The organism is Thalassospira lohafexi (assembly GCF_002844275.1).
GTDB classification, from domain to species: Bacteria; Pseudomonadota; Alphaproteobacteria; order Rhodospirillales; family Thalassospiraceae; genus Thalassospira; species Thalassospira lohafexi.
The window spans coordinates 1-57,671 of sequence record NZ_NXGX01000012.1 but is presented as its reverse complement, the minus strand read 5'-3'; the positions used below and the strand labels follow the sequence as shown (position 1 = coordinate 57,671).

53 protein-coding genes and 1 tRNA gene (1 of these 54 running past the window's edge) are annotated in these 57,671 nt (G+C 53.5%); 31 read left to right on the top strand and 23 right to left on the bottom strand.

What is annotated here, in order from left to right:
• The 7 genes from COO92_RS20775 to COO92_RS20745 form a co-directional block, all read left to right on the top strand.
• Positions 1-280 carry the 3' end of an arylesterase gene (locus tag COO92_RS20775; protein WP_101304855.1) on the top strand. 434 nt of this gene lie to the left of the window's left edge, so only the last 280 of its 714 coding nucleotides appear in the window; its start codon lies beyond the left edge, outside the window; it ends in the stop codon at positions 278-280.
• A gap of 927 nt (positions 281-1,207) precedes the next feature.
• Positions 1,208-1,909, top strand: coding sequence for a J domain-containing protein (locus COO92_RS20770; RefSeq protein ID WP_101304854.1), 702 nt, complete (start codon positions 1,208-1,210; stop codon positions 1,907-1,909).
• A gap of 119 nt (positions 1,910-2,028) precedes the next feature.
• Positions 2,029-3,147, top strand: a complete 1,119-nt coding sequence (locus tag COO92_RS20765) for an FIST signal transduction protein (RefSeq protein ID WP_101304853.1) — start codon at positions 2,029-2,031, stop codon at positions 3,145-3,147.
• Positions 3,148-3,303: 156 nt separating this feature from the next.
• The gene (locus COO92_RS20760; RefSeq protein WP_101304852.1) at positions 3,304-4,344 is read left to right on the top strand and encodes an NADP(H)-dependent aldo-keto reductase; all 1,041 of its coding nucleotides are present in this window, start codon (positions 3,304-3,306) and stop codon (positions 4,342-4,344) included.
• Between the two features lie 81 nt (positions 4,345-4,425).
• Complete coding sequence (locus tag COO92_RS20755) at positions 4,426-5,292, top strand: pirin family protein (protein ID WP_101304851.1); 867 nt, start codon at positions 4,426-4,428, stop codon at positions 5,290-5,292.
• Between the two features lie 44 nt (positions 5,293-5,336).
• The gene (gene thpR / locus COO92_RS20750; protein ID WP_101304850.1) at positions 5,337-5,960 is read left to right on the top strand and encodes an RNA 2',3'-cyclic phosphodiesterase; all 624 of its coding nucleotides are present in this window, start codon (positions 5,337-5,339) and stop codon (positions 5,958-5,960) included.
• On the top strand, positions 5,957-6,739 hold the full coding sequence (locus COO92_RS20745) for a pyrroline-5-carboxylate reductase (RefSeq protein WP_101304849.1): 783 nt from the start codon (positions 5,957-5,959) through the stop codon (positions 6,737-6,739). Before thpR ends, COO92_RS20745 begins: the two co-directional genes overlap by 4 nt.
• An 87-nt stretch (positions 6,740-6,826) precedes the next feature.
• Here COO92_RS20745 and COO92_RS20740 read toward each other — a convergent pair whose 3' ends face one another.
• A complete protein-coding gene (locus COO92_RS20740; protein ID WP_101304848.1) occupies positions 6,827-7,540 on the bottom strand; it encodes an NAD(P)-dependent oxidoreductase in 714 nt (237 codons plus the stop codon).
• A 32-nt stretch (positions 7,541-7,572) separates the two neighbouring features.
• On the bottom strand, positions 7,573-8,472 hold the full coding sequence (locus COO92_RS20735) for an EamA family transporter (RefSeq protein ID WP_101304847.1): 900 nt from the start codon (positions 8,470-8,472) through the stop codon (positions 7,573-7,575).
• Between the two features lie 80 nt (positions 8,473-8,552).
• On the opposite strand from COO92_RS20735, the gene COO92_RS20730 reads away from it, so the two are divergent.
• Positions 8,553-9,047: a MarR family winged helix-turn-helix transcriptional regulator gene (locus COO92_RS20730; protein WP_101304846.1), complete on the top strand. Its 495-nt coding sequence runs from the start codon at positions 8,553-8,555 to the stop codon at positions 9,045-9,047.
• An 81-nt stretch (positions 9,048-9,128) separates the two neighbouring features.
• Here the strand turns inward: COO92_RS20730 and COO92_RS20725 are convergent, their stop codons facing one another.
• Positions 9,129-9,374 carry a GIY-YIG nuclease family protein gene (locus tag COO92_RS20725; RefSeq protein WP_101304845.1) on the bottom strand — a complete coding sequence of 82 codons (246 nt, stop codon included), beginning with the start codon at positions 9,372-9,374 and terminating at the stop codon, positions 9,129-9,131.
• Between the two features lie 578 nt (positions 9,375-9,952).
• On the opposite strand from COO92_RS20725, the gene COO92_RS20720 reads away from it, so the two are divergent.
• Positions 9,953-11,044: a DNA cytosine methyltransferase gene (locus COO92_RS20720; protein WP_206186455.1), complete on the top strand. Its 1,092-nt coding sequence runs from the start codon at positions 9,953-9,955 to the stop codon at positions 11,042-11,044.
• Between the two features lie 25 nt (positions 11,045-11,069).
• Here COO92_RS20720 and COO92_RS20715 read toward each other — a convergent pair whose 3' ends face one another.
• Positions 11,070-12,752, bottom strand: coding sequence for a response regulator receiver domain (locus COO92_RS20715; RefSeq protein ID WP_101304844.1), 1,683 nt, complete (start codon positions 12,750-12,752; stop codon positions 11,070-11,072).
• A gap of 21 nt (positions 12,753-12,773) precedes the next feature.
• Positions 12,774-15,740: an ATP-binding protein gene (locus tag COO92_RS20710; RefSeq protein WP_101304843.1), complete on the bottom strand. Its 2,967-nt coding sequence runs from the start codon at positions 15,738-15,740 to the stop codon at positions 12,774-12,776.
• Between the two features lie 691 nt (positions 15,741-16,431).
• Here COO92_RS20710 and COO92_RS20705 point away from each other — a divergent pair.
• A complete protein-coding gene (locus COO92_RS20705) occupies positions 16,432-16,701 on the top strand; it encodes a hypothetical protein (protein WP_206186454.1) in 270 nt (89 codons plus the stop codon).
• A gap of 139 nt (positions 16,702-16,840) precedes the next feature.
• Here COO92_RS20705 and COO92_RS20700 read toward each other — a convergent pair whose 3' ends face one another.
• From COO92_RS20700 to COO92_RS20675, 6 genes are all read right to left on the bottom strand, one after another.
• Positions 16,841-17,680 (bottom strand): ParB/RepB/Spo0J family partition protein, encoded by an 840-nt coding sequence (locus COO92_RS20700; RefSeq protein ID WP_101304842.1) that lies wholly within the window; start codon positions 17,678-17,680, stop codon positions 16,841-16,843.
• Positions 17,681-17,682: 2 nt separating this feature from the next.
• Positions 17,683-18,234 (bottom strand): hypothetical protein, encoded by a 552-nt coding sequence (locus COO92_RS20695; protein WP_133125101.1) that lies wholly within the window; start codon positions 18,232-18,234, stop codon positions 17,683-17,685.
• Positions 18,235-18,412: 178 nt separating this feature from the next.
• On the bottom strand, positions 18,413-19,003 hold the full coding sequence (locus COO92_RS20690) for a recombinase family protein (RefSeq protein ID WP_101304840.1): 591 nt from the start codon (positions 19,001-19,003) through the stop codon (positions 18,413-18,415).
• Position 19,004: 1 nt separating this feature from the next.
• On the bottom strand, positions 19,005-19,841 hold the full coding sequence (locus COO92_RS20685) for a transcriptional regulator (protein ID WP_101304839.1): 837 nt from the start codon (positions 19,839-19,841) through the stop codon (positions 19,005-19,007).
• Positions 19,842-20,188: 347 nt separating this feature from the next.
• The gene (locus tag COO92_RS20680) at positions 20,189-21,919 is read right to left on the bottom strand and encodes a site-specific integrase (protein ID WP_101304838.1); all 1,731 of its coding nucleotides are present in this window, start codon (positions 21,917-21,919) and stop codon (positions 20,189-20,191) included.
• A 90-nt stretch (positions 21,920-22,009) separates the two neighbouring features.
• Positions 22,010-22,099, bottom strand: a tRNA-Ser gene (locus tag COO92_RS20675).
• Between the two features lie 338 nt (positions 22,100-22,437).
• Between COO92_RS20675 and COO92_RS20670 the strand changes: the two genes are divergently transcribed.
• From COO92_RS20670 to COO92_RS20660, 3 genes are all read left to right on the top strand, one after another.
• Positions 22,438-22,743 (top strand): hypothetical protein, encoded by a 306-nt coding sequence (locus tag COO92_RS20670; protein WP_101304837.1) that lies wholly within the window; start codon positions 22,438-22,440, stop codon positions 22,741-22,743.
• A 140-nt stretch (positions 22,744-22,883) separates the two neighbouring features.
• On the top strand, positions 22,884-23,885 hold the full coding sequence (locus COO92_RS20665; protein ID WP_101304836.1) for an NADPH:quinone oxidoreductase family protein: 1,002 nt from the start codon (positions 22,884-22,886) through the stop codon (positions 23,883-23,885).
• Between the two features lie 114 nt (positions 23,886-23,999).
• Positions 24,000-25,268: a class I SAM-dependent methyltransferase gene (locus COO92_RS20660; RefSeq protein ID WP_101304835.1), complete on the top strand. Its 1,269-nt coding sequence runs from the start codon at positions 24,000-24,002 to the stop codon at positions 25,266-25,268.
• A 262-nt stretch (positions 25,269-25,530) separates the two neighbouring features.
• Here COO92_RS20660 and COO92_RS20655 read toward each other — a convergent pair whose 3' ends face one another.
• Positions 25,531-25,740, bottom strand: a complete 210-nt coding sequence (locus COO92_RS20655; RefSeq protein ID WP_022732673.1) for a DUF1127 domain-containing protein — start codon at positions 25,738-25,740, stop codon at positions 25,531-25,533.
• Positions 25,741-25,906: 166 nt separating this feature from the next.
• On the opposite strand from COO92_RS20655, the gene COO92_RS20650 reads away from it, so the two are divergent.
• The 7 genes from COO92_RS20650 to COO92_RS20620 all read left to right on the top strand — a co-directional run bounded on the left by COO92_RS20650 (position 25,907) and on the right by COO92_RS20620 (position 34,493).
• Positions 25,907-26,821 carry a LysR substrate-binding domain-containing protein gene (locus tag COO92_RS20650; RefSeq protein WP_022732672.1) on the top strand — a complete coding sequence of 305 codons (915 nt, stop codon included), beginning with the start codon at positions 25,907-25,909 and terminating at the stop codon, positions 26,819-26,821.
• A 323-nt stretch (positions 26,822-27,144) separates the two neighbouring features.
• Positions 27,145-28,989: an extracellular solute-binding protein gene (locus tag COO92_RS20645; protein WP_240626547.1), complete on the top strand. Its 1,845-nt coding sequence runs from the start codon at positions 27,145-27,147 to the stop codon at positions 28,987-28,989.
• A gap of 3 nt (positions 28,990-28,992) precedes the next feature.
• Positions 28,993-30,108, top strand: coding sequence for a microcin C ABC transporter permease YejB (locus COO92_RS20640; protein WP_101304833.1), 1,116 nt, complete (start codon positions 28,993-28,995; stop codon positions 30,106-30,108).
• Between the two features lie 2 nt (positions 30,109-30,110).
• On the top strand, positions 30,111-31,142 hold the full coding sequence (locus COO92_RS20635; RefSeq protein ID WP_101304832.1) for an ABC transporter permease: 1,032 nt from the start codon (positions 30,111-30,113) through the stop codon (positions 31,140-31,142).
• A gap of 9 nt (positions 31,143-31,151) precedes the next feature.
• A complete protein-coding gene (locus COO92_RS20630; protein WP_101304831.1) occupies positions 31,152-32,786 on the top strand; it encodes an ABC transporter ATP-binding protein in 1,635 nt (544 codons plus the stop codon).
• 68 nt (positions 32,787-32,854) lie between these two features.
• Positions 32,855-33,580, top strand: coding sequence for a hypothetical protein (locus COO92_RS20625; RefSeq protein ID WP_133125100.1), 726 nt, complete (start codon positions 32,855-32,857; stop codon positions 33,578-33,580).
• 241 nt (positions 33,581-33,821) lie between these two features.
• Positions 33,822-34,493, top strand: coding sequence for a LysE family translocator (locus COO92_RS20620; RefSeq protein WP_101304829.1), 672 nt, complete (start codon positions 33,822-33,824; stop codon positions 34,491-34,493).
• Positions 34,494-34,802: 309 nt separating this feature from the next.
• On the opposite strand, the gene COO92_RS20615 is transcribed toward COO92_RS20620, so the two are convergent.
• Positions 34,803-35,150 carry a MarR family winged helix-turn-helix transcriptional regulator gene (locus COO92_RS20615; protein ID WP_101304828.1) on the bottom strand — a complete coding sequence of 116 codons (348 nt, stop codon included), beginning with the start codon at positions 35,148-35,150 and terminating at the stop codon, positions 34,803-34,805.
• A gap of 370 nt (positions 35,151-35,520) precedes the next feature.
• Positions 35,521-36,921: a leucyl aminopeptidase family protein gene (locus COO92_RS20610; protein ID WP_101304827.1), complete on the bottom strand. Its 1,401-nt coding sequence runs from the start codon at positions 36,919-36,921 to the stop codon at positions 35,521-35,523.
• A 245-nt stretch (positions 36,922-37,166) separates the two neighbouring features.
• Between COO92_RS20610 and COO92_RS20605 the strand changes: the two genes are divergently transcribed.
• Genes COO92_RS20605 through COO92_RS20595 form a run of 3 tightly spaced genes read left to right on the top strand, consistent with a single transcriptional unit; the run spans position 37,167 to position 38,806 of the window.
• Positions 37,167-37,826, top strand: coding sequence for a glutathione S-transferase family protein (locus COO92_RS20605; protein WP_101304867.1), 660 nt, complete (start codon positions 37,167-37,169; stop codon positions 37,824-37,826).
• 3 nt (positions 37,827-37,829) lie between these two features.
• Positions 37,830-38,468, top strand: coding sequence for a uracil-DNA glycosylase family protein (locus COO92_RS20600; protein WP_101304826.1), 639 nt, complete (start codon positions 37,830-37,832; stop codon positions 38,466-38,468).
• A gap of 47 nt (positions 38,469-38,515) precedes the next feature.
• The gene (locus COO92_RS20595; protein WP_101304825.1) at positions 38,516-38,806 is read left to right on the top strand and encodes a 4a-hydroxytetrahydrobiopterin dehydratase; all 291 of its coding nucleotides are present in this window, start codon (positions 38,516-38,518) and stop codon (positions 38,804-38,806) included.
• Between the two features lie 144 nt (positions 38,807-38,950).
• Here the strand turns inward: COO92_RS20595 and COO92_RS20590 are convergent, their stop codons facing one another.
• The 4 genes from COO92_RS20590 to COO92_RS20575 form a co-directional block, all read right to left on the bottom strand.
• Positions 38,951-39,712: an SDR family NAD(P)-dependent oxidoreductase gene (locus COO92_RS20590; protein ID WP_101304824.1), complete on the bottom strand. Its 762-nt coding sequence runs from the start codon at positions 39,710-39,712 to the stop codon at positions 38,951-38,953.
• A 115-nt stretch (positions 39,713-39,827) separates the two neighbouring features.
• Complete coding sequence (locus tag COO92_RS20585) at positions 39,828-40,781, bottom strand: DMT family transporter (RefSeq protein ID WP_101304823.1); 954 nt, start codon at positions 40,779-40,781, stop codon at positions 39,828-39,830.
• A 29-nt stretch (positions 40,782-40,810) separates the two neighbouring features.
• Positions 40,811-41,755 (bottom strand): DMT family transporter, encoded by a 945-nt coding sequence (locus COO92_RS20580; protein WP_101304822.1) that lies wholly within the window; start codon positions 41,753-41,755, stop codon positions 40,811-40,813.
• Positions 41,748-42,731, bottom strand: a complete 984-nt coding sequence (locus tag COO92_RS20575; RefSeq protein ID WP_101304821.1) for a DMT family transporter — start codon at positions 42,729-42,731, stop codon at positions 41,748-41,750. The genes COO92_RS20580 and COO92_RS20575 overlap by 8 nt, the downstream gene beginning before the upstream one ends.
• Positions 42,732-43,084: 353 nt before the next feature.
• Between COO92_RS20575 and COO92_RS20570 the strand changes: the two genes are divergently transcribed.
• The 5 genes from COO92_RS20570 (at position 43,085) to COO92_RS20550 (ending at position 48,372) form a co-directional block, all read left to right on the top strand.
• Positions 43,085-43,546 carry an Lrp/AsnC family transcriptional regulator gene (locus COO92_RS20570; RefSeq protein WP_101304820.1) on the top strand — a complete coding sequence of 154 codons (462 nt, stop codon included), beginning with the start codon at positions 43,085-43,087 and terminating at the stop codon, positions 43,544-43,546.
• Between the two features lie 196 nt (positions 43,547-43,742).
• On the top strand, positions 43,743-45,728 hold the full coding sequence (locus COO92_RS20565; RefSeq protein ID WP_240626546.1) for a potassium/proton antiporter: 1,986 nt from the start codon (positions 43,743-43,745) through the stop codon (positions 45,726-45,728).
• Positions 45,729-46,151: 423 nt separating this feature from the next.
• A complete protein-coding gene (locus tag COO92_RS20560) occupies positions 46,152-47,099 on the top strand; it encodes a DMT family transporter (RefSeq protein ID WP_101304819.1) in 948 nt (315 codons plus the stop codon).
• 92 nt (positions 47,100-47,191) lie between these two features.
• Positions 47,192-47,689 carry a DinB family protein gene (locus tag COO92_RS20555; protein ID WP_101304818.1) on the top strand — a complete coding sequence of 166 codons (498 nt, stop codon included), beginning with the start codon at positions 47,192-47,194 and terminating at the stop codon, positions 47,687-47,689.
• Positions 47,689-48,372, top strand: a complete 684-nt coding sequence (locus tag COO92_RS20550; protein ID WP_101304817.1) for a LysE family translocator — start codon at positions 47,689-47,691, stop codon at positions 48,370-48,372. Before COO92_RS20555 ends, COO92_RS20550 begins: the two co-directional genes overlap by 1 nt.
• A 19-nt stretch (positions 48,373-48,391) precedes the next feature.
• Here the strand turns inward: COO92_RS20550 and COO92_RS20545 are convergent, their stop codons facing one another.
• The 4 genes from COO92_RS20545 to COO92_RS20530 all read right to left on the bottom strand — a co-directional run bounded on the left by COO92_RS20545 (position 48,392) and on the right by COO92_RS20530 (position 52,291).
• The gene (locus COO92_RS20545; RefSeq protein ID WP_101304816.1) at positions 48,392-49,618 is read right to left on the bottom strand and encodes a cation:proton antiporter; all 1,227 of its coding nucleotides are present in this window, start codon (positions 49,616-49,618) and stop codon (positions 48,392-48,394) included.
• A gap of 155 nt (positions 49,619-49,773) precedes the next feature.
• Positions 49,774-50,565 (bottom strand): inositol monophosphatase family protein, encoded by a 792-nt coding sequence (locus tag COO92_RS20540; protein ID WP_101304815.1) that lies wholly within the window; start codon positions 50,563-50,565, stop codon positions 49,774-49,776.
• An 89-nt stretch (positions 50,566-50,654) separates the two neighbouring features.
• On the bottom strand, positions 50,655-51,437 hold the full coding sequence (gene hisN / locus COO92_RS20535) for a histidinol-phosphatase (protein ID WP_101304814.1): 783 nt from the start codon (positions 51,435-51,437) through the stop codon (positions 50,655-50,657).
• Positions 51,438-51,601: 164 nt separating this feature from the next.
• The gene (locus COO92_RS20530; RefSeq protein ID WP_101304813.1) at positions 51,602-52,291 is read right to left on the bottom strand and encodes a c-type cytochrome; all 690 of its coding nucleotides are present in this window, start codon (positions 52,289-52,291) and stop codon (positions 51,602-51,604) included.
• 409 nt (positions 52,292-52,700) lie between these two features.
• On the opposite strand from COO92_RS20530, the gene COO92_RS20525 reads away from it, so the two are divergent.
• Both COO92_RS20525 and COO92_RS20520 read left to right on the top strand, forming a co-directional pair.
• Entirely contained in the window at positions 52,701-53,441 is a 741-nt protein-coding gene (locus COO92_RS20525; RefSeq protein WP_101304866.1) for a 3-deoxy-manno-octulosonate cytidylyltransferase, read from the top strand.
• 70 nt (positions 53,442-53,511) lie between these two features.
• Positions 53,512-54,372, top strand: coding sequence for a prephenate dehydratase (locus COO92_RS20520; RefSeq protein ID WP_101304812.1), 861 nt, complete (start codon positions 53,512-53,514; stop codon positions 54,370-54,372).
• Positions 54,373-54,458: 86 nt separating this feature from the next.
• Here the strand turns inward: COO92_RS20520 and COO92_RS20515 are convergent, their stop codons facing one another.
• Entirely contained in the window at positions 54,459-56,129 is a 1,671-nt protein-coding gene (locus tag COO92_RS20515; RefSeq protein WP_101304811.1) for a methyl-accepting chemotaxis protein, read from the bottom strand.
• A gap of 381 nt (positions 56,130-56,510) precedes the next feature.
• On the opposite strand from COO92_RS20515, the gene COO92_RS20510 reads away from it, so the two are divergent.
• Positions 56,511-57,671, top strand: a 1,161-nt coding sequence (locus COO92_RS20510) for a DEAD/DEAH box helicase (protein WP_133125099.1), incomplete at its 3' end; no start/stop codon positions are given.

Sequence of the window (57,671 nt, the reverse complement as noted above, 5' to 3'; positions counted from 1 at the left end):
GATCATCGAAAAGTTGCGCGCAATGGACATTGATGTTTTGCTGGCCGGGATGATGGCACCGCCCAATATGGGCAGGCAATATGGCGATGAATTCAACAGCATCTATCCCGATCTCGCAAGCGAGTATCAGGTTGATTTATATCCATTTTTCCTTGATGGCGTCGCGGCTGACCCGGCCCTTAATCAGGATGATGGCATGCATCCCAATGCACAGGGTATCGATGAAATCGTCGGGCGTATCCTGCCAGATGTTGTTTCTATCCTCACCTCGGGGTCTTAACCGGGGCGGGCATTCCCCGGTTTTGCCCACGGCATCTCTACGACGAGACGTTTTATGATTTTGCCAAACAGGCCGCATCGATCTGATGTGGCCTGTTTTCAGTTAAGCCGGAAAGACCAAAAATCGCATGTATTACAGTCGGTTGCGAAGCTTCCAGTTTTGGTTCTTTGACAAAAAAGCGCGAAAAAAGCCACTAAAATCTGTCTGAGTCAACAATTAAAACTGCATATGTAGATAGAATTCGTACGCTTATCGAAATGATTGCCGCTGTCTTGGCAGTGTATCGCGTAAGAATACCAAAAATCACCATTAATCTATTATATATCAGATAGTTATATCGTATTCAAAGTTGCTTATTTTAACCGCAAAAGCATCAAAAATCCGCCTGAAATCGCTCTGAACAGTGGGGTGAGTGTAAAATTAACACTCCATTTACTTTCGGTTATGTTCCGAATGTTTGATGGTGTAACTGCATATGTAGTTTTCAGGTTGACGAGATGGAAACAACAACGCCATTTTTACTTCAAAAGGTCGATTTGGCCCCTGCGCAGGAGCCAAAATCAAACGTAATGATTCATAATAATAGTTCTTATGATTCAACGCTTTAGAGTGGTCTGGCAAGTTATCCACTGCAAAGGCCTGTGGATAAGTTTGTTGACTATCTTTTCATCAGACAAATAAACCAAACGTGTCGGGAATCGTTAATATCCTTGGTATATCAGGCGTTTGAGTTCTATCAGGCAGTCCCGAGTCGCGGTTTGACGACCGAATAGGGCCTGTGGATGAATCGGAAGCGATTCAAATTTTGACTGCAAATGCAGTTGCCCAGCCCGGAATCCGTCGATAGACTTTATCCGTTCACTGTCCGGCGCGTGCCGTCAAAACACTGATATAGTATTATAAATCAAATGCTTGTGGGGAATATTCGTGACCACACCGGGCGTCAAACAATCCTATACCATTCCCTGTTCGTCGGTTTTCCGTGATGCGGTGCAGGCCTTGGCCGAACGGCGCGGGGTGAATGCCGCCGATCTTGCGCGCTCCGTGATGCTGATCGTACCGGAAAAGGCGATTGATGAGTATGAGGATCCGGGTGATCCGCCCAAGTCGGACCGCGAAACCATCGTTTTGAAATCCGGCCCGGCCGAAGGGCGTCCGTGGCGCAGAAAGCCGCGCCTGCAATTGCGCCTGCCGCCGGGGTTTTCCATCATCATGGTGCGTAAGGCATTGAAAATGGCCCTGGATTTTGACACGGGCGATGTCAAAATGCGGGTTGAAAAATCCGATATCCTGGCGGCCGAAAGTGCCGCACTGGCCGAAGCCCGCGCACTGAAAAAGCGTCAGGCAGAACCCCCGGTCGAACTTTTGCAATCGCGCGAAGAACTCGAACGTTTGCGTCAGATTGTTGATAATCTGGCGTTTGATCCGCTTGATCGCGGTGTGACCACCTTCAACGAGGCCCTGCATGTCATGGGGTTTGCGCCAAGTGCACGGCCGGATTTACGCGAAATTCGCACCAAATATCGCGTGCTTGCTGCCATCCATCATCCCGACAGCAATTACGGATCGCACCAACGCATGACGCAACTTAATGCGGCAATGGATCTGCTGCGACGCCATATAACCTAGGCTCAGGTAACCTAGGCTTACGCGGGTTTTTTGACGGCGTATCTTGAGAACACCTGATCGCAATGCTTAGATATGAATAAGGCCCCAGAAGGGTCCAACATGGAACATCGGGAGAATGCATGACGGGGGAATTTTGCGCGGCACATGCCAGTGGTGAAAACTGGGCAGCAGTGGCCTCCGAACTGGCCGATCAACTTCAGTCAACACCCCTGCCAGAACAGGCCTTGGCGTTTTTGTATGTCACCGAGGCGCTTTCCGATGATCTGGGCAGCATCCTGACCTTCCTGCGGTCCCGTCTTTCGATCGAACACTGGACGGGGACGGCGGGCATTGGTGTTTGTGGATCGGGTCGGGCCTATTTCGGTGTTCCGGCGGCATCGGTGCTGATTGCCCCGTTTGCCAGTGAGGATTTTCATGTTTTCGAACCGCTGAAAACCGATGCCGATGTGGATGCGCCGGAATTGCAACAGGCCATCGACCGCCTGCAACCGATCTTTGGGTTGGTCCATGGTGATCCGGGCGCACCCCAGTCATTATCCACGCTTGGCGAACTGGCGCGGGTTGGCTCGACCTATTTGGTGGGTGGCATCGCATCGGGCGAACGCGGCGCGCCACAGATTGCTGATCGTGTGGTGGACGGCGGATTATCGGGTGTTTTGTTTGATGCCAAAACCGCCGTTCAGGTCGGCATCACGCAGGCCTGCACCCCTGTCGGCCCAGTGCATCGCGTGACCGAAGGACGCGAAGGCATCGTTTCCACGCTTGATGATCGCCCCGCCCTTGAAGTGCTTAAAGAAGAACTCAATTCCGACGGCAGCGAGAATTCCATCGCATCGGGCCGTTACCACGTCGCCCTGATGATCCCGGGCTCGGACACCGGCGACTTTGTTGTGCGCAATCTGCTCGGTGTTGATCCACATAATCACATGATCGCCATCAGCGGTGATGTGCAGGCGGGTGATGCAGTTCGCTTTGTCCGGCGTGACGGGGCGGCGGCCGAAGAAGACCTGCGCCGTATGCTGAACGATGTGCAAAAACGCCTGCCGGGAAAACCACGTGGTGCGCTGTATTGCAGTTGTGTCGCCCGTGGGCCGCATTTGTTTGGCACCGAAAGCCGCGAAATGATGATCATTCGTGATGAGTTGGGTGATTTGCCGCTGACCGGGTTTTACGGCAATGGCGAGGTCTGTAATGACCGGTTTTATGGCTATACCGGGGTTTTAACGCTGTTTGTTTAAACACGCACCCGTTTGGAACGCTTTGCAACAGCGATATAAATTCAAGGCCGCCCGACATTTTTTGCTGTGAAAGGTTCCATCCCCGGCCTGACAGGATATATTCAATCCATTGAAAAATATGCGCACCCCACCCGGGGTGTAAAAGGGGATTGATACATGGAATACCGTCGATTGGGACGTACTGATATTGATGTCAGTGTTATTTGCCTGGGTACGATGACCTGGGGCCAACAGAATACGCAAGATGAAGCATTCGAACAGCTTGACTACGCGACCTCGAACGAAGTCAATTTCATTGATACCGCCGAAATGTATCCGGTTCCGGCAATGGAAGAAACCTTCACCAAAACCGAAACCATCATCGGCAACTGGCTGGAAAAACGCGGGCGTCGTGATGATCTTGTGATCGCAACCAAAATCGTCGGCCCTGCCGAACGTTTTGGCTATGTCCGCGGTGGGCCGCGTTTGACCCGCGATCAGATCAATGAAGCCATCGACGGATCGCTCAAACGTCTTAAAACCGATTACGTCGATCTGTATCAGCTCCATTGGCCGGACCGGAATTCCAACTTCTTTGGCAAACTGGGCTACGTCCATGACGCGGACGAGGATTTCACCCCGATCGAGGAAAGCCTCGAAGCCCTTGATGGTTTGGTCAAGGTCGGTAAAGTCCGTCACATCGGTCTGTCGAACGAAAACCCGTGGGGCTTGATGAAGTTCCTTGAACTGGCCGAGAAAAAGGGCTGGCCGCGCGTTGTCTCGGTTCAGAACCCCTATAGCCTTCTGACCCGTCAATACGAAGTCGGCATGGCCGAATGTTCGATCCGCGAAGATGCCGGTCTTCTGGCTTATTCGCCGCTCGGCGGTGGGGCTTTGTCGGGTAAATATCTCGGCGGGGCACGTCCAGAAGGCGCGCGTTCGTCGATCTGGCCGCAGTATTTTGCCCGGTATCTGACAGAAAACGGCATCAAATCGACCGAGGCCTATGTCAAACTTGCCAAGGACAATGGCCTTGATCCATCCCAGATGGCGCTGGCCTATGTCAATTCGCGCCCGTTCCTGACGTCAAACATCATTGGCGCGACCAGCATGGAACAGCTGAAACTCAATGTCGGATCGGCCAAAATCACCCTGTCCGAAGACGTTCTGTCCGAGATTGAAAACATCCATCAAACCTGGCCGTATCCGTGCCCGTAAGGCACAGATACGGCCAGGTAACGGGGAAGGCCGCCCGATTGTCGGGCGCCTGACCCCACCCAAATGTGAAGGAGACGGCGCATGGTAAAGCAGATTTTTGGTAAGGAAACCGATCTTGGTGCCTTTTCCGTGCGCCGTGTCCTGCCGCACCGCGACGTGCGGTCGGTCGGCCCGTTTGTGTTTTTTGATCATATGGGACCGGCTGATTTCCAACCCGGCGAGGGGATCGACGTTGCCCCGCATCCCCATATTGGTCTTGCCACGGTGACCTATATTTTCGAAGGTGCCATCCGCCACCACGACAGCCTTGGCAGCCTGCTTGAAATCAAGCCGGGCGATCTGAACTGGATGCATGCCGGGCGCGGGATCACCCATTCGGAACGTGAAACCGACGCGGTGCGCAACAGCGCACACAAGCTTGACGGGCTGCAATTATGGGTCGCCGTTCCTAAAGAAGACGAAGAATCTGATCCCGAGTTCTTCCATGTGGCAAAGGACGATTTGCCGATCATCGAAGATGCCGGGCTGCACATGCGCCTGATCGCGGGCGAGGCATTTGGCAAAACCGCCCCGGTGCCGGTCAAATCCAAACTGTTTTATCTTGATGTCCAAATGGACGAAGGCGCGCAGCTTTTGCTTCCCGGTGAAAATCAGGAAGCCGCCCTTTATGTTGTCTCGGGCACCTTGCGCATTGATGGCGTGGCCTATGCGCCGGAAAGCTTCATCTATGTCGCGCCCGAAGAAATCCCCGATATTGTCGCGCAAAGCGACTGCCGGGTGATGTTGCTGGGCGGCTTGTCGGTTGGCTATCGCCATCTGTGGTGGAACTTTGTCTCAAGCTCCAAGGAACGCATTGATCAGGCCAAAGCCGATTGGGCGGCGGGCAACTTCCCGCAGATCGACGGCGAGGATGACATCATTCCGCTTCCGGGCCGATCAACCGGTTGAATGCCGTTTGATCGCATCCCCCCATGTCGTTTTGAGTTTTGAATATGCGTTTGTTTGTTGGCGTCGAAATACCGGCTGATATCGCAGCCGATCTTTACCCGTTGGCGCGCGGGATTAAGGGGCTTGATGCGCAAACCCCGGAAAATATGCACATCACCCTTAAATTCATCGGCAATGTTGATCCCGGTCTGGCGGCCGAAATTGATCAGGCCTTGGCAAAAATTGCCTTTGAGCCGTTTGACCTTCGTGTGCAGGGCCTCAATGTTTTTGCATCAACCCAAAAGATCCGCATCTTTTGGGCCGGGGTCACCGAACAGCCGCTTATGCGCCAGTTGGCTGCGCGGGTAGAAAGCGCCTTGCGCGCCCTTGAAGACGGCCCGGATATGGACATGCGCAATTTCACCCCGCACATCACGCTCGGCCGGAACCGCAATGCCGCGCGTGCCACCATTGAGCAGGCGGTTGCCGATCATGGTGATGTCAGCTCGCGGACGTTTACCATTGATCGTTTCTGCCTGTATGAAAGCCATTCCACCGCCGATGGCCCGGAATTTCGGGTGGTCGCGGCCTATGACGGGACGGATGGGCCAAATGGCACTGGTGACACACAGAACTTCCGCGATGATGAGGCGTTTTTAGAACGCAAAATGTTAGGAGAAATCGAATGAAGCTCGGCTTTATTGGCACCGGCGTCATCAGTGATGCCATGATCCGGGGGCTTCTTTCGACCGACGATGCGGTTTCCGAAATCGTCGTTTCGCGCCGTGGGCGTGAATTCTCGCAAAAGCTGGCGACGGAATTTGATGCCGTTCGGATCGAAGACGACAATCAGGCGATCATGGATGTCGCCGATATCGTGTTTCTCGCCGTCCGCCCGCAAATCGCCGAGCAGGTCTTAAGCGGCCTGAAGGCTCCCGCCAACACCCAAATCGTCAGCCTGATCGCCACCATCCCGATTGCAAAGTTGCAAGGCTGGATTTCCGGCGGGGCCTCCTTTGACCGCGCCATTCCCTTGCCGTCGGTCGCCCATTGTAATTGTGTGACGGCGGTCTATCCCGGCGCACCTGATGTTATCGCCCTGTTTGAAAAACTCGGCGGGGCGGTTGCGGCCGATACCATTGATGCCTTTGACGGGTATGCGGCCGGCAGTGCTTTGATGGCGACCTATTTTGAAATTCTTGAAAGTTCGGCGCAATGGATGGTCGCACATGGATCGGATTATGCCGACGCCAGACGCTATCTCGCGGCCCTGTTTGCCGGGCTTTCTGACAACACAATCAAATCCCCCGATCAAAGCTTTGCCGCCTTGGTCGAAGGTCACTCGACACCGGGGGGCCTAAACGAACAGGTCGCGCAAACCTTTATGCGGCAAAAGGGCGGGGCGGCTATCCACAGTGCCCTTGATGACGTCTTTGCCCGGATCAAGGCTGCCTCAAGCGGCAGCTAAATCATCGCACCGAACCAGAACGGGTGGCCTGTATAAGGGCCGCCCGTTCTATTTTTTGTCTTTATATATCTTGGCGTGGTTCCGGGCCTATGCGGCCGCTGCGGCGTTCTGATAGCCAACTGTCAAACGGCGTTGCGGTTTGTCGCCTGCCTCTAAGATATCGACCATCGCCACCCCGAAATCGGCATAGGAAATCCGGGCCATCCCGTCATGATCGGGGATCAGCGTATCCGTACCGCGCACATACTGTCGGGTTTTATCCCCGGCAAACAGCATGGCGGGTGGGCGCAGGCAGGTCCATTGCACATCGTCATACTGGTCAAAAAGTGCATCTTGCGTGGCGCAGGCCTGGGCAATTGGCCGCACGGCATCGGGCAGGAAATCCGGTGCACTCAGAACCGTATGACCACTGTCATCCGCCAGTTTCAGGGTTGCCGCCCCACCAGTGATATAAATCGGGGTGCCGGTCTGACGTGCGGCGGTAAGCAAGCATTCGGTCATGGTGGCCAAAAGATGTTCCTGACCTGACACCGGGCGCACGGCGCTGATCGCGATATCATGATCGGCCATAATGCCCGCCACCAGATCGGGGCTTTCAAGAATATCGACCTGCCGTCGTGTAACTGTTTCTGGCAGTGACGCAAGACGGTCGGTGTTGCGCGCAATGGCTGTGACGAGATGCCCGCGCATGATTGCTTCGGTCACCACTTCGCGTCCGACATCACCGGTTGCACCAAAAACCACAATGTTCTTTGGCGCCGTGGTTTTGAAAGTGTGTTTTGTTTTGTCAGCGTGTTTCATTGGGGCGTTCCTTTAAGTGTGGTTCGGTATTGTCATGAATTTGCGGCCGGTTTGACCGGGGAGACGATGTTGGCCTTGATCGGTGCGGGGCGCGCGGCGCGTTGTCCGATCCAGATGCTGGCCAGAACAATCACCACACCGGCGATCTGGGTTGGGCTTAACTGCTCGCCAAGGATGATCCAGCCAAGCAACACCGCACTGGTCGGGCTGAGAAAGCCAAAGCTTGTCACCGTCGCCGGACCCAGTTTGGCAATCCCGCGAAACCACAGATAGTAGGTCAGTGCCGCCCCGATCAGGCCAAGCCACGCCAGCCCGGCAAGGTTTTGCAGTGTCGGGACCGGAAACGATGGCTCCAAAATCAGCGCAACCGGGATCAGAAGCACGCCGCCCGCCGTGAGCTGCCACGCGGTAAAGGTCAGTGGTGAAACGGGTGGTTGCCATTTGCGGGTTAACACCGTGCCTGCGGCCATTGAAAGGGCACCGATGGTGGCACTGGCAATGCCAACCGGATCAAGCGTTGCGCCGGGATCAAGGACCAGAAGTGCAACACCAAAGATCCCGGAAATTGCCGCGATGATCCCGGCCAACTTGATGGTGCTTCCCAAGGCAAAGCGCGCCAGAAACAGCACGAACAACGGCTGAACCGCGCCCAGTGTCGCCGCCACCCCGCCCGGCAGGCGGTAGGCTGCTAAAAACAGCATTGACCAGAAAATCGCAAAATTAAGCGCGCCAAGGATCAAAACCTTGCCCCACCACCCCGACTGCGGCAACTGGCGGACAACAAGCAACAGGATCAAACCCGCTGGCAAGGCACGCAGCAGCGACACGGTCAGCGGATAACCATGGGGCAAAAGCTCGGTGGCAACGATATAGCTGCTGCCCCAGATCGCCGGGGCAAGGGCGGTAAGCAATAAGTCGGTTGTTCGGTTCATCGGCTTTCTCCATTTATCTTGACGTCAAGGTATATCGATAAATCTTGACGTCAAGATAAATTTTTGCCATCACCATCGTCATGGACCAGGTAGATCGCATTTTGGCGCAGTGGCATCAGGAACGTCCCGATCTTGATGTGACGCCAATGGGAATGTTTGGCCGCTTCGGGCGGCTGCGTTCCGTATTAATGTCGGGATTGGATGATATCTTTCGTGCCCATGGATTGAGTGCGGCCAGCTTCGATGTGCTCGCCACCTTGCGCCGTTCCGGCCCGCCCTATGCGCTCAGCCCATCTGACTTGATCGCATGGACAATGGTAACATCGGGCACCATGACCAACCGGCTTGATAAGCTTGAACAGGCCGGATTGGTCTCACGCGAAAAGAACCCGGAAGACGGCCGTGGCTTTGTCATCGCGCTCACCCAAAAAGGCCGCGACCTGATTGACGCCGCCGTCACCGACCACGTCGCCAACCAGCACCGCCTTGCCGAAGGCCTGACGGGTGATGAGCAAGCCCAGCTTGATGGTTTGCTGCGTAAATGGTTGGCTGCTGTTGAGGGGCAAGCCAAATAGCGAGATACTTTTGCCCGGTGCAGCAGGTGCAAAGATGTGATTTTCAGGAATTTGGTCGGATGGCTGGTTGAAGTAGAAGTCCTACTGTTCTGACCAGAATCTCTTTTTGGCAAAAGCCTTGCACGAGCCGGATTTGAAATACTTTTCCAGCGACCGTGCGTTCTGCTCGGTTTCAACCGAGACATAGGAAAGTAGCTTTGGTGGCAGATGTTTTCGGGTGGAAACGACATCGCCATTCTGATGCGACGCAAAGCGACGTTTCAGGTCATTGGTTGACCCGACATACACATCATCATTTGAAAGTCTGAGGAAATAAACATACCACATCGGGTAATCTGCCTCCCTGCGCCAAGGCTTCGGGAGACACCCAATGCCATTTTGGCTCCGTGTGGCCTGCCACCCGAAGCCCGTAGGGCATAGGGTGGCAGAGAGGAGGGGATTTTCCTTTGCTCTCTTCAAAATCGATAAAAAACAAACAGTTAGTTCCGTTGCTCTGTTTCGGAATGTAACACTGCGCTGTAACAGTTTCAACGGTTTCTAAGTGTTTTATTTTATAGTTAGTTTCTAACAGCGCTTGAATTTTTACGAAATTGAAAGCGATATGGTGAAGAATTGTTGCAGTGTCGCTTGGCATTAAGCATACGGCCACGATTGGGTGATTTGTGTCGAAATTCTCTAGCCTGATATCTACAGCTAGAGAATTGAGCTGATTTTTAAGTAGCTTGTTTGATTGTAATTTCGCTGGCGATACGAGTGATCGGTCTTCAGGATCTAATCGTGGTTCGCGGCGTTTCAGGTGCGTACAGCAGTCTGCGTAGCTTCAGGGATTTGCATATTGAGCCAATTGAGAAGCCAAGCTAAGATTGCAAAAATGTTCTTTAAATGGGCGTGTTCAGGATTCGAAGTTGACAGAAAAACCACAGTTATCCGAAATAAATCAAAAGCTTGAAGCGGATTTTCCTAAGCTGTTGACTGCTGTGGATCTGTTCAGCGGTGCTGGCGGGTTGACGTTAGGTTTGAAGCAGGCTGGATTTAGAGTTCTCGCTGGTGTTGAGATCGAAAAAGTTCCAGCTCGAACATTTCAACTAAATCATCCTGACGTGCATTGCTTTAACAAAGATATTCGGGAGCTAGGGGCCGTGGAGTTGCTTAGGGCAATAGGTCTTAAGCGTGGAGAACTTGATCTGCTTGCGGGTTGCCCACCATGTCAAGGCTTCTCAACCTTGCGTACCAGAAAGAAAACTAAAGCTGTTTCAGATGATCGGAATGATCTTCTTTTCGAATTTCTGCGTGTTGTTGAGGCATTGGCTCCTAAAGCTCTAATGATGGAGAACGTTCCTGCGCTGGCAACGGATTCCCGCATTAGAATGTTCCTAAAGCGCATCTCTGCTCTGGGCTATAAAGTTGGACGCCGAAATGTGCGGGTCGAAGACGCTTCTGAGTATGGTGTCCCTCAGCGTCGCTTTAGGATGATTTTACTTGCTTCAAAGGTTGGGCAGGTAGATCAGGCAGATAAGTCGGACGTCATTACGGTTAGGAAATGCCTCGATGCTGTGAAGCTCGCTCCAGTTGGTGAGGCTGATGATCCACTGCATGACCATATTTCTAAAAGGACAGAACGGGTTATGGAGATCATCAGGAACATTCCGAAAGACGGTGGTTCAAGAATCGCCTTGCCAGATCATCTTGTCCTAAACTGCCACAAGGATAAGAAATCTGGGTTCCGAGATGTATATGGCCGAATGTCTTGGGATGAAGTTTCTCCTACTATGACGGGGGGATGCGGAAACCCCTCAAAGGGTAGGTACTTGCACCCGGAAGAGGACCGCGCGATTAGTCTGCGAGAGGCCGCTCTGTTCCAAACTTTTCCGGCTGATTATCAGTTCGACCTGTCCGGCGGTAGGGATAAAGTCGCCTTAATGATTGGAAATGCGTTGCCTCCTGAGTTTATCCGCAGACACGCGGTGAAGATTTCTGAAACATTAGCTAGCGGTTAATGATCTCTGGGTATCGCAGAAAAAATCACTTGCTTCTGAATGGCTCGAATTCATCGAAGCCAATTCTAGTAATTTCTTGAGTCATGTTTTGTGCAATTCGCAATGCTCGCTTGTACTTTAAGTTTGCAAGCCAGCGGTAACGTACTTTCTTGCTGTCTGTTACAAAATAACCTTTATCTCTGCGATTATATTTTATTGGGACATATCCCACGGAAGGCTCTATTGAGCCAAAGTTCACAGCGCGAGATTTGGTGTAAGATCTCGATGGTACGGACAAAGCAACGAGTTTTATTTTGTGCTGCTCCTCTCCATGTGGGACAACAATGTCTGGCGAACCCGTTGTTGTTGTATCCAAGGGAATGAAGAAAAACGATCCGGTACCTCGTACAGTGTCACAGGTTGCTTGTAGGCAAAGAAAATAGCCATCTTTCTTCGAGTACATGACGGAGCCAAGACCTAGTCTTGGAGGAGTCTCTTTGTGTACACTGCTGATCTCGCTGGTAGCAGAGTTTGTGAGGAAAGAGAATTCATGCATGTTTGACTCTGCTGCTTCCAAGCTGTCAGAGAACAAAGTTGAAAAGTTTTTGTTAAACTGATCCTTCGATGGTACCGGACTTTCTTGTTTATTATCCTGTCTTTTAAGGGCATCGTCTTTTTTTGTTGCGTTCCATTTCTTAAATCCTTCCTCGATCAAGGTTATGACATCTTCAGAATTTAAGGTAAACTTCTTGAGTTTTTTATTATTGTTTAAGTAATGCAAAACAAATTTTTCTGGACTTTGCGGCATTGCATCGAGCCGGCGCTTTATGGCTTCGGGGGTGGCATGGTTCGAGATAACTTTTGACTTGTTAACCTCTGATTTCAATGTGCTCATGACTATGGAAACCGCGTAGTCCATCGAATCTGTATTGTTCTCTAGAAGAGAGCGGTGGTGGAAAAATGGTCCATCCAATTCAGCAGAAAACTTGCTTAAAACGTGGTGAGTGGTGTCACGCATCGACGAAATTGTCGCTAATGCTACGTTCGAGAGCAAGCCATTGGACAGTTTTGCAAACTCGCGGAGTAGTTCTTTAGGTAGTTCGGCTTCGCTTAAGGCGCTCTTAAGTCTTTTGTTGCCCATCCTTTTCTCGCGCCAAACAATGCGTAGGCCAGTTGTATTAGTTACAGTTTCACCGTTGTGCGTGACCTTTTGTTTTAGTTGCTTCGCTGAGTTCAATCGCTTTGCTATAGCTTCCAGTATGCTTTTTCGATCTTTGTTGCCTGTATATATGGCAATGAGTCGAAGGCGCCCTCCGGATTTTTCATCAGCGATAAGTATTTGCTTAATAATTTCGGAGGCGAGGTTGCCTTCATCGCCTTTGTTCATGTGCCAGTCTAGCGAAACGATGTCCGCACGAACTGCAGCCTGTGAGACGCTTTTAGGTATATTGACTTCGTCGCCGGTAGGGTTCACCACTGAGCAAACCAGCCCTAAATCAAGTGCGCTTTTGATCAGGCCTTTTGCGTCAAGCGGGTGACTGTGTTTTGCGTCGGTCGGTGGCTTGTCCTTCGGTGCGTGTTTTGCTGCAGCAGAATCTTTTCTTCCGGGTTTCCTCACTGTCGTCGTGGGGGCTTTTTCAAGCGCTTCAGCAATAGGTTCATCATCCACAACAATCATTGTGTATGCGAAGGAGCTGGCTGCTTTGTATTGGTCTTCAGAAAAAGTCATCGCATGAAATGTCCGGAAAATTTACTGAGATACTCTCGATATGCGGAAGCAAGCGCCTGTTCCTTGAATTGGTGGATCGAGTGTTAACTCGTATCCAACTCGTTCAAGTGCTTGTCGCGAGATATGCAATCCCATCCCTCGCCCACCAGCTTTACGGGTAAAGTTCATTTCAAAAATATTGAGAACGTCAATGCTGCTTACCCCCCGCCCATTGTCTTTAACGCATAGATCATCCCCATCTTTTGTTAGTTCGATCTGGCCTTGATTGTTCTTTTTGGCGGATGTCCAATGAATCGCGTTATCAACTAAATTCACGAAGACAGGGTAGAAGTCTGCTTGAAAACCTTCGATAACGTGTTCTCTAAACCCCTGATCTGCACTCAGCTTGACGCTGTGGCGTTCTAGGCGTTTCTCGAAGAGATTTGATACAAACCGAAAGATCTCATGCCCCGTGATTTGAACCGCTGTTCTTTGCAGTCTGCGATCAAGTGGATTGAATAATGCGAGGTAGTTATCCAAATGATCGAAACTCACTCGCATGTCATCATATAGGCTCTTCATTTCGGGGTTAGCGCTGGCCCACGATTTCATGCGTCTTAAGCCGCTTCTGAGGCTTCCTGCTGTCTTGCCAAATTCATGATTGATTGTGTTTAGTGCCATTCCAATCTGCGCCAGTTCAAAGTCAGCATCTTGGCGCTCCCGTAGTGCTACCACTTCTTCCTCAAGCGCTTCGGTCACTTCAATGAAGTCTGTTCCATCCTTCTGCAGTGATGTCAGAATAGCTTCCAGTTGGCTGGATATACGGCGAAGGTTTTCGCTTTCTTTCTCGAAGGTTATGCTGACAGAGTTTTCGAATTCTTCTCTTTTTGCTGAGAAATCGAACTCAGTTTGTTTTGCATCCTTAAGTGTTTCGAGTTCTACTCGAACATCATCTACTGCCTTGGAAACAGTTCTGAAGCTATTTTTTGTATTTTCTCTTATGATCTTTGTTAAGTCTGTTAGGGATTCCTCGGTCTGAGTTCTTAGAGATTTTATTGATGTAAATGCTTCTTTTGCGTGCTTGTCCACTGCAGCATACAGGCGCTTGCCAGGATCAAGGTTAAGTTTGTTGTCGTGGATTGTTGAGGTAATAAATTCTTCGATTTTCTTTTCTGTAGGCAACAGAGTACGCTTAACAAATCGATCAAACTCAGATTGATATGCTTGCCAGTTGTTCCGAATTTTGTTGTTCAGCCCGATGCCTCGTGGCTTGGTAATTGCGCTATCTTTCCGAATTTTATCAATAGTTTGCTTGGCTTCATCTTCTAGGCGAGCGATTGCAAGGGCTTTTGTCTGTGCTGGCTTTTTACTATTTAGTTCAGCTTCGACCCGGCTCTTAAGCGTTTCGAGGGCATTTGCAGCGGATAGAGGGAGGGTGCCTGAATCCAGTTTCTCGAAAAATTCCTCTAGTTGTGTTGCAAACGCATTCTTCTTTTTTCTCGAATGCTTTTCTCGCTGCTTCCTGACATCATCAAGATGTTGCAGTTCATTGCGTTTTTCGTTCCATTCTTCAGAATACTTACCCTTCTCACCAAAAAAGTCGGCTGCGGACTGTATGAAAAAGTTCATTAAAATGCTGCGGAACTGGCGATAAGCTTTATCTTCTCTGAAGCCCTCGCGACCTGCCTTCTCGACAAGGTTTGCATTGTCGCCAGATGTTAGCTCGATGGCTCCCATAATGTTTCTGAACGAGTAGTATGCTGTTCCAGCTCGCAGATTTCGTCTTCTCTCAACATCTAGAAAGTCGAAGTCAGGGCCTCCATACGGCTGAACCCTAACTCCGTCTTTGTAGATGTAAATGCCGCCATGACGCTCAAGCTTACGTCGAATAAGCGCGTGTTCTGTGGGTTCTACTAGTGAGTCCCGCGGAGTTGGTTGAATCACGGCGATAGAAAAATCGAACGGGCCGCACTTTGTGGGTTTGCCGTCAGCATTATCCCAGTTGAGCACATATTCAGTAGGGGTGGTTTGGTAAACGCCTACCTTCCCATGAAATTGGCCGTATTCATCGAATCTGCCGCGGATATGGTGGTCAACTTGTTGAAATTCATTCGGACTAAAGAACGCTTTTTCACCAACACGCTCGATAGGCTCGCCCTCGTCAATATGATCGCGGAATTGTGTTACAATCTTAGGCTTTCGAAACTCTGGCGTCATTGTGTTCGTGAAGCCGATAAGGTTTTTCTCAAACCTAGTGGGTTTCGTTGGTTCTTCGCGAAGATCGATGTCTTCTTGGATAATCTCGTCAGCAGGTAAGATATAGAAATGTGTTCCTGTGCCTTGTCCATCAAAGGAGGGGGTTCCGAGGTAATCAGCTGTGTCACGGGGGTCTACCGCGAAGGCATCCATGTCCTGCTTTATCTGTGTGACAATATTATCCTCAATCCGGTCTGACAGATTATCCAGATTCTGGCGTACAACATCGACCATGGCTTGGACGTCGTCGTGATCAGGTAACGCTTTTGCGCTAAATGTTTCGACGGGGATGGTTATCTCTTCTAGGTCGATGCCCGGAAGTTCAAAAAGGCCCCAATGAATATAGGCGGCGGTTATGGTGGCTTCGGCTTTACCAGACACTTTAGCTCGTGTGAGAACAAGTACCTGTCGGCCGATTACAGCTATGGCGAGGCGCCCGATGCCTTTCTCTCCAAGAAGAGGGCGTGGCTCTTGGCTTTTGTCGACCGCTGGACGGTTCAGTCCAGCACTTGAGCCAACTTTGCTGTCTGTTCCAAGCGTCAGCCATCGCTCTTCAAAGTCAGTCCGCGTCATACCCAACCCATTGTCCCGGAGCACAAAAAGGCCATCATCGCGAAAATAATCTACTTCGGCGGTAGTCGCATAAGCGTCATGAGCATTTTTGAAAAGCTCGCTAATTGCGGTAGAGATGTTGGCGATCTGTTGGCGACCAAGAAGATCAATGGTTCGCGCTCTGATATGAAATTTTGCCACCTAGTTCCCATTCGAAGTAATTGTATCGTCTGCAGCTGCGCAAGGCGAAGTCTGTTGTAGTTCCAACGCTATCCCGGAAATCCTGTCCTGCCAAGGGATCACTGTCTACAGCGGCAGTTGAAGCTCTGAGCTATGGTGGTCGAGAGGTCTGAGGGCATGGTGATCTTGCAATGTTGGATCTAAGTCGGGGTGCGGTAAATAATTTGCGTATAATGCTTGGTCTCTAATGTTAAGGAATAACCCGGATTGATTTCACGTTCAAGTTGCATTGTGTGTAAGAGACTCTGTCCAATATGACGCAAATAGGTGCTGTCAGCAGTGAGTTGGGGGTTTTCTTTGTTTGCGTGTCAATGCAGTTCGCGATGTTTATTGATCGGGTGCCAAATGTGGAAACTGTGCTCTCACTTCGATCAACTGAAAAAGCAATATCGTCTGATAATTCTCTAAGTTTTTCGAAATGTACTTGATTGCTGAAGTGCGGTGGCTGCATACCGCAGCATTCTGTTGAGCATTTGGTCAGAGTGATTGCGTTTGGCTATGAACGCTAGGTGATATTCCCTAGATCACGCCATCGCATAACAAGTTACTGAGGCAGGGCAGAAAGCACCTCGGTTATTTGGAGATAGAAACCGATATAACTTTAGCGAATTGCCAACATTGTCGAAGGTGGGCGTATAACAAACAGCTAGCGATGCTTTCCGAGATCATCGAGAAGGTGAACAGTCTGTTCGAGGGTGACCTGACCGATGATGACAAGCTGGTTTACGTGAACGATGTCATCAAGACCAAGCTTATGGAGTCACACACATTGACCCAGCAGGCAGTCAGTAATTCGAAGGAACAGTTCGCCAACTCGCCAGACCTCAACGCGGAACTTTTCAATGCAATCATGGATGCGCTTGCTGCCCACACGTCGATGAGCAAGCAAGCACTGGATTCCAAGAAGGTGCAGGGGGGCTGAAGGACATTCTGCTTGGTCCGGCAGAGCTGTATGAGTCACTTCGTGCGATAGCAGCGAGGGGTGAGGATAGGCCCTCCACGCAAGCTTGAAGGCTTCGGGGTATGCAAAATGCATGGCGCAAGGGGTGCATAGGGTGAAGCTAGAAGTCGGCTTCTTCATCATCTTCAATCTCTGGGAGATACTCTTGGAGTGCGATCACGAGTTCAGGGAGGCGACGACCGAAATAGATGTCTAATGCCCGTGCTGCGATTGTGGTGTTCTGTGGGAGCTTCTTGCCAAACTCACGGGACATTCTATCGGCATAATCGTTTGCCTGACTTTCAAGCCATTGTTCCATCTGTTCGTCGTCCAGCGGTTCGCGTTCGCGCTTGTTAAAGGCATCGCGAGCACGTCTCCAATCGTCAAAGTTATAAGCTTCCTCGCCAAGAGCTTTCTCTGCTCGCCTCATTATTGCGACCTGACCATCGGAAATGCCTGAAGCATCGCATACTTGCTTCTTTGAGTATGTCCCAAGGAGCACCAGCCGCCATGCATAGTTCTGACGTTCGGACGTGATCATGGGCAGCTTGGTTTTGCTGTTTGCCTTGCCTGCTTCAAGAACGGCTTCTTCGAGTGACCCTTGGAAATACTGAACAGGAACAGGCTTGGTAACATTTGCCAGCTTGTAAGATGCCCTGCGATGGTGACCGTCAATCAAGATCGCTTTGTCGCCTACCTGAATGACAGTCACGGCATCGAGAACCCCTTCAACTCGGATCGCACGGCGAAGCTCATGAATATGTCTTTCATCAAGTTCCCGAGGTTGAAAGAGTTCGGGGTGCTCAATGATTTGGCTTATGGGGAGTTCAGGCGGCAAATCTGATAAAGCCTGCCCCGAGACAAAGTCCTTTTTGAGTTCATCAAGGGTTTCTTTGGGTGGGAACCAGATGGGTTCATCATCATGCTCATGGGCAGATGCTGCGGTGGATGTTGCTGTCATGGCTATTGCATCTCCTGAATAGCGTTGATGATGGTCAGCTTTTCAGCCTGCTTGGCGTTTGCTTCTTCGATCTCCTTCTTGGCAAGGACTGCTCCTGCCAGTGCGAAGACTTCAATAGCTGACTGACCAAACTGCTGAGAGGTTCTCGCCGGAAGGTCACGGTAAACCCGTTTCACTTTGCCAGTGCTGTGGTCGAACCAAGTACCTGCATTCACATCCGATAGCCCGCGCAGACGTCTGGTGAGTTGATGAAGAAAGCCGTTCTGATCTCGAAAGCGCATAGGGTGTTGGGTTTGAAGGATGAACATCGCGAGAGCCGTGCAGGATATGTCGCCGAACTCCACCGTCTCGTGAATATTAACAAGTTCGCGGGAGGTCATAACGAGATGTCGGCTCATTGCTTTGCCATTTAGATGGTCCTTCAGCACTAGCCGAGCGTTTTCAATAAGCTGTTCCCATCGCGTTTGAAGGGTGGTCCAAAGCGGACTGTCTTGATTGCGGGCTTTACGCCTTCTTACGATCTCGATATATGGCTTCAGTTCCGTCTTGGTCACTCCGGTTTGGTTCGAGTGCCCGTGGCGTCGCTGTCTGTTTCTGTGGGTGGAGCACAAAGTGCCCCATCGGGTTGTCGGCTTGTGACACCCGTTCATTCGGCATGTGGACATGTGATTGATTAACCGTTTCTTGTGCCCGTCCCCTCACGGACAGGAAGGAATAAATAGACGCAAAGGCTCAGGCGGTGGCGGAAGCAATGATCTTGTGAACCGCACCGACCGACAGACCAGACTCCTGCGATATTTTTCTGACAGACAGCCCTGTGTTTCGTGCCTTGAGAACTTCAGACCGCTTCTTGTTGTCAATCACCGGTCGTCCAAGCTTCTTGCCGTTTGTTCTGGCTCTATCAAGTCCGGCAATAACACGTTCACGGATCATGGATCGTTCAAACTCGGCAAAGACACCCAGCATCTGAAACATCGCTTTGCCTGCTGGCGTGGTTGTGTCGATCCCTTGCTGATGCAGGAACAGGTCAATGCCGGATGAATGCAATTCACCAAGGAAAGTCACAAGGTCTTGCAGGCTACGGCCCAATCGATCCACAGACCATGCCATGATGACATCGAAACGGCGTCTGGTGGCGTCATGGCACATACGGTCAAACGCTGGTCGATCCTTACGGCCTTTGGCTCCTGATATGCCTGCATCTTCATAGACCTCGACAATCTCCCAGCCAGCTCGCTCTGCCACTTCTGTCAGATGTTGGCGCTGGTTCTCGGTGGTCTGATGATCGGTTGAGACGCGAAGGTAAAGTGCTGCCCGTTTCATCTCATTCCTCCATCAATTCCGAGATTTGGCGCAGGTACAAATTCGCTGGTGCGCTGACAAAAGCAACATGGTTGAGGTTCATGAAAATTGACTGGTATCCACGCTCGCTTTGAACGCGCAAGAACTGGTCACTTCTGACCTCATGGATGCTGTGTTCAAGTTCTAGTAGGTCTTCGGTTACTTCCTCGCACATGAAGAAGCTTTCCATCTCACCACTGTTAAAGTGAACTTGTAAGCAATTGGTCCACTCGATGGGATCAATGTCAGGGTTCTTTTTGATAAAAGCTTCGCAGAGTTTCTTGAGGCTTGGCTCCAAGTTGTCGATCTCGTCATTTTCGAGTGCGCTATAGACTTCCGGGTGTTCAAAGTCGGGCATGGCTTCCACATCATCATGAATCAAGCTGACTTCTCGAAAGTGAGCTGGGTTGATGAAGAGTACGCGATTGTTCAACGTTCCTGCTGACAGCCACCGTGAAACATTCTGTTGAACCGGGACATAAGCCGGATCATGCAAGCAACTGACGAGGCGGGTTCGTTCTTCTTCATCAATCGGGAACTCAAACGAAGCAGCGTTGGTTCGGAGTCGGAGTGTTCCAAATGGGATATCAGGGTTAATCAATGAGAAGGGAGACTTGGATTGTTTCGCTGAGTTTGAGGTTGGACCAACGAGTTCTTCGACGCTGCAGTGAAGGACAACAGCCAGTGCTTTGAGTTGTGAGACGCTCGGTTCGGTCTTTCCGTTTTCCCAACGTGCAATTGACTGTTGAGTTGTGCCGAGCTGTTCTGCAAGAGCAGTTTGGGTCATTTGTATGCGGGAGCGCATTTCTTTGATTTTCATAAATACTCACATTTTGCGTTTTGATACTCATAATATGATGCATTCACGCAATTCACGTCAAGTGTTTTGATCGCACTAAAAATGCGTTCTCGCTTTTGTGTTCGTAAAAGGAATGGTTTGTGAACGCCCATACAGGGCACGACAAGTCGTTGATAACCGGCGGGTTCAGTCGTGAGAAATCACAGGGGATTTATGAACGTATCCGGCCTAATGTTCTGACCGCTAGGGGATGCTTAGTTTTGTGGAGGTCAACATGATGCAAGAAAAGACCGTCCCCCGGAGGGGGTAAAGTCGCCCCGCCTCATACATAATACCCGCTCAGATTTTTCCGCCGAAAATCAGTCGAGTTAGTCTTTCAGATGGGAGAGGTCGAGAGCGCGGTAATTCAGTTTCGACATTGCTTCGTTGAGCTTCTCGAGGAAGTAGCCTCGACCATACCTTGCCGACATCCCGCGTTCGCCGTGACCTTGAAGTGCATCCATGATTTCTTTGGGGACATCACTGTCGCGGCAGGCATCCTCAAAGCTATGTCTAAAGCTGTGAAAAGCGTTCTTGGGATGCCTTACGCCACAAGCAATGAGAAAGTTGTTGAAGAACTTTGAGAACGGTGAGGAGTAGTACCCATCGTAACCCATAGGTAAGTCTGGAAACAGACGTTTGGACTTTGCTTTCCGCTGCGCTTCGATATGGCTGAGAAAGCCGAAGTTAATAAGTTCAGCGTGGACAGGTATGATTCGCTTTGCGTTGTTATTCTTCAGGCGTTTGTCATCGCCATTCTTGTTGATGTCGAAGTGCAGTATTCCGTGCTCTTCGCGAACATCTTCCACATAAAGCTGGATGATCTCGCCCAGCCGTGCGCCAGTGAAGAGTGCGATCAGCGGCACCCAGAACCGACCTGATTCTTTCATGATTAGGTCGCCGGATGACTTCCATTCGCGCTTAGACTTGCATCCAGTGAATAGCGGTGCTCGGAAGATAGTGTTCAATTCTTCAGTGGTGAAAGGGTCGCGTTCCTCGCGGACGTCCGCTCTTAGTTTGATCTTCAGGCCTTTGAGCGGGTTCAGCGGAGCATCGTCGTAGTTGTTTTCTGCCCAATTCCAGAATGATCCAACAAACCCGATCAGCTTGTTCACATTCTTCTCGCTCATTGGCTTGAGGCCAAGCTCCTTCGCCTTCGCTGCAGCCTGTTCAATCGGAATACCTGCAATAGTAGTATGCTTGGTCCAGTTCGGCGGCAGGTTCAATAGGACGTTCTTAAAGGCACGACCATGCGCTTTTGTGTATTTGTTGATGGGGTGGTCACCTGCGATATCAACGAAGTGTCCCATCCATATGCGATGCTCTTTTTCCGTCTTAGGAACCCAAGTGGTGCGAGCTTTTTCGTCTGCCCACTGCTCAATGGCGGCGGAGAGCTTTATTGTGGTTGATCCAATAGGGGGCATGGCAGCATTAGACGGGGTTTCAACAACTTCACCGTCATTGCGAGCCTTGATTGACTTAGCGGCCCGAATGGAGGCTGCCTGCAGCTCTCTTGCAAGCTTTTTGAGGCTTGATGACGTTGGTGAAAGGTTGATGTCAACGCCATCCCAGCTAAGGATGTCTTCTGCTTCGCCTATAAAGAACGGATCAGCTTTGCCTCTGGCGTAGTTGTGTTTGTTGTCTTCGGTCATTGCCTCCCCAAGTTCACTATACTCATCGAACGTTGGTCTTGGGGTCGGGTGTAGCTCTGCATTCACATCATCGGGATCGTAGAAACCCTCAAGGCGCGTTTCTTCATCCTCATCCAAGCGTGATGCGAAGTACATTTCGCCAAGTCGCTTGATTTGATTGTCAGAAAGCTCGTCGATGTATGGGCGGGTTTGCAGTGCTATTTGCCGACGGTGTTTCTCAAACTTGCTGTCTGTTTCCGCCGCAGCGATACGAACAAGCTTCAAGGCTTGTTGGTAATTACTGGTTTTTAAGGAGAACGTTTCCTCGGTTTTGGGGTATGTGCCCTTAATATCAACCGGTATAGCTGCACGGTGATAGTAAGTTGCCCCACGGCGATATAAGCGAGGATGTCCAGTCATCTTTTCCATAGCTCCACTGTAACAGTCCAATGGAACAACGGGAATATAAAACGCAGTAATGACAGCGCTTTAGGGGATTTTTGGGGTTTTCAAGGATTGTGGCAGAGAGGAGGGGATTCGAACCCCTGAGGGGCTTACACCCCAACACGCTTTCCAGGCGTGCGCCTTAAACCACTCGGCCACCTCTCCACATGCGATCTATATATCGCGAAAGCGGGCGGACATTAGCCGACCCGCCCTTGCTTGACAAGGGCCAATCAGCCTCTTTTTTCACTTTCGGGAAATCCGCCCTAAAACAGCGCTGACGGCGGCTTTGATCAAGGCTGTCAGGGTTGAGAAAACGTGGTCTGGCGCAATCTTTACTTCTTATTGAGGTCTGATGACTAATGTTTCATGTCAGGGTTCTCGACCTGCAAGATAAATAACACTGAAACCCTGCAACACTTTACGTCGATGGGGTCTTGCCGTTAGGGTGTCTGCATAATTTTCTAATATACCCATCCTTGCGGGGTGGTGCGGAGAAGACAATGTGGTTTTTCAGGGCGTTGGGATGGTTGTTGCTTTTCGCCAGCATTGCGGTGCTGGTCGATGGGGCCATCACGGCGCTTCAGACAGGTAGTTTTCGTCTGGCAGCCGCCGGAGAGCTCTGGTATCGCCTTGATGCCGGAAGCCTGAACCTGTTGCAATCGGTCATACAGCGTTACGTTTCGGTCTGGATCTGGGACAATATCTTTGTCCCTGTACTGCTGGCCCCGGCCCTTGTGGTGCTGTTTGTGCCGGCCGTCGTGTTGCTGGTGCTGACCCGCAAACGCAAACGTCAGCGTATCTTCTAATTTCCAAACCATCATCAATCTGAAATCTCGCAATCTTTGTGCGGGGCTGTTTGCGGGTTTAGCCCAATGTCGGCTTGTCTGTCGTTTCGTCAGGCGGCACACTGTCGCCAACTATTCCCGACCACGGACAGGCAGCAGGCATGAAAGCATGGATTTGCACCGCATTCGGTGAAGAACCGCAGTTGATCGAACACCCTGATCCGGTGGCCGCTCCAAACGCGGTGGTGATTGAGGTTGCGGCCTGCGGGGTTAATTTCGCCGATAGCCTGATCCTGCAAGGAACCTATCAAAAGCGCCCCACCGGCGCCTTTTCCCCCGGTTTTGAAGTCAGCGGCACTGTGATGGAAATCGGCGATGATGTGCGGGGCATTGCGGTGGGGGATCGTGTCATGGCCCTGCCCGATTGGGGCGGCTATGCCACCCGGCTCATGGTCGATGCGTCCCTTGTCATGCCTTTACCCGATGAAGTTTCATTTGACGCATCAGCAGCCTTTCAAATCGCATATGGTACAAGCTGGTTTGGTTTGAAGTATCGCGCCAACGTACAGCCGGGCGAGATTGTTCTGGTCCATGGTGCTGCGGGCGGTGTTGGGCTAACCGCGGTTGAATGCGCCAAACTGCTGGGGGCGACGGTGATCGCCACGGCGGGCGGGGCGGAAAAATGCCAGATCGCGCGCGACCATGGTGCCGATTACGTTATTGATTACAAAACGCAAAGCATCCGGGATCGGGTGCGCGACATTGTCGCCGGGCTTAACCGCCCGCCGGGGATGCAGGACGGGGTTGACGTGGTCTATGACCCGGTTGGTGGGGATGTGTTTGACCAAAGCCTGCGCTGTGTGGCACCCGGTGCGCGCATCTTGCTGATTGGCTTTGCCAGTGGCACCGTGCCGCAAATCCCGGCCAATATTCTTTTGGTCAAGAATGTCGCGGCCATGGGCTTTTATTTTGGCGCCTATTTACTGCAAAATCCCGACATTGCGCGTGCCGGCATGGCGGAACTTGTCGCGATGTTGTCGGCGGGTAAAATCACTCCGATGATTTCACGCCGCTATCCCCTGTCGGACGCTATGCAGGCCCTTGCTGCGATTGCCGATCGCACCGCAACCGGCAAGCTCGTGATCACCTGTCAGGACGCCTAAGGTGGCTGTTGTTTCAACAAAGTCTGATATTAAGCAAATCGCCGGATTTTATTAATTAATTCCTTGGTATAGGATGGCGCTGTCCCACTCGATGATCTACTGGAACCCGCGGTAATGCCCGACGACAAAAAAATGCCTGATGCTGTGTCATCGTCTGCCAAGACGCGCGATCAGTATGAAAGCTATCCTTATCCGGCACGCGATCCGGACGATGAGGATAAGCGCCTGATCACAGGCTCTCCGGGCAACTGGGATGAGGTGGTGCATTTTGTGTTTGGCGGGCGCGACCCTTCCGCCAAAGGCAAAATCAGGATTTTGGTTGCCGGTGGTGGAACCGGGGATGCCTTGGTGATGCTGGCCCAGCAGGCCCGGGACCGCAAGGCCAAGGCGGAAATTGTCTATATCGATCTGTCCGAAAGCTCGCGCGCCATCGCCGAGGCGCGGATCAAGCGCCGCAATCTTGAAAAAAACGTCACCTTTGTCACCGGTTCCTTTGTCGATCTGGCGGTCGAACATGGCCCGTTTGATTATATTGATTGCTGCGGCGTGCTCCATCACCTGCCTGATCCGGATGCCGGATTACGCGCATTGTCTGATGCGCTCAAACCCAGTGGTGGCATGGGGTTGATGGTCTATGGTGAGCTCGGGCGCACCGGCGTCTACCATATGCAGGAAATGATGGAGCGCATGAACGCCGAAGCCGGCGGGGCGCGACGTTTGAATTTCGGCAAGGCGCTGTTTAACAGCCTGCCGGGCACCAACTGGCTCAAACGCAATCCGTTTGTCGGTGATCATGTCCACGGCGGCGATGCCGGGTTTTATGATCTGTTGCTCCATCAACAGGACCGGGCCTACCGGGTGGATGAGGTATTTGATTTCACCGAACAGGCTGGTTTGCGTCTTCAGAACTTTGTCGAACCGATGCGCTATGACCCGACGACCTATTGTTCGCGCCATGATGTGCTTGACCGGGCGGTGCATGTGCCGTTTCGTGCGCGTGCCGCCCTGGCCGAACTGATGGCGGGCAATATCACCAAGCACACATTTTACGTGGTGAAGGCCAAAAACAAGGTCAAACCGCCGATGCCATCCGAAGACGCCATTCCGTTCTTTACCCGTGTGGATGGGCCCGCCTTGGCACGCTCGGTTGCCAAAACCGGCAACATCAAAATCACCTTTACCGGCCTTGCCGTGACCCGCACCATGCCGGCTGCCAGCCCGGCGATCCTGTCGCGGATTGATGGCAAACGCAGCATCGGCGAGATTTATAAGATGTTTGACCCCAAGCCGGAAAAATACGAATTCAACGCGCAGTTTGCCGTGATGTATTCGGTGCTGAGTGCGGCAAACATCATGTATTTGCATCTGCCCGAAAAGAAGTAAGGCGGACCTTCCTTGCGTCGTTGCGCAAAAAGAAAACCGGTCAACAGGGATGTGACCGGTTTTCATATACGCACCCTCCAACGGGGGAAGTCGGAGTTGCGTTCAGGGAGATCGAAACATAAGCGCCTTATTTGGCGCTTGGGATTCTCAAGGCGCTCATCAGAGCGTCAATAACCTGCAAGGGGAATGAAAGTGGCCCCTGAAGGCGAAACATACGGGCAGACATTTTAAATCTCTTTGGTTTGGGGCAAAGGCGTAAAGCCTAGGCTTTCCAGAATGGCTTGGCAGCTTCGCGACGGGCGTCAAAAACGTTCCAGCCAATATCGCGCAGCATACGGGAGTCCATCACCGCCAGCTTCTGACGCAGGTCATAGCGTTTAACCCACTGGCGCGGCATATCCATCAGGGTGATGGTGGTGTTTGGACGACGGGTGGTGACAAAGGCACCGGCATCTTTGGTGATCGCGACCATGATCTCATTCCTTCAATCTTACGGCCTGCTCTCAACAATTCGCGGCCGAGTGTCTGTGTTTTGTGTCTCTGAATTCTTCTAAACTCAGGGTTAAACCTAAAAACACTTGCGCTCAAACCATCTTTAGTCATCATTGCATGAGTTTTAGTCATGCAGAGCCCTCCTCATGAAACGTCGCCCTTTGCCGTTAAATGCGCTTCGTGCCTTTGAAGTGGCCGGTCGTCTTGAAAGTTTCACCAAAGCGTCACATGAGCTTAACGTGACCCAAGGCGCCGTCAGTCGACAGGTCCAGCACCTTGAAGATGTGCTTGGGCGCAAACTGTTTGATCGGCAGCACCGCAGTTTGAAACTGACACGTGCCGGGCGGAACCTGTTGCTTGGTTTGACCCCGGCCTTTGATGCGATCGAACAAACGGTGGCCAAGGTCGAGGACCGCGCCGATGACACCCAGTTGCGTGTGCTCGCCCCGCTGACTTTTTCCATGCGCTGGATCGTGCCGCGTCTCGGCCGGTTTCAGATGGAACACCCCGATCTTCAGGTGCAACTGGGCACCTATAATGATGACAAGGCCCCGGTCGATTTTAACGAAACAGACATCGCCATCCGGTTCGCCGACATTCAGGACGAACAACTGGTACACGAATTTCTGACCGGCGAACGATTGCTGCCGGTCTGTCACCCCAACTTGGCCAAGCAGCTTAAAAACCCCGAAGACCTTGGCGATGTGACCTTGTTGCACTGCTCGGCCTCACGCGAAGATTGGCGGATCTGGCTGGCCGAAACCGGGATCAAGGGGGTCGATGCGGATCGCGGTCCGGTCTTTGCCACCCTTGATATGGCGATGGAGGCCGCGGCAAGTGGCTTTGGCGTGGTGATTTCGGACCCGGCGATGATCGGCGAATATGTTGTCACCAACCGCTTGACCGTGCCGTTCAACTTGCCGGTCGACAGCCCCTATGCCTATTCGCTGTGCTATCCCGAGGGCCGATTGGAACGGCGTAAGGTCCGTGCCTTTCGCAATTGGTTGATGGCGGAAATCCGACTTGAAACCGAAAGAAGAAAATTGGCACAGAAAGACTAAATAACGTGATGATGCCTTGAAAATGCACCATTTTATCCTTCATCTATGCACTGAAGCGGTTCTAATGAACGAACTGAAACGGTAGTATCAGGGTGACAGAATGTCCGGTATCGTGATCATGTTGCTTCACGGGCCATCGCAATGGGTTCGCGCTGTTTTGAATGTCGCAAAAAAAGACCAGACCAGACCAGTTCAGGGGAAAGACGATTAGTCAGATGATCGCGCATGCTGTCACGCGGGCCGTGACTGACACCAAAACGATCACCAGGTCCTTGCCCCGCAGGCTTGCGGGCATTGGATCGGGCATCGCAATAGGGGCCTTTTTGACGTTTTCTGTTCCGGCACAGGCCGAGGAAATGCCAAAAATCATTGCTGCACCCACCATATCGGTTGATGAAGAGCAACTGGCACCTGTCACCACCGTGTCCCATGGCATCTCGCTATATGGTGATATGAAATACGGGCCGGATTTCCGGAATTTTGACTACGTCAATCCCGATGCGCCCAAGGGCGGCACATTGGTACAAGGCTCAAGTGTCTCGTTTGACACGTTAAATCCCTATACCCTGAAGGGCACAGCCGCCTCCGGGCTTGGCCTGATGTATGATAGCCTGATGGTCGGAAGTGCCGACGAGCCCAGCACGCACTATGGCCTGATCGCGCGCAGCATCGAATACCCCGCCGACCGGTCCTTTGCCATTTTCCATCTTGATCCGCGGGCGCGTTTTCAGGATGGGACCGACATCACCGCCGACGATGTCGTCTTTTCGTTCAATATCCTGATCGAAAAGGGCAGCCCGGTCTATCGCCAGTATTATGCCCAGGTCGATAAGGTCGAGGCGCTTGATGATCTCACCGTGCGGTTTGACTTCAAACCGGGCAATAACCGCGAACTGCCGATGATCGTTGCCGACTTGGCCATCATGCCCAAACATTATTGGGAGGGGCGCGATTTTTCAAAGACCACATTCGATATTCCTGTAGGAAGTGGTGCCTATAAGATACAAAGTATCGAAGCCGGGCGACGCATCACCTATGAACGGGTAAAGGATTATTGGGCGGCTGATTTGCCGGTCAATCGCGGCAGCAATAATTTTGATACCATCCGCTATGACACCTACCGCGATCTGGATGTTGAACGTCAGGCATTCTTTGCTGGTGAATATCTGGTCCGAAGCGAACATTCATCGCGCGAATGGAACACCGCCTACAACACACCCGCCGTGCAAAACGGCGAGATCAAAAAAGAATTCCTGCCCGATAATCTGCCAAACGGCATGCAGGCCTACGTGTTTAACACCCGAAAACCGCTGTTTTCTGATCGCCGGGTGCGCGAAGCCTTGCAATATGCCTTTGATTTTGAATGGCTGAACCGCGCCATGTTTTATGGCGCCTATAAGCGCAACGTCAGCTATTTCGCCAATTCCGAACTGGCCGCAACCGGTCTTCCGACCGGCGAAGAACTTGGCATCCTCAAGGGCTTCAAAAGTAAGCTTCCCCCTGAACTGTTTACCGAACCACCATATCTGCCCAATTTCGATCCACCCAATGGCCGACGCGAAGCTTTGCGTCATTCGATCAAATTGTTGCAAGAAGCTGGCTGGGAATTGCGCGATCAACAATTGATCAACAGCAAAACCGGCCAACCGTTCCGCTTTGAGCTGATCATCCGCCAGCCGGGGTTAGAAAAAATCGCACTGGTCCTTAAGGCCCGCCTGCGTCAGCTTGGCGTCACCCTTGATATCCGTCTGATTGATACCGGGCAGTGGATCAACCGCATTCAGGCCTATGATTTCGATATGACGACGTTCTGGTGGCAACAAAGCCTGTCGCCAGGCAATGAGCAGCAAATTTTCTGGTCATCGTCGGCCGCCAATCAGCCCGGTACGCGGAATTTTGCCGGGATCAGCGACCCGGTGATTGATGAGCTGATCGGGCTTGTGATTGATGCCGATAATCGTGAAACGCTGGTGCAGCGCGTGCGCGCCCTTGATCGTGTGCTGCAATGGGGATTTTACGTGATCCCGCAATATTATCTTGGCGGGGATCGGATGGCCTATTGGGATGTGTTTGGACGGCCTGATACCGTGCCGCTTAAGGGCACCTCGGTCATGACCTGGTGGATTGATCCCGAAAAATCCCGAAAGCTAAACAAGGGGGGGTACTAGGCAATGCTGAATTATATCCTGCGCCGCCTTTTGCTGATCCCGGTCACCTTGTTTGGCATCATGGTGCTGAACTTTGCGATCATTCAATTTGCGCCGGGTGGTCCAGTTGAACAAATCGTCGCCCAGCTTCAAGGCGCTGACGTTTCCGCAACCGCACGCATCAGCAATCAGGGCGCTGAAAGTGGCGGCGGTGGTGGTGGCAATGGCGGCGGAAGCAACAATTTCTCCTCCACCTCGACCTATCGCGGTGCACAGGGGCTTGATCCTGAAATCATCAGCCAGCTTGAAAAGCAGTTCGGGTTCGATAAACCGGCCTATGAACGCTTCTGGATCATGATGAAGAACTATCTGACGTTCGATTTTGGCCAAAGCTATTTTCAGGACCGCGACGTCATTGATCTTGTCGTCGATAAAATGCCGGTCTCGATCTCGCTGGGTCTTTGGTCAACGCTGATCATTTATATGGTCTCCGTCCCGCTGGGGGTTGCCAAGGCGGTGCGCGATGGATCAAACTTTGATGTCTGGTCATCGGCGGCGATCATTGTCGGCTATGCCATTCCGGGCTTCCTGTTTGCCGTGATGCTGATTGTTGTCTTTGCCGGGGGGACGTATTTCGATCTGTTCCCACTTCGGGGGTTAACCTCATCGAATTTTGATGAAATGTCGCTTCTGGGCAAAATCGGCGACTATTTCTGGCATCTGGCCTTGCCGATTACCGCATTGACGATTGGCGGGTTTACCACCCTGACCATGCTGACCAAAAACTCGTTCCTTGATGAGATTAACAAGCAATATGTCGTCACTGCACGGGCCAAGGGCCTGACGGAAAAACGGGTGCTTTACGGCCATGTGTTTCGCAATGCCATGTTGCTGGTGATCGCCGGTTTCCCAAGTGCCTTGATCGGCTTGCTGTTTACCGGCTCGGTCCTGATCGAAGTGATTTTCTCGCTCGACGGGCTTGGGTTGCTCGGCTTTGAAGCGGTGATGAAGCGGGACTATCCGGTGATGTTTGCCACCCTTTATCTGTTCACGCTGTTTGGGCTTGTGCTCAACCTGATCAGCGATCTCAGCTATCACTTCGTTGATCCACGGATCAACTTTGATGCGCGGGAGGATTGATCATGCCAAACATCATTTTATCCCCGCTTAACAAACGTCGCATGGCCAACTTCCGCGCCAACAAACGCGGCTATTGGTCGCTTGTTATCTTTGCCATTCTGTTTGTCATCTGTCTGGCGGCGGAGTTTGTCGCCAATGACAAACCGATTTTCGTCAAATACGACGACAACTGGTATGTGCCGATCCTCTCGGACCATCCTGAAACCGCCTATGGCGGCGATTTTGACGTCGAGACGGATTTTTATGACCCCTACATCCTTGGCAAGATCGAGGACCACGGCTTTGCCATCTGGCCGCTGATCCCGTTTTCTTACAACACCATCGATTTTGAAATGCGCGAACCGCAACCGGCCTCGCCGTCCGCTCGCCATTGGCTCGGCACCGATGACCTTGGGCGCGATGTGCTTGCACGCCTGATTTACGGGTTTAGGATATCTATCCTGTTTGGTCTGGCACTGACCGCGATCAGTTCGGTGATTGGCATTGCGGCCGGGGCGGTGCAGGGCTATTTCGGCGGCTGGGTTGATTTGGGTGCGCAGCGCGTGATCGAAATCTGGTCTGGCTTGCCGCAACTGTTCATCCTGATCATTCTTGCCAGCCTGTTTGCACCGGGGTTCTGGACGTTATTGTTCATTCTTGTGCTGTTTAGCTGGATGACCCTGACCGGCCTTGTCCGTGCCGAATTCCTGCGTGCGCGTAATCTTGAATATGTCCGTGCGGCCCGTGCGCTTGGCATGACAGATACCCGGATCATGTCTCGCCATGTTTTGCCCAATGCGATGGTGGCGACCATTACCTTCCTGCCGTTTGTTTTGAACGGGTCGATTGTCGCACTGACCTCGCTTGATTTCCTGGGGCTTGGCATGCCACCCGGTTCGCCATCGCTTGGGGAATTGCTGGCACAGGGTAAAAACAATCTTCAGGCACCTTGGCTTGGCCTGACGGCCTTCTTTGCCATCGCGTTGATGTTAAGTTTGTTGATCTTCATCGGCGAGGCCGTGCGCGATGCCTTTGACCCGCGCAAAACGTTTTAGGAGTTGGCTATGACGACCCCCCAATCGACACAGCCGCTTCTGGTGGTAAACGACCTTTCGGTAAACTTTGCCGGTATTCCCGCTGTTAAGGGCATTTCATTTTCGATGGGACGCGGCGAAACCATGGCCCTTGTCGGCGAAAGCGGATCGGGAAAATCGGTCACAGCCCTTTCGATCCTGCAATTGCTGCCCTATCCGCGTGCGACCCATCCATCGGGCTCGATCACCTTTGACGGCACCGAAATGGTCGGGGCGGATGAACGCACGCTGCGTCAAATCCGGGGCAATCGGATTTCGATGATATTTCAGGAACCGATGACCTCGCTGAACCCGCTCCATAACATCGAAAAGCAGATCGGCGAGGTGTTGCTGCTTCATAAAGGATTGCGCGGCGGTAAGGCACGCGCACGCATTCTCGAACTGCTTGATCTGGTTGGCATCCCCGATCCGTCGTCACGGTTGAGGGCCCTGCCCCATGAACTCTCGGGCGGGCAGCGTCAACGCGTCATGATCGCCATGGCGCTTGCCAATGAACCGGAACTTCTGATTGCGGATGAACCGACCACGGCATTGGACGTCACCATTCAGGCCCAGATTCTTGAGCTGCTGCAAGATTTGCAGTCAAAGCTTGGCATGGGTTTGTTGCTGATCACCCATGATCTGCAAATCGTTCAGAAAATGGCGCAAAACGTCTGTGTGATGAAAGACGGCGAAATCGTCGAACGCGGAACAGGCCATGGATTGTTTGAAAATCCACAGCACCCCTATACCCAAAAATTGCTGGCCGCCGTGCCAAGTGGCAATGCACCGGATTTGCCCGAAAATGCCGCTGACCTTCTTGAAACCAGCAACATTCAGGTGCGCTTTCCGATTGGCCGCAAAGGATTGCTTGGCCGCCCCGAAAGCTACCTTGATGCGGTCGATCATATTTCACTGACATTGAAGCAGGGCGAAACGCTTGGTATTGTCGGGGAAAGTGGATCGGGTAAGACGACCCTTGCGATGGCAATCCTGCGTCTGTTGAAATCCGATGGTGACATCCGGTTTGGCGGCAAGGATATCCGCAAATTTGCCGGGGCAGATTTACGCACCCTGCGCCGCGACATGCAGGTGGTATTTCAGGATCCGTTCGGATCGCTCAGCCCGCGCATGTCCATCGCCCAGATCGTCGGCGAGGGGCTTGAAATCCATGAACCGGACTTAACCCCGGCCGAGCGTCAAAAACGCATTTCCGAGGCGCTTGTTGAGGTCGATCTGCCGCAAAATGCCATGGACCGCTATCCGCATGAATTTTCCGGGGGCCAGCGCCAACGCATTTCGATTGCCCGCGCATTGGTCCTAAAGCCGCGCTTTATCGTACTGGATGAACCAACGTCGGCCCTTGATATGTCGGTACAGGCGCAAATTGTTGAATTGCTCCGCGATTTGCAGGCACGCCACAAGATGGCCTACCTGTTTATCAGCCATGATTTGCGGGTGGTGCGCGCACTTTCACATCGGGTGATGGTGATGCAGAACGGTAAACTGGTCGAAAGCGGGGCGGCGGCGGACGTGTTTGATCATCCGCAGCAACCCTATACCAAGGCGCTTCTGGCCGCGGCCCTTGATCTGCGTGCAGCCGGGACAGATTTTGTCAGGAACTGATTGCGGACAGATACCGGTATTAGATGCTACAAGAAGTTAAATAAGCTACTGAAAACAAGGTGATAAACGTGAGCATTTCGTTGATGGCGTCTTTTAAGCAGCCAAAAGCCAATGCCAACGCCAGCGCTAACTTGGCCTTCCTGCGGCGGACCGCTGTGGGCATGCTTGCCATGATGTTAAGTGCACTTGTCTTTATGATGGCGGTTGCCCCGGCCAATGCATCATCGAAAAAAGAACCCGCTGCCGAGGAAGAAGTCGCCAATACCGAACCGGTCATTCCCGATACAGTGATCATCCCCGATCCGGTGTCACTGACCGTCGTGCTGCCCAAATCTGGGACCATTCGCCAACTTGTTTTCAACATCTGGCTTGAGGCCGCGACCAAACAGGATGTCGAGGTGATCGAAAGCCGGATGCCAAAGATCATCAATGCGTTTCTGGTTGATTTGCAACGTCTGATGTACCGCGATACTCAAAGCCGCTTTGAAAACCGCGAACCGGGCAAACGTGGCTTTAAGTTTGACGCGCCGGCCTTGTTGCCACCCCCGCCTGCCAAAACCGAAGAAGAACTTGAGGCTGAGGCAAAAGCCGCCGAAGAAGCGGCCGAAAAAGGCGAGGAAATCACACCCGAGCCGCCTTTTAGTCCGTTTGCGCCCGTGCCGAACCGCTATTTCTCGGCGCTTCAGTTCCAGTTGCAGAAAACGGCACAATCCATCTTGCCACCAGATACCCTGCGCTCCGTTCAGGTTCGCAAGTTCTATGATCGCTGGCCGGGCGATGCCAAGCAACGCTAACGCTAACGCGATCACTCCCCTGAAATGACGTTCTGACCCACCCTTTATATCCGCCGGTTGCAAATTTTGTTGCGGTGCTGCCGGTTTATCCTGTGATGGGTTTAAGGGTGTGTTGCCTTTAATCTTCGCACCTGATCCGGTCGTGATGACGCATTGTCATGAGGCATTGCACAACACGCACTTGTGCAATCGGAATGGCGTGATATGCCGATGACGTCCTTTGCACCGGAGATCACCCATCATGCCGTTTGAAACCTGGCTGAGTTTTGCCGTCCTTGTCTTTTTGCTGGTCCTGACACCGGGGCCCAGTGTTCTGATCGGGATGTCGCATGCGCTGCGCTATGGTGCGCGCCCGACCTTGATGACGGCCTTGGGCGATGTGACAGCAAACATGATCCAGATGGTGGTTGCTGCTGTCGGTCTTGGGGCGCTTCTGGCAACGTCGGCGACGGCATTCGCGGTTGTGAAGTGGTGCGGGGTTGGTTTTCTTCTGGTGATGGGGCTAACAGCCCTTTTCCGCAAATCCAGGGCAAACAAGGTTCAGAACGATATCAAAACGAACCCGGCGGGCCACTATGAACCCGTCCGTCGCCGTAAACTGTTCCGCGAGGGTTTTCTGGTCGCGGCGGGCAATCCAAAGGCCATCGCGTTTTTCGGGGCATTGTTCCCGCAATTTGTCGATCCGACCGCCGCCTTGATCCCGCAGTTGCTGATCCTTGGTGTGACCTTCGTTGTTCTTGATTACACATTCGTAATGATTTACGCGATGGGGGCCGCCCGGGTGATGCCTTGGCTGGTGCAGCGCGGTGGGACAAATGTGGTGGCACGGGTCTCCGGGGCTGTTTTGATCGCTGCTGCGGCCCTTTTATCGCTGATTGAGATGCCAGAAAGCAGTGCGGGCACCCGTCACTGACCTTTTCGCGCAGCACGGCGTATCTGGCGAAATTCACCCGCAGTTATCTTATATGTGCTGATTTTAATTCACTTATCCCCTTGTTCTTAAACGTGAAAACAGGGGGATGGGCGAGATGCGCGAAGCAGTTGTTACATACCAACTGGTCTGTATATAGCGATTTTTGGCTGTATAAGAAGAATGGAATTTGCACAAAGGAAAGGATTGCTGCCCTAAATCGTCTTATGGGCGGTCATATTGCGAATTTACCGCCCAAACGGGGCAAAATTCAAACTGGAAACGGTCGTGTGACCGCGAACCAGAGGCAGCTTATTCGGTTTCTTTGCCTGCCGCGACGATGATATCGCCAAACTCGCGCAGGAAAACAGATCCCTTAACCGTCCGCTGAATCAGCACCGAACGACGGTCGTCTTCATCAACCTTGCGTTTGACCATGCCAAGCGAACTCAGGCGGTCAAGGGCACGGGTGATAGCCGGTTTGGAGATGTTAAGCGCATCTGACAATCCACGCACGGTATGCGGTGCCGGGGTCAGGTAAACGTTCAATAACAAAGCCATTTGCCGAGCAGATAAATCGGGGGAATCCCGACGCACGCTTTCTACAATCGCGATACGCCAAAGGTCGAGGGCCTTGGACGGTTTGATCTCGATCGACATGCTTGTGCCCAACAATTATTTGTTACGAATACGTAATCTGTCTACCTGACCCCTGCGTAGATGTCAAAGGTCTAATTGGGAAATGTACAATCCAGAGCCTTTTCCCTCTGGGTTGAAACGTTTTGCCGGAGGGCTTCTTCTGTCCGGCAAGGAAATGATCGCAGAGCGTAGCGGTGCTACGGTCAAGACCCTTGACGCTGCGGGGCAGAAGAAGGTCCCGGCCCGAAGGGTTCGTGTTTGGCGATGTTTCGCATCGTTACACCGCTTGAACGACGCGCCGCATCGTCCTGCGCGCTGTGCCTTGCCAAACACTTCGCCAAGCACGAACAAAATCGATCAAGCCCAGAGGGAAAAGGCTCTTGGGTTTAGTTTACTTACCGAAACGATCCTCGATCAGCTTGAAGGCGGCCCGAATTCCCTGTGCTTCGCCACCGGTTGGGCGACCCGGTCGGTCGGTCGGGTTCCAGGCCATCAAATCAATATGCGCCCAGCTTTTTGCCCCTTCGGCAAACCGGTCCAAAAACAGACCGGCAATGATCGCACCGCCAAACGGGCTGCCGGAAATGTTGTTCATGTCGGCCGCCTTGCTATCAAGCATCGGGCGATACTCATCCCACAATGGCAACCGCCACATCGGGTCATGCAGCGCCAGCCCATTTTCCATCAACCCATTGGCCAGATCATCATCATTGGAAAACAGGGCTGGCAAACCAAGGCCAAGGGCCACACGTGCAGCCCCGGTCAGGGTGGCGAAATCAAGCAGCATCTCGGGGTCTTCCGACGCGGCCTCGGTCAGGGCATCAGACAGGACAAGCCGCCCCTCGGCATCGGTATTGCCAACTTCAACCGTGATGCCTTTGCGGGTTTGCAAAATGTCACTTGGGCGATAGGCCCGGCCCGACACCATGTTTTCAACCGCCGGGATCAGCACGCGCAACCGGACCGGCAAGTTCGCGGCCATAATCATGCGCGCCAGCCCCAGAACCTGTGCCGAACCGCCCATGTCCTTTTTCATCAGCAACATGTTGCTTGATGGTTTCAGGTCATAGCCGCCGGTGTCAAAACACACTCCCTTGCCGACCAGCGTGATTTTCGGCGCGCTGTCATCGCCCCAATGCAAATCAATCAGGCGCGGTTCGCGGTCACTGCCATGCCCGACCGTATGAATGGCCGGGAAGTTTTGCTTGAGCAATTCTTCACCCACAATCGCGCTGACCTTGGCGCCAAATTCCGCGCCAAGATGCTTTGCCGCGGCTTCAAGTTCGGCTGGGCCCATGTCATTGGCCGGGATGTTGATCAAATCACGCGCCAGTCCGATGCCACGTGCAACGTTCTCGGCCCGTTTGGTCGCAGTGATGTCATGCAGGGCGATTTTCGCACGTTTGTCCTTTTTGCCATCATCCTTGCGATACCGGTCAAACCGATACCCCCCAAGGTAGATACCAAGGGCAGCCTTTTCATAAAGCGCTGCATTTTTCGCAAAGCCATCCTCAAACGCATAGGTCCCCTCGGGCAGGGCCAAGGGCAGTGCGGCAAAGTCCCAAAGGGCCTTGGCATCATCAAGGTAGCCGACCAAAACGGTGCCAAGCCCGCCGCCATTTGCCGGCAACGCCAGATGCGTGCCGCGTTTTGCCTCATAGCCGTTGGCGGCAATCCATGCCTTGGTATTGGCGGGCTGATCGGTCAGCCACGCGGCAAAATCGCCTTCGGCAATCGGGGTGATGGTGATCGGGTTTGCGGATGTATCGAGTGCGATAATGTGGTCGTACAATGTATGACTTCCCTGCTGGTGACGTGTTTCTGGCGTTACTTATGCTCAAGGGCGTTATATGCGGCGGTGATGCCGCCCGCCTTTCACCGTAAGATGCCAAGTGCAAGATATATTCCGTGATCTTACGGCTGCCATGGGCTTTGGGCAATTGGGGAAAAGAATTCCCCGCATGGGTGCTTGAACCGGCTTTGCAAAGCAAAGATAGTAACGCTGTATCTCAACCCCATTGGTCAAAAGGCTCCGCCATGGAAACGCTTCCTGTCCTTTATATCGGCAATAAAAATTATTCGTCCTGGTCGCTGCGGGCGTGGTTGGGGCTCAAAGTCGCCAATGTCGCCTTTGAAGAAAAACTCGTTCAATTGCGCAGTGACGCCTTCGCCGCACAGGCGCCGGTGTTTTCGCCAACGGCCAAGGTCCCGGCCTTTTTCGATGGGCGCAAAACCATCTGGGAAGCCATGGCGATCCTTGAATATATCGCCGATACTCAACCCGATACGCTGCTCTGGCCGCTGGATATGGATATCCGGGCGATTGCGCGGGCTGTATCGCTTGAAATGCATGGCGGCTTTGGCCCCTTGCGCAGTCACATGCCGATGAATTGCCGTAAATCATTGCCCGGTCTGGGGCGCGGCCCCGGCGTGGACGCCGACATCGCCCGCATTGGCGAGATTTTTAAAACCTGCCGCACCCAATACGGGCAGGGCGGGGACTTCCTGTTTGGCCATTTTTCGATTGCCGATGCCATGTATGCGCCGGTGGTCACCCGGTTTAAAACCTATGGCGTGGAACTTGACCCGATTGGCAATGCCTATATGGAAACCATCCTTGGCCTGCCCGACATGAAGGCATGGTACAATGATGCGGCCGCCGAAGAATGGGTCATCGAGGATTCCGAGGTGAAATAACCCATGCCCGGACTAAAACCCGGAAAACTGCCCGAAATTGACCCACCCGGCGCGGACGCGGCCCTTGATGCCCTGCTGGCTGATGTGCGGGCCTGTGCGATTTGCGCCGATAGCCTGCCGTTGGGGCCGCGCCCGGTGGTCCGCATGGCAAAATCGGCCCGCATTCTGGTGATCGGGCAGGCACCGGGGACAAAGGTGCATGAAACCGGCCTGCCATGGAATGATGCGTCGGGCGATCGGTTGCGCGACTGGCTGGGGCTGTCGGTTGATGATTTTTACGATCCGGCCAAGCTTGCCATTATGCCGATGGGGTTTTGTTATCCCGGCCGCATGGCGCGCGGGGGCGATTTACCGCCCCGCCCGGAATGTGCCCCGACGTGGCATGATGCCTTGCGGGGGCATTTACCCGATATCGGATTAACCCTTTTGATCGGGCAATATGCGCAAAGGTATTATCTTGGCAAACGCCGGGCCAAAACCATGACCCAAACCGTGCATCAGTTTGCCGATTATCTGCCAGATAACATTTTACCCATGCCCCATCCAAGCTGGCGCAACACCGCATGGATGAAAAAGAACCCGTGGTTTGAAGCCAGCCTTTTGCCGGTCCTGCGCGCCAAGGTACAGGCCCTGTTGGGTTAATCGCGCTTTTGTGGTTCAATGACGCGATAAAAAACTAGGAGGCAATAATGAGCAAACTCGAAAAAGCTGCAATCCAGACCGCCCTGACCAACCTTCCCGGTTGGGATCTTGCCGAAGACGGCCTGTCGATTGGCCGCGTTTACATGTTTGGCGATTTCAATTCCGCCTTCGGGTTCATGACCCGTGTGGCGATCATGGCCGACAAAATGGATCACCATCCCGAATGGTTCAATGTCTACAACAAGGTCGGCGTCACCCTGACCACCCATGATGCCGGGGGTGTTACGGCCAAGGACATTGATCTTGCGACCTTCTGCAACACGGTTGTCGATAAATAGGTCCTGATCCCAATCACCCTTTCCGCCCTGATCGTCATTCCCGCGAAGGCGGGAATCTGGTGCTGTTTCACAAAAAAACACCCTGCCGGTGTGGGATCGGCAGGGTGTTCTGGCTGCGGTCGTGTAGGGCAGAACCGTGCGGGACTATTTCGGTTCCAGCCGGACCGCGCCGTCGATGCGGATGGTCTCGCCGTTGATCATCTGATTTTCACAGATATGCAACGCCAACCGGCCATATTCGTGTGGATCGCCCAGACGTTTGGGGAATGGGATGTTCGATGCCAGTGCTTCCTGCATTTCATCGGGCAGGGCGGTGACCATCGGGGTGCCAAACATGCCCGGCGCAATCGATACAACCCGGATGCCATGGCGGGCCAGTTCGCGCGCGGCCGGAAGCGTCATCGACGCCACCCCACCCTTGGACGCGGCATAGGCTGCCTGTCCGATCTGCCCTTCATATGCGGCAATCGATGCGGTGTTGATCACAACCCCGCGTTCGCCCGATGGCCCCGGTTCGTTGCTGCTCATGGCGGTGGCGGCAACCCGCATCATGTTGAACGTCCCGATCAGGTTGACGGAAATAACCCGCGAAAAGGCCTCAAGATCCGCCGGGCCTTCTCGCCCGACAATGCGTTCGCCCTGCAAGATACCGGCACAATTGACCAGGATCGACGGACGCCCCATGGTCTTGACCACCTCGGCAACCGCCGTTTCAACGCTGGCGGCATCGGAAACATCCACCCCAAAACCAACCCCGCCAAGCTTTTGCGCGGTCGCCTTGGCCCCGTCTTCGTTCAAGTCAAAAACAGCAAGCTTCGCACCCGCATTGGCCAAAACCTCGGCGGTGGCCGCCCCAAGCCCGGACGCCGCCCCGGTGACAATGGCAATTGATCCTTTGACCTGCATGACGTGAAGCCTCCCTTGATATCTGGTATTTTCTCTAATTGGTATTTCTATACCAAATTATACCTTTATCGGGCAAGGGCAATTGCAGGCAGGGATAAAACACCGGGTAATGGCATCACAGGCCATTGGTTTTTCGGCCAACAATCGTTGCGGTTTGCGGGTCTTGTGCCGGGATTTGTGGTGTTTGGGTGCTGGTTGCGGCAAGCTTGCGTTCCCGAACGGCGACATAGATCGCAGCCCCAATAATCATCGCCCCACCGGGCAAAATCCAGATGTCGGGCACCTCGCCAAACAGGATCAGGGCGAGGATCGCGATGATCGGCAGGCGCAAATAGGAAAACCCGACAAAAAAGCTGTAATCGGCCAACCGCAATGCCTGAATATTGCACATCTGCATGGCGTTCATCATCAATGCCGCAACGGCCATCAGGCCCAAAGCCTCAAGGCTCGGTGTCTGCCAGACAAAAAGCGCCGGGATCAGCGACACCGGAGTTGTAATGATCATCAGATAAAACAAAAGCGACGTGGTGCTTTCGGTCGCCACCAGCCGTTTGGTGATCATGCCCGCACAGGCCATGCACAGCGCTGCCGCAATCGGAAGGATACTTGCCAGATGCATCGCATCTGACCCGGGCTGAATGATCAATCCAACCCCGACAAACCCGACCACAACCGCGATCCAGCGATGGGCGCGCACGGTTTCGCGTAAGGCCACAGCCGCCAAAATGGTGCCAAACAGCGGCACAGTGAAATTAAGCGTGGTGGCCTCGGCCAGTGGCAAATACAAAACCGCCATGAACCACAGGCACATTTCCGCTGCCGACAACACCCCGCGCAGCCCAAACAACGGCAGGCGCGTGGTTTTAAGCTCCGCCAACCCTTTGCGCAGCACCATCGGCGCAATCAGGATCACACCGAAAAAGAACCGTAAAAACACCGCCTGATAGGGATGAATTTCCGCCGTGGCAAACCGGATGGTCAGGGTAAAGCACGCTGCAAGGATGGCCGCACACAGGGCATAAAAGCTGGCCTTTACCGTGTTGGGCTGGCGGTCAAACCATGCTTTCATTTTTAGCGATCCTCACGTTTCGCGCGGGTTTATCGGCGTTTTGATGGCGGTTCGATGTCACTGGTGGCCGCTGTCGGGCCGCGGTTGATGCGGTTGGCTTCCTTGGCAAGTTTGGCTTCACGACGCGCAATGAACAACGCCGATCCGATAATCAGCCCCGCCCCGGGCAACAGCCAGATTTCCGGCACTTCGCCAAACAGGACAAAGGCAATGCCAACCACAATCGGCAATCGCAGATAGTTAAACCCAACCACAAAGCTGTAATCATAAAGCCGGAACGCATTGGTGTTGCAAATCTGTGTGATGTTGGCAAAAACCGCGACCCCGACCAAAAGACCAAGGGTCGGCAAGTCCGGCGTCTGCCAGACAAAAAGGGCGGGGATCAAGGTCATTGGCGTCATCAAAAGCATCATATAAAGCACAATGGTGGTGCTGTTTTCGGTCTTTGACAGTGACTTGATCGTCAATCCCGCCGACGCCATGCAAAGGGCTGCTGCAATCGGAAGAAGGCTTGCCAGTTGCATGGTCTCACTGCCCGGCCGAATGACGATCAGAACCCCGATAAACCCGGCCAAAAGGGCGGCAATGCGATACTTTCGAATGGTTTCGCGCAAAAAGATCGCGGCCAGAAACGTGCCAAACAGCGGCACGGTAAAATTAAGCGTCGTCGCCTCGGCCAACGGTAAATAGGCAAGGGCGGAAAACCAGCAACTCATCGCCCCCATCGACAGCAAGGCGCGCAGGCCAAACATCGGCAGTCGATGGGTTTTAAGCTGCATCACCCCGGATCGAAGCGCAAAGGGCGCAATCATGATCAGGCCAAAGAAATTGCGAAAGAAAACCGCCTGTAACGGATCAATTTCGGCTGTCACCAACCGCACAAGGACCGATGACATCGCCGCCATCACCGTCCCGATCAGGGCAAAGACCGTCGCCTGCAAATAGGGCGGCAGGCCCGCATACCAACTACGCATCGGGTTTCCTTTCCGACGCGATGTTTCGATCCTCCCGGGTCACTGGAATGGCTTGTGCGTCGGCGGGCGCACTGGTCGGCAGGCGCGGCTCAATCCGGGCCTGCTTGGCCAAAACGGCCTCGCGCCGCGCGATATAAAGGGCCGACCCAATGATCAGGGCCGCCCCGGCCCATGTCCAGATATCGACCACTTCGCCAAACATCACAAACGCCATGGCCGCGACAAACGGCAGGCGCAGGAAATCAAAAATCATCACATAGGACTGATCCGCCGCGCGGTAGGCCCGCACCAGAAGCTGCTGTCCGGCGGTGGCGAACCCCCCCATCAAAAGCAGCACGGCAAACTGCCAAAGTGTCGGTGTTTGCCAGTAATACAGCGCAGGCAAGAACGACAGCGGCGTCATGATCAGCCCCATCCACGTGACAATGGCATTGGCACTTTCGGTGCGCGACAGCATCTTGACCGTCGTCATGGCGGCCGCCATAAACAGGGTCGCTGTCAGGGCCAGGATCGCGCCGGTCTCAAAACTTTGTCCAAACGGGCGGATGATGACCATCGCGCCAACAAACCCGATGGCAACCGCACTCCAGCGGCGCGCGCGTACGACCTCACGCACAATGATGGCCGCGAGCACCGTGGTCAGGATCGGCAGCGTAAAGTTGATCGCAATCACCTGTGCCGTCGGGGTGATGGCAAGGGCGGAAAACAGGCACAGCATCGCGCCAAGGCCAAGGGCGGCGCGCAGAAAATGCAGTTTAAACCGTTCGGTTTTTAACCCGGTGCGCCCATGGGTCAATATCCATGGCAACATCGGAACCAAACCGAAAAGATTCCGGAAAAAAGCGGCTTCGAACGGATGAACATCATGGGTGACATAGCGGATCAAGACCGCCATCGTCGCCATGCAAAAGGCCGACCCAATCATAAGCAGGGTACCGCGCAGGGCATTATGTTCAGTCGGGGGCGAAGGCTGCATTGGGGGCAGAACCCTTATAGGGGTAAAATGGGGGCGATACTGGGTGGCAGGCAGGGGTATTAGGTTGAAACTATATATCTTTCAATATCGTATGACAAATTGACGGGGCTGTCTTGCCGCAATCGGCGGCCCCCCGGTCTTCCAACCGGCAAGGCAATCGTTTCGGGCAATTGGTATGAGGAATTATTTCGTGGTTTGACACCGGCAAAAATCGAAAAACCGCAAGCCAATGGCGGCCAATCGTCACGTGAATTTCACAGTCTGGCGCATTGCTTTGGGGTGAAATGTTCTCGGGCGGCTGATTTTCGTGTAAGATCAAGCAACTCGACAGGAATGCATCAGGGGGAAGTTTAATGGATGCGATTGATCGCAAGTTGATCGATATTCTGCAAGAAGACGCTTCACTATCCTATTCGGTCCTTGGGACAAGGGTCGGATTGTCGGTCTCTGCGGTGAATGATCGTGTGCGCAAATTGCGCGATCAGGGAATTATCAAATCCTATCAGATTGCGGTTGATCCGCACGCCATCGGACGGGCATTGACCGCCATGGTCTGGTTGCGCACCGATCCGGCCAAAGGCAATAAAAAACTGGTGAAATCACTGATCAAGGCCGATGAGGTTCTTGAATGCCATCACATGACCGGGCGGTTTGACTTTCTGTTGAAATTGCGCCTGCGCGATACCGCCCATCTTGAAAGCTTCATCACCGACACGATCAAGGAACTTGGCGGCATTTTGGAAGTATTGCCGGAAATTGCCCTGTCAACGGCAAAGGAAACGGCCTTTGTTCCGGCACAAGCGGGACAAGACTAAACATTATCCTGTTTTGACTGATAACCATCACCATACGGGAGAAATGCTTTTGATCGCAGGCATATATTCATAAATTCATGCCCTAATGGCGGTCAGGTCATCGCACACAAAGCCATTGTTGCCGTAACAATGACGTTTTGTGCCGATAACGATCCAGACAACTGGCAAAAACGCAACCAAGGTAAAGGGGACAAACATGATTGAATCGATGAATCTGGTTATCCTGATTGCATCGATTCTGGTGATTGTCGCTGTTTTCACAAGTCTGGTCAGCTTCCGGGTTGGCGCCCCCTTGCTGTTGGTGTTTTTGTTTGTCGGCCTTGGCGCGGGGGAAGACGGCATTGGCGGCATTGATTTTGACAATGCGCCGCTGGCCTATTTCATCGGCTCCATCGCCCTTGCCCTGATCCTGTTTGACAGCGGCTTTGAAACCCAGCTTCGAACGTTAAAAATTGCTGCCGGGCCGTCGCTTGTGCTCGCCACATTCGGGGTGATGATCACCACCGGTGTCATTGGTGCGATTACATGGCTTGTCCTTGGTGTGCCGTGGCTTGTTGCCTTGTTGTTTGGTGCGATTGTCAGTTCGACCGATGCGGCGGCGGTGTTTTTCCTGCTGCGCGTTGGCGGGATTAATCTGCGTGATCGTACGCGCAGCACGCTCGAAGTCGAATCGGGTTCAAACGATCCGATGGCGGTGTTTTTAACCATCTCGCTGGTCGAACTGATCGTGCTGGGCGGTGGGGATAATGTTGCCTTTGAATTGCTGCAACGCTTTGTCCTGCAAATCGGTCTGGGTGCGATTTTTGGTCTGGCGGGCGGCTATGCGCTGGTGCAAATGATCAACCGGGTCAAGCTTGAACCGGGGCTTGTGCCGATCATTACCATGGCCTGCGCACTCAGCCTGTTTGGCGCCACCAGCATTCTGGGCGGCAGTGGCTTTTTGGCGGTCTATGTTGCCGGGCTGTATGCCGGCAACAGCAACATGAAAATGAGCGTCGGCGTTCGACGGTTCCAGCATGTCACCACATGGCTGGCCCAGATTGCGATGTTTGTCACCCTCGGTCTTTTGGCCACCCCGTCGGAATTTGGCGATGTGATCATTCCCGGTGTCATTCTGGCACTGGTTCTGGTGTTTGTCGCCCGCCCGGTCGCGGTGTGGCTGTGTCTGATGTTCTTTAACTTCTCGCGCAATGATACCGCGTTTATTTCGTGGGTCGGTTTGCGGGGGGCTGTGTCGATCCTGCTGGCGATTGTGCCGATGGTCGAAGGCGTTCCCGAAGGACAGCTTCTGTTTAACACCGCCTTTATTGTCGTCATCACCTCCCTTTTGTTACAGGGCTGGACGATCCGGCGGATGGCGCGCTGGTTGGGCATTATTGTCCCGCCGCGCCATGGTCCGGTCGACCGTATTGATCTTGAATTGCCCGGCAATGCCAATCAGGAAGTCGTTATTTATCGTGTGCATGACGCCAGTGCGGTGGCAACCGGCCAACGCATTCCGCGCTGGGCACGCCCCAGCCTGATCTTGCGGGATGGCACGTCGCTTCGCCCGCACAGTGCCGGGCCGATCCAAGGTGGTGATCAGGTCTATATCATCACCCCGCCGCGTCATGTCGACCTGCTTGATCAACTGTTTGCCGGTCCGGCCGAAGGGGCCAATGACGTCGAACTGTTTGGTGATTTCAGCTTCCCGGCGACAACCCGGATTGCCGATATCGGCCGTCTGTATGGCTTTGCGGTCGAAGAGGACGACATCGACCTCACGGTTGCTGATATCCTTGAACGTGATTTGTCCGACACGCTCGAACTGGGTGACCGGATTGCTTATGGCACGGTGGAATTGATCGTGCGCCGCACCGATGATGAACATGGTGTGACGGACGTCGGGCTGGCGGTCGAACAACAGATTGCCAAACCCAAACGCAATATCCCGATCTTCCAGTCACGCAGCGAACTTCTCAGCATCTGGAAAGACTGGCAAAAACGCCGCCGCGACGAAAAAAACGCCGCATTGCAAATCGGCAGCACGTCAAAGGCCGACCAGCAAGGCATCCTCGATGCCGCGCATGACGACGATAACGACACCCAACGCGATCTCGGCACCACAGATGAAACTGTCGGCACCGATCCCGATGATAACGCCGATCCCGATACCCCGGCCGATGATGGCAAACGGGGCTGATGTGGGGGCATGCTGTGCGGGGCGGCCGGGCCCGGTTGATGATAAGCCAAACAGGGTGTTGGCATTAGCTCACCTAATGCCGTGATCAAAAATGCTGGCTTGGTGAATCCCGTGATTCTGCTCTAGGGTCTGAACCCAATTGAATGCTTAAAATGGTCGCGAGGAATTTGTGCGGATATCAGGAGCATTACCGCAGCAAGGCTCGCTGCCTTGCAAGGTGATGCGACGTAATAGCCCGTGCAAATTCCTCCGATCCGGAGGACATCAGGACAACCTGAGACCTGCTGCGTCAATCCCCTTGCCCGGGGCAACACCCCGCGCGGCGGAGATTTCCTTGCATGTCTTGCTTGTTCTGATGCCATTTCAAGCATTCAATTGGGTTCAGACCCTAGATTACCGCTTCACTTTTTGTTGGAGTCCGTCATGGGCATACTGGGATTATATGCGGTTGTTGTGCTGATCTGGGGATCGACCTGGATCGCGATCCAGTTTCAGCTCTCCGTCGCCCCCGAGGCCGCTGTTGCCTATCGCTTTGCGCTGGCAACCCTGATCCTGATGGCATGGTGTGGCCTGCGCCGCTTGCCAATGCGGTTTTCGCTGCGCGATCATCTGTTCATGGCCGCCCTTGGCGTTTGCCTGTTCTCGTTTAACTACGTGCTGATCTATATCGCCAGCATCCATCTGACCTCCGGGCTGTTGGCGGTGGTGTTTTCGACCATCGTCATCATGAATATGATTAATGGCGCGATCTTTTTCCATCGCCGTCCTGAAACGCGCACAATGATTGGCGCGGTTCTGGGCATGGCCGGGATTTCGTTGGTGTTTGCCCGCGATCTGGCCGCCTTTGATCTGGCAACCGGCGGCAGCATCGGGCTTTTGCTGTCGCTGGCCGGAAGCTATATCGCATCGCTTGGCAATATGGCCTCGGCGCGCAATCACGCGCAGGGCATTCCGGTGATGCAGGCCAATGCCTTTGGCATGCTGTATGGCACCGTCATGCTGTTTGGCTATATCGCGGTTTCTGGTGTGCCACTGACGTTTGATACCAGCCCGTCGTTCCTTGCCGCCCTTGTCTATCTGGCGCTGTTTGGTTCGGTGATCGGGTTTGGCACCTATTTGACGTTGCTGGGCAAAATCGGGCCAGACCGCGCGTCTTATAGTTCGGTGATGTTTCCGGTGGTGGCGCTTTTGCTCTCGACATGGTTTGAAGATTTCATCTGGACCGGTAACATCATTCTGGGTGTCGGGCTGACGATGCTGGGCAATGTGGTGATCCTGACCAAACGCATGCCCAAACCGGCATCACTTGTCTTGGCACAGGTCACGCCAGAACCGGTCTGCGACGACAAGCCCAAACAAGCCGGTGTCTGATCGCTGACATGTCCGCTACCCTGACGGTGATGTGTTAGACTGAAAACGCGCAAAGACGAACCCAGACGATAAAAGACGAACGGAGAAAGCACATGAACGGCGTTGCCTATTTCAAACGCATGGCGGGCTATAATCATTGGGCCAATGGTCATCTGTACGCGGCCTGTGCCATTTTACCGGCTGACGCATTGTATGAGCCGCGCACCGCGTTCTTCCCGTCGATCATGCGCACCCTGAACCATCTTCTGGTCGCCGACCGTCTGTGGTTGTCGCGGCTTTTGGGTGCGCCCGAAGTCATGCCGCTTGATACCATCCTGTTTGACGCCTTTGGCGACTTGCGGGTCGCGCGTGAGGCACAGGATGAGGCGATTATTGCGTATCTTGATGGCCTGACCGAAGACGTCCTGACCAGCGATCTGACCTATCAGTCGGTTTCGGCCGGGGCCTATACCATGCCGCGTGATCTGATTTTGGGACATATGTTCAACCATCAAACCCATCATCGCGGGCAATTGTCATCCATGCTGCTTGAGGCAGGCGGCAAACCGCTTGAGATTGATTTGGTTTATTACGCACGAGATTTGCTGTGATGCTTGACCTTTTGGTCCAATACACCCCGTTTTTGATCGCGGCCGTGCTGCTGAACGTCTCGCCGGGGCCTGATATGGCCTATATTATCGGTCAAACGGCGGTGCATGGGCGCAAAATCGGCTTTTTCTCAAGTTTTGGGGTGGTTTCGGGCGCATTTGTCCATGTTTTTGCTGCTGCTCTTGGTCTTTCCGCCATTTTGGCGACCTCGGCACTGGCGTTTTCCATCGTCAAATGGGTTGGGGTGGCCTATCTGGTCTGGTTGGGGCTTGGCGCGCTGCGCAGCAGTTTTGCCAAATCCGCCTCCGCCACCACCACCAGCAACCCCACCTCAGACATAGACGACATCGCATCCGCTCGCGTCACGGCCCATAACGTCACCGCCTTTCAGGCATGGCGACAGGGGGCGATGATTGATGTGCTCAACCCCAAGGTCGCGATTTTCTTTATGGCCTTCTTGCCGCAGTTTGTGCATCCCGAACAGGGACACGGCGCGCTGCAATTTCTCATCCTTGGCACAACAGTCAATCTGATCGGGCTTGTGGTCGAAGGTGCAATTGTGCTGCTGGTCGGGGCGGCGGCCCTTCGCATCAAGGGCAATGGCGCGATTGGCGCGTGGCTGCAACGCTCCCTTGGGGCGATGTTTATCGCCCTTGGTGTGCGCCTCGCCATCACCGAACAATAAGCGGAATTTACCCCAAATATCAGGATGATTTTGATGTGCGTGCCAGATGCGTCACCAGCGCGCGCGACAGCGGGGCGGCACTAAGTCCATGGGCGATGATGCTGATACAGACAATCATCACAACCGCGGCATAAATCGTTTCATGCCCGCTTGGGTCAATCATGGTGGCCATGATCAGCAAATAAATGATCGAGGCAATCCCGCGCGGCCCGAACCAGCCGATATAAAGCTTTTCGGCCAGTGAGTAGGGGCTCCCGATCATGCAAATCCACACACAGACGGGCCGCAAAACCACAAGGCTCGCGACCGAGAAAACAACCATTTGCCACGTCCAAAGCCCGTAAACGGCGGGCACAACCAGCAGGCCAAAGATAAAGAAGGTCAGCATGGTCAAAAGCTCTGACTCGGCCTCGCCAAAGCTTTCAATCGCATCGCGCACCTTGTCGCTTGTGATGTTAAGCGCCAATCCCCCGGCAAAGGCGGCAACAAACCCGTTGCCACCAAGCTTTTCCGACAGAAAATAAATAAACAGGGCCGATAACACCCCCAAAAGCCGTTCAAACCGATCAAGAATGGTGCGATGGGTGACCGCATGATTAACCACATACCCAATGACGATCCCGGTCAGAATGCCAACCCCGGCCCCGATGGAAATTTCCATCACCGCTTCACGGATCCAGTTGCCGGGCCCTTCGCCAAGTAATTCGGCCTCAAACAACACCGCAGTGGTAAAGACCGGCAACACCAGCCCGTCATTCAAACCGCTTTCGATGTTAATGCCCTGGCGCACCGCATCGGGGACTTTTTTATTTTCGAAAACCGGCTGGCCAAGGGCCGCATCGGTCGGGCTGACAATCAGGGCCAGAATAAGGGCGGGTAAAATACCAATCGTTGGATCAATCCCGATGATAAACGCCCATGTCACCCCGATGGTCAGCGGCAATCCCACCAAAAGCAACCGGTTGGCAAGGCGCAATGCCGGGCGTTCCTTGCGGTAATCAAGCACGGCTGCATCCAGAAACAGGATAATCGCCAGCGTCATCTCGGCAAAGCCGGTGGCGAAATGAATGCGATCAGCCAGCGGGGCCAATGGTGCTTCGTGCCAGATGCCAAGTGGCAGGGCAATCAGAGCCCCGGCAAGCACCATCACCATCGGCGATGAAATGCTGCGCCGCTGTAACCGGCGCGATTGCAGCCCGTATATCAGCCCCGATCCGAGAAAAAGGATGATCACCCATTCGAACATGATGCTGCCTAACTTCTTGATCCGTCTGGCGATAGTGCCCTAAACCGCTGTGACAGGAAAGGCATATAGGCCCGACTATAGGACTATAGGACTATAGGACTATAGGACTATAGGACTATGGGACTATGGGACTATGGGACTATGGGACTATGGGACTATGATCTGGCGGTGGCTGCCTGCAACACATCAAGTCCTTCGCCGTGACACCGGGCATCGCCACTGGCAATCACCAGATCACCACTGTTGATGGTCAATGCCCGGCCATCCCAATCGGTAATCACCCCGCCCGCCCCTTCAATGACCGGCACGGCGGCACAGAAATCATAGGGTTGCAGGTTAGACTCAACCAAGACATCACCAAATCCCATGGCAATCAGGCCATAGCCATATGAATCAATGCCGTAAATTGGATGGCGTGCTGCCCCAAATGCCGCTTTATATCCGGCAATGGCCTTTGTTGTGATGAAAAGATCCGGTCCGGTGGTGAAAATGGTCGCATCTTTTAAATGTTTACAGGCGCGCGCCTTGATCGGCTTGTCGTTCAGCGTGCTGGCCTGTCCGGTCACCCCGATCCAGCGTTCATCCAAAATCGCCTGATCAATCAGGCCCAGCACCGGTTTGCCGTTCTGACACAGGGAAATCAGGGTGTTAAAGCTGGGCTTGCCGGCGATGAACGATTTGGTCCCGTCAATCGGGTCCAGCACCCAGACATATTCCGCATCAAGGTTTTCTGATCCGTGTTCTTCGCCCAGAATCCCATGATCGGGAAGCTCGGCATTGATCATGTCGCGCATCGCGCGCTCAATTTCCCGGTCCGCAATGGTGACAAGGCTTGCGTCACCCTTAACGTCAATTTCCACCGGCTTGCGGTAGTAGCTTTGCAAAACAGGCCGGGCGACATCGGCCAGCTTGTGCGCCATGGCCAGAAACGGATGGGAATTGGTCATTGTCGGGGCTCCTGTTGGGCGGATGGCGGGTGGCAAGTGGCAAGTTGGCGGGTCGCAGAAATTAATCAGGCCCAAGTGGATAGGCCAGGTTAGGCCATTGCGGCTTTGATGGTGACCAAAACATCGTGATGGCACCGCGCATCGCCACTGGCAATAACGTCCCCGGCACTCTCCATGGTCAATGGGTTGCCTGACCAGTCACTCATCACCCCGCCAGCCCCTTCAACCACGGGCACAAGGGCGCAGAAATCATACGCCTGCATCCCGGTTTCAACCACCGTATCGGCCAGACCAAGGGCCGTCAGCCCATAGGCATAGGCATCCACCCCATACATCGGCACCCGGCATTTGGTTGAAACCGCGTCATAGGCCTTGGCCGCATCGCCGCGAAACAGTTCGGGTGCGGTGGTAAAGAAGGTCGCGGATTTAAGGTCTTCGCAGTCGCGCGCACTGATCTCGGTGCCGTTCATGGTGCTGGCCTGTCCCATAACGCCGACCCAGCGTTCATCGGTGATCGCCTGATCAATGATGCCCAGAACCGGTTTGCCTTTGTGGCAAAGCGCAATCAGGGTGGCAAAGCTTGGCTTGCCGGAAATGAACGACTTGGTGCCGTCAATCGGATCCAGCACCCAGACATAATCCGCGTCCATATTCTCACGACCGTATTCTTCGCCCAAAATCCCGTGATCCGGAAGCTCGGCCCCCAGAATCTCGCGCATGGTGCGTTCGACTTCGCGGTCGGCAATGGTGACCGGGCTGTCATCGGCCTTCACATCAACCGCAACCGGGGTGCGGTAATATTTGCGCACGACCGGGCGGGCGGCATCGGCCAGTTTGTGGGCAATGGTCAGAAACGGCTCGAGATCTTCCATGAAGGCACATCCCTGTGATGGTTGATGGCGCGGCGTCTAAATCGGCAAGAAAGACGCGATCAGACAGGGCCAAAACCAGCCCTGAAACGAAAACAGGGGACAGTTACCTGTCCCCTGTAAAAAATCAATGTCTGATCAGAAAAATCTGTCCAGTTTAAGGCCCGTTACTGCGCTGGTGCTGCGTCGCCTTCGGCTGGGGCTGCATCACCTTCTGCCGGTGCCGCATCTTCAGCCGGGGCTGCTTGCGCAGCATCCTCTGCCGGTGCAGCAGCGTCTTCAGCTGGGGCTGCTTCTGCGGCTTCCGCCGGATCCGGATAGGCCATCGGGCTGTCAGACTTGCTGTTCAGCCAGGCAATGACGTTTGCGCGGTCAGATGCCTTTGACAGGCCGCCAAAGCTCATTTTCGTGCCGTCGATAAAATCGCGCGGTTTGTAAAGGAACTCGTTCAACTTGGCAAAATCCCAGCTGCCGCCATGGTTGGCCATGCCGTCAGAATAGGAAAAATCGTCTTTATGCGCAAAGTGCGCGCCAACGATGCCATACAGGTTCGGGCCGGTTTTATTCGGACCGCCTTTTTCCGCATCATGGCAGGATGCGCATTTCTTAAAGACTTTTTCGCCCTGACCAAGGTCAGCAGATGCCAGCATGGCAAGGATCGGTTCCGGTCCTGCCGGTTCGCTTGGCGCCGCGGCATCGGTATTTGCGCCCGCCATCACATCCTCGGAGAATGGATAAACCGGTGCTTCCAGCTCTTCGGGATGGACAAGTGCGCCACCAATTTTCCCGACAACCACTACCAAAAGCACGGCACAAATGACTCCGGCGACGATCTTGTTGATTTCCATCGTGTTCATGACGGGACCCCGTTACAGCCTAATCACTCTCAGGTTTCTTTTATAATAAAGACCAGATTACCCATGCGTCCCCCTAGTGTTGCGCCAATTTACGCAACACGCATGTGACAGCAGGCAAAACTGATCGGTGGGAAACTATACGTTTCAGAGATTTGCATCAACCTTTCTTAAACATAAAGGCGAAAACAAAAGGCAGTAGACTTTCGTCTAGCACAATTTTGGGCTCTGGCCCGCGTGATTGCCGCAAAAACGATTCTGTCTTTTGCCTATTGCCTGAAACCGGCTATTGTCCCGCCGATTCACAGCCATGTTTTGGCATCTTGCGCAACATGCATGCTTTGCGCGAAATCAAAATGTGGCTAACTATATGGCACGCTATATGGCCCTGCTGCCTGACCGGAGTTCCAAAATGTCGACGCCGCGCAATCCTGTTGTTGTTATTCCTGCCCGTATGGCGTCCATGCGTCTGCCCAACAAGCCGCTGGCCGACATCTGTGGCGCGCCGATGATTGTGCAGGTCTGGCGTCGCGCGATGGAGGCCGAAATCGGCCCGGTGCTGGTCGCCTGCGCTGAACAGGAAATTGTCGATGTGATTGAGGCCGCAGGCGGCATCGCGGTTCTGACCGATCCCGATTTGCCAAGTGGCTCGGACCGTGTGCATCAGGCTCTGCAAACATTCGATCCCGATGGCACATATGATGCGGTGGTCAATGTGCAGGGCGATCTGCCGACGATCTCGCCCGATGACATCCGCGCGGTGTTTGATCCGCTTGCCGATCCGATGGTCGATATCGCAACCCTGGCGGCTGAAATCAAACGCGAAGAAGAACGCCACAATCCCAACGTGGTAAAGGCCGTCGTTGCCTTTAACGGCCAGCGTGTCGCACGCGCCCTTTATTTCACCCGCGCGACCGCACCGTTTGGTGATGGTCCGCTTTATCATCACATCGGTCTTTATACCTATCGCCGTGCGGCCCTTGATCGTTTTGTCGCATTGCCCCCGGCCGAGCTTGAAAAACGCGAACGGCTTGAACAGTTGCGCGCCCTTGAAAATGGCATGGTGATTGCCGTCGCATTGGTCGATGGCGTGCCCTTGGGGGTCGACACCCCAGAGGACCTTGAACGCGCACGCCTTGTGCTGGGCGCGTAATTGGGGTTTTCTATCCCAAACACTTGAAGTTCGTGACGAAAACACTTTTGACGTATCAGGAAACAACCAGATGACCGCGCAACAAAGGATCGCTTTTCAGGGAATGCACGGGGCCTATTCCGATCAGGCTGCCCGGCGTGCTTTTCCGGGTGCAACCACCGTACCCTACCGGACCTTTGAAGGCGCCTTTAGTGCACTGGAAGACGGCGATGTTGAACTGGCCGTCATCCCGATTGACAACACACTCGCCGGGCGCGTGGCCGATGTGCACCATATCTTGCCCGAGTCGGGTGTGCACATCATTGGCGAGACGTTCCTTCGGATCAATCACGCCCTTGTGGCCGTGCCGGGAACCAGAATCGAAGAAATCAAGGAAATCCGCAGCCACGTTCATGCGCTGGGCCAATGCCGCAAATTGCGCAAAGAACTGGGTGTAAACACGGTTGTCGGTTCCGATACGGCAGGCTGTGCCAAGGAAGTTGCTGATCTTGGTGATAAATCGATTGCCGCCATCGCTCCGGCCCTTGCGGCCGAGATTTATGGCCTTGATATCCTGCGCACCGAAGTCGAAGACGCCGCACACAACACAACGCGCTTTATCATTCTGGCCCGCGATCCGCTCAATATCGCCAATGACGGCACCCCGGTTGTGACAAGTTTTGTCTTTCGGGTGCGCAACGTGGCGGCCGCCCTATACAAGGCGCTGGGCGGGTTTGCCACCAATGGCATCAATATGACCAAGCTCGAAAGCTATATGGTCGAGGGCCACTTCACCGCGACCCAGTTTTTCGCCGAGGTCGAAGCCCATCCCGAACAGCTTGGTCTGCGCCACGCGCTTGAAGAACTGCAATTCTTCTCCCATGAAGTCCGCATTCTCGGTGTTTATCCGGCCCACACATTCCGCCGCGAAAACGATTTGCCTGCCGAATAATCCCCCGCAGCATGTAGAGCACGCCACGAAAAAAGGGCCGGTCTTTTGCAAGACCGGCCCTTTAAAATGTCAGACGTCCGACGGACTTAACTTTCCGACTGTTTGATCAGATCGCTTGAGAACCGCTTGATGATCTGGGTCAGTTCGGCCGAACGGCTCGAAAGCTCTTCGGATGCCGATTTCAGTTCGGCGGCATCCTCGGTCGTGCTTTGCGCGCTTTTCATGGTTTCATCGACACTGTGCGAAATCTGTTTCACACCATCCGCACTGCGGTTGGCATTGCCCGAAATTTCCTGAGTTGCCGCACCTTGTTCTTCAATGGCCGCGGCAATCGCGGTGGAGGCACCACGCACCTGTTCGATGGTTTCTGAAACCCGCGAAATACCCGTTACCGCCCGTTCGGTACCATCGACAATGTCGTTGATCTGGGCGGCGATTTCGTCGGTGGCCTTTGCGGTCTGGGTCGCAAGGTTTTTGACCTCGTTTGCCACCACGGCAAAGCCTTTGCCCGCTTCGCCTGCGCGCGCCGCCTCAATCGTTGCGTTCAGCGCCAGAAGGTTGGTCTGACCGGCAATATCATTGATCAGGCCAATGATTTCCTTGATCTTTTCAACCGTATCGGACAGGCCCGCGACATCGTTTGACGCACTTTGGCTTTCATCGGTGGCACGTTCCACCGTGTTTGACATCTGCGAAATCTGAACATTGATTTCCGTGATCGAGGATGAAAGTTCCTCGGTCGCGGCGGCAACCGCATCAACGTTCTGCGAAACCTCACCGGCGGCCGATGCAACCTGCTGGCTCTGGCCAAGGATACCATCGGCATTTTGCGCCATGCTGACCGAAAGATCGTTGCTGCGCCCGACAGAACTGTTGACCGCACCGGCGATGCCGCCCACTTCGCTTTCAAGTTTTTCTGCAATCGCACGGATGTTTGACCGGCGTTCCTGTTCGGATTTCTGTTTCTGAACGGCAGCATCGGCTTCAAGTTGCTGGGCCTGTGCCGATTTATCGCGCAGGGCAAGAACACCTGCCGCCATGTCGCTAATCTCGGTGAAGTGAGAGTTGCTATCGACCTCGGCGGTGTAGTTGCCTTCCGCAATGGTCCGAATGGACGTGTTCAGGCCCTTGATGCTTGAGGCAATACGTGACCCGACGAACCAGGAAATAACGCCGGCAATCACGATGGCGATCACCGAAATAATCGCAATACGCTGCATGATGGTCAGGAATTCCGACTGTACGTCATCCATATAAACGCCAGCCCCCAGCGCCCAGTTCCACTCCTTGATCGGGCGGACATAGGCCGCCTTTTCAATCAGTCGGTCACCTTCGCCGGGTTTCTTGGTTTCATAGGTGATGATCCCGCCACCGGCCTGTGCGGTTTTGACGATCATGGTGCGCACTTTGCTGTCGGGATTACATTTACCAACGTCTTCAGGGCTCAGCGGATCCAGAACCATGCAGTGGCCATAGTCACTGGCAAAGATGTAGTTGGCCCCGTCAAAGCGATACGCATTGAGAATACCAAGGGCGGCGGCCTTGGCATCGGCTTCGCTCATCTCACCTGATTTTGCCTTGGCAACATAAGAATCGACGATCGTGACCGCCCCTTCGGTCAGATGCGAAATCTGTTCAAACTTTCCGTTCCGAAGGCTGGTCTGGTAATTAAGCGCAACCGTGAAAATAATCGCCAGCAGCGTCAGTAGGCAAATTGCCGGGATTGAAAAAATCCCCGTCACAACACGAAATCGCATGTCCGTCCCCTTGTTAAGCACATGTCACATAACGATTATGGGACCATGAATTGTAAACAGAACAGTTAATTCTCGAAGATATATTACGTCCAAATGCGTTTTTGCATGGCTGATCGGCGTTGGCTTTGATTGACATTGTTTCAAAGGGCCTGTATCACCCGGCTCATTCCTTCGCTTGCAAAGACAGAATCAGCTGTCAGGAACTGTATCAAAGGCGAGGAGGGTGGTTACAGCGTGATGACGTTGTGGCCTCACATCATTTGCCTCTCTTGCAGGGTCCGACGCAGTGGCTTCTTTGCCGCGTTACCGGTCTTGATTGCGTATGAGCAGGCGTCATTGGCGTTAACATGTCGCCACCGGATAACGTAAGGACTTTCCTTTATGACTAATTTTGAAGGGCTCAAGCTTATCGAGCCCCTGCTGCGCAATGTTGAAGCTTCCGGTTTCACCGCACCGACTGAAATTCAGGCTGCTACGATCCCGGCACTTCTCGAAGGGCACGACCTTATGGGTATTTCCCATACGGGTGGCGGTAAAACCGCTGCGTTCTGCCTTCCGTTGCTGCAGCGTCTTGCTGAAAATCCGCAGCGTCCAAAACCGGGCCAGCCGCGCGCAGTTATCCTTGCGCCGACCCGTGAACTGGCAACCCAGATTGGCCAGTGCCTGCGTGATTTCAAAAAAGGCATCCGCCTTTTCTCATCTGTTGTTTTCGGTGGTTCCCCGATGGGCCCGCAGATTCAGGAACTGCGCCGTGGCGTTGATATCCTGGTTGCGACCCCGGGTCGTCTGCTTGATCACATGTCGCGTAATACGATCCGTTTCGACGACGTCGAAGTCTTCATCCTTGATGAAGCCGACCGTATGCTCGACATGGGCTTCTCCGAAGACGTTCTGACCGTTGCACAGCAGTTGCCGCACAAACATCAGACCGTGATGTTCTCGGCAACCATGCCAGCAGAAGTCAAACATCTGACCGACCGCCTTCTGCGCGATCCGGTCAAGGTTGAAACCGCACCGCAGGCAAGTGTCACCGAACGTGTGACCCAGATTGGTATGTTCGTGAAACGTCACGACAAAACCAAGCTTCTGGTTCAGATTCTTAAACGTGATGACACCGAACGCGTTCTGGTCTTCACCAAAACCAAGGCAGACGCTGACGAACTGTCGTTCCAGCTGCGCGATGAAGGCATTGATAGCGATGCTATCCATGGCGACAAACAGCAGCGCATCCGTCAGAAAATCCTGCGTAATTTCCGTAATGGCCAGTTCCCGGTTCTGATCGCAACCGATGTTGCGGCCCGTGGTATTGACGTTCCGGGTATTACCCACGTTGTGAACTATGACCTGCCGCAAGATGCCGACAGCTATGTTCACCGTATCGGTCGTACCGGTCGTGGCAGTGCCGAAGGGATTGCAATTGCGTTCTGTGAACCGCGTGACATTCGTTTGCTGCGCAACATTGAACGACTGATCAAACAGGACATTGCCATCGACGAAAATCACGAATTCCATGCAGCACCTCCGGCCCGTTCGGCTGGCGGC

What these genes read in the sequence shown, in the direction of transcription:
- COO92_RS20735 (WP_101304847.1), bottom strand. Translation starts at nt 8,472, where the DNA reads ATGAACCGAACAACCGACTTATTGCTTACCGCCCTTGCCCCGGCGATC.
- COO92_RS20640 (WP_101304833.1), top strand. Translation starts at nt 28,993, where the DNA reads ATGCTGAATTATATCCTGCGCCGCCTTTTGCTGATCCCGGTCACCTTG.
- COO92_RS20745 (WP_101304849.1), top strand. Translation starts at nt 5,957, where the DNA reads ATGAAGCTCGGCTTTATTGGCACCGGCGTCATCAGTGATGCCATGATC.
- COO92_RS20680 (WP_101304838.1), bottom strand. Translation starts at nt 21,919, where the DNA reads ATGGAAAAGATGACTGGACATCCTCGCTTATATCGCCGTGGGGCAACT.
- COO92_RS20660 (WP_101304835.1), top strand. Translation starts at nt 24,000, where the DNA reads ATGCCCGACGACAAAAAAATGCCTGATGCTGTGTCATCGTCTGCCAAG.
- COO92_RS20550 (WP_101304817.1), top strand. Translation starts at nt 47,689, where the DNA reads ATGCTTGACCTTTTGGTCCAATACACCCCGTTTTTGATCGCGGCCGTG.
- thpR (WP_101304850.1), top strand. Translation starts at nt 5,337, where the DNA reads ATGCGTTTGTTTGTTGGCGTCGAAATACCGGCTGATATCGCAGCCGAT.
- COO92_RS20590 (WP_101304824.1), bottom strand. Translation starts at nt 39,712, where the DNA reads ATGCAGGTCAAAGGATCAATTGCCATTGTCACCGGGGCGGCGTCCGGG.
- COO92_RS20655 (WP_022732673.1), bottom strand. Translation starts at nt 25,740, where the DNA reads ATGGTCGCGATCACCAAAGATGCCGGTGCCTTTGTCACCACCCGTCGT.
- COO92_RS20650 (WP_022732672.1), top strand. Translation starts at nt 25,907, where the DNA reads ATGAAACGTCGCCCTTTGCCGTTAAATGCGCTTCGTGCCTTTGAAGTG.
- COO92_RS20560 (WP_101304819.1), top strand. Translation starts at nt 46,152, where the DNA reads ATGGGCATACTGGGATTATATGCGGTTGTTGTGCTGATCTGGGGATCG.
- COO92_RS20705 (WP_206186454.1), top strand. Translation starts at nt 16,432, where the DNA reads ATGCTTTCCGAGATCATCGAGAAGGTGAACAGTCTGTTCGAGGGTGAC.
- COO92_RS20565 (WP_240626546.1), top strand. Translation starts at nt 43,743, where the DNA reads ATGATTGAATCGATGAATCTGGTTATCCTGATTGCATCGATTCTGGTG.
- COO92_RS20700 (WP_101304842.1), bottom strand. Translation starts at nt 17,680, where the DNA reads ATGACAGCAACATCCACCGCAGCATCTGCCCATGAGCATGATGATGAA.
- COO92_RS20620 (WP_101304829.1), top strand. Translation starts at nt 33,822, where the DNA reads ATGCCGTTTGAAACCTGGCTGAGTTTTGCCGTCCTTGTCTTTTTGCTG.
- COO92_RS20520 (WP_101304812.1), top strand. Translation starts at nt 53,512, where the DNA reads ATGACCGCGCAACAAAGGATCGCTTTTCAGGGAATGCACGGGGCCTAT.
- COO92_RS20530 (WP_101304813.1), bottom strand. Translation starts at nt 52,291, where the DNA reads ATGAACACGATGGAAATCAACAAGATCGTCGCCGGAGTCATTTGTGCC.
- COO92_RS20575 (WP_101304821.1), bottom strand. Translation starts at nt 42,731, where the DNA reads ATGCAGCCTTCGCCCCCGACTGAACATAATGCCCTGCGCGGTACCCTG.
- COO92_RS20715 (WP_101304844.1), bottom strand. Translation starts at nt 12,752, where the DNA reads ATGACTTTTTCTGAAGACCAATACAAAGCAGCCAGCTCCTTCGCATAC.
- COO92_RS20615 (WP_101304828.1), bottom strand. Translation starts at nt 35,150, where the DNA reads ATGTCGATCGAGATCAAACCGTCCAAGGCCCTCGACCTTTGGCGTATC.
- COO92_RS20585 (WP_101304823.1), bottom strand. Translation starts at nt 40,781, where the DNA reads ATGAAAGCATGGTTTGACCGCCAGCCCAACACGGTAAAGGCCAGCTTT.
- COO92_RS20580 (WP_101304822.1), bottom strand. Translation starts at nt 41,755, where the DNA reads ATGCGTAGTTGGTATGCGGGCCTGCCGCCCTATTTGCAGGCGACGGTC.
- COO92_RS20600 (WP_101304826.1), top strand. Translation starts at nt 37,830, where the DNA reads ATGCCCGGACTAAAACCCGGAAAACTGCCCGAAATTGACCCACCCGGC.
- COO92_RS20525 (WP_101304866.1), top strand. Translation starts at nt 52,701, where the DNA reads ATGTCGACGCCGCGCAATCCTGTTGTTGTTATTCCTGCCCGTATGGCG.
- COO92_RS20740 (WP_101304848.1), bottom strand. Translation starts at nt 7,540, where the DNA reads ATGAAACACGCTGACAAAACAAAACACACTTTCAAAACCACGGCGCCA.
- COO92_RS20595 (WP_101304825.1), top strand. Translation starts at nt 38,516, where the DNA reads ATGAGCAAACTCGAAAAAGCTGCAATCCAGACCGCCCTGACCAACCTT.
- COO92_RS20605 (WP_101304867.1), top strand. Translation starts at nt 37,167, where the DNA reads ATGGAAACGCTTCCTGTCCTTTATATCGGCAATAAAAATTATTCGTCC.
- hisN (WP_101304814.1), bottom strand. Translation starts at nt 51,437, where the DNA reads ATGGAAGATCTCGAGCCGTTTCTGACCATTGCCCACAAACTGGCCGAT.
- COO92_RS20685 (WP_101304839.1), bottom strand. Translation starts at nt 19,841, where the DNA reads ATGAAAATCAAAGAAATGCGCTCCCGCATACAAATGACCCAAACTGCT.
- COO92_RS20630 (WP_101304831.1), top strand. Translation starts at nt 31,152, where the DNA reads ATGACGACCCCCCAATCGACACAGCCGCTTCTGGTGGTAAACGACCTT.
- COO92_RS20725 (WP_101304845.1), bottom strand. Translation starts at nt 9,374, where the DNA reads ATGTGGTATGTTTATTTCCTCAGACTTTCAAATGATGATGTGTATGTC.
- COO92_RS20570 (WP_101304820.1), top strand. Translation starts at nt 43,085, where the DNA reads ATGGATGCGATTGATCGCAAGTTGATCGATATTCTGCAAGAAGACGCT.
- COO92_RS20555 (WP_101304818.1), top strand. Translation starts at nt 47,192, where the DNA reads ATGAACGGCGTTGCCTATTTCAAACGCATGGCGGGCTATAATCATTGG.
- COO92_RS20665 (WP_101304836.1), top strand. Translation starts at nt 22,884, where the DNA reads ATGAAAGCATGGATTTGCACCGCATTCGGTGAAGAACCGCAGTTGATC.
- COO92_RS20635 (WP_101304832.1), top strand. Translation starts at nt 30,111, where the DNA reads ATGCCAAACATCATTTTATCCCCGCTTAACAAACGTCGCATGGCCAAC.
- COO92_RS20760 (WP_101304852.1), top strand. Translation starts at nt 3,304, where the DNA reads ATGGAATACCGTCGATTGGGACGTACTGATATTGATGTCAGTGTTATT.
- COO92_RS20730 (WP_101304846.1), top strand. Translation starts at nt 8,553, where the DNA reads ATGGACCAGGTAGATCGCATTTTGGCGCAGTGGCATCAGGAACGTCCC.
- COO92_RS20755 (WP_101304851.1), top strand. Translation starts at nt 4,426, where the DNA reads ATGGTAAAGCAGATTTTTGGTAAGGAAACCGATCTTGGTGCCTTTTCC.
- COO92_RS20765 (WP_101304853.1), top strand. Translation starts at nt 2,029, where the DNA reads ATGACGGGGGAATTTTGCGCGGCACATGCCAGTGGTGAAAACTGGGCA.
- COO92_RS20690 (WP_101304840.1), bottom strand. Translation starts at nt 19,003, where the DNA reads ATGAAACGGGCAGCACTTTACCTTCGCGTCTCAACCGATCATCAGACC.
- COO92_RS20670 (WP_101304837.1), top strand. Translation starts at nt 22,438, where the DNA reads ATGTGGTTTTTCAGGGCGTTGGGATGGTTGTTGCTTTTCGCCAGCATT.
- COO92_RS20515 (WP_101304811.1), bottom strand. Translation starts at nt 56,129, where the DNA reads ATGCGATTTCGTGTTGTGACGGGGATTTTTTCAATCCCGGCAATTTGC.
- COO92_RS20545 (WP_101304816.1), bottom strand. Translation starts at nt 49,618, where the DNA reads ATGTTCGAATGGGTGATCATCCTTTTTCTCGGATCGGGGCTGATATAC.
- COO92_RS20540 (WP_101304815.1), bottom strand. Translation starts at nt 50,565, where the DNA reads ATGACCAATTCCCATCCGTTTCTGGCCATGGCGCACAAGCTGGCCGAT.